55 protein-coding genes (1 of these 55 only partly in view) are annotated in these 56,183 nt (G+C 65.1%); 35 read left to right on the top strand and 20 right to left on the bottom strand.

Features of this window, described 5'->3' with window-relative positions; genetic code table 11:
- The 15 genes from ACESL9_RS02145 to ribD all read left to right on the top strand — a co-directional run.
- On the top strand, positions 1-1,222 hold the 3' portion of the coding sequence (locus tag ACESL9_RS02145) for a sarcosine oxidase subunit beta family protein (RefSeq protein WP_372674446.1). 32 nt of this gene lie to the left of the window's left edge; 1,222 of the gene's 1,254 nt are visible here — the last part of the coding sequence; the start codon falls outside the window, past its left edge; the stop codon is at positions 1,220-1,222.
- A 79-nt stretch (positions 1,223-1,301) separates the two neighbouring features.
- Complete coding sequence (locus tag ACESL9_RS02140) at positions 1,302-1,574, top strand: sarcosine oxidase subunit delta (protein WP_372609652.1); 273 nt, start codon at positions 1,302-1,304, stop codon at positions 1,572-1,574.
- Entirely contained in the window at positions 1,571-4,498 is a 2,928-nt protein-coding gene (locus tag ACESL9_RS02135; protein ID WP_372609654.1) for a sarcosine oxidase subunit alpha family protein, read from the top strand. Before ACESL9_RS02140 ends, ACESL9_RS02135 begins: the two co-directional genes overlap by 4 nt.
- On the top strand, positions 4,491-5,054 hold the full coding sequence (locus ACESL9_RS02130; RefSeq protein WP_372609656.1) for a sarcosine oxidase subunit gamma: 564 nt from the start codon (positions 4,491-4,493) through the stop codon (positions 5,052-5,054). Before ACESL9_RS02135 ends, ACESL9_RS02130 begins: the two co-directional genes overlap by 8 nt.
- Positions 5,055-5,258: 204 nt before the next feature.
- Positions 5,259-5,561, top strand: a complete 303-nt coding sequence (locus tag ACESL9_RS02125) for a hypothetical protein (RefSeq protein WP_372609658.1) — start codon at positions 5,259-5,261, stop codon at positions 5,559-5,561.
- 36 nt (positions 5,562-5,597) lie between these two features.
- Entirely contained in the window at positions 5,598-7,538 is a 1,941-nt protein-coding gene (dnaG, locus tag ACESL9_RS02120; protein ID WP_372609660.1) for a DNA primase, read from the top strand.
- Positions 7,539-7,698: 160 nt separating this feature from the next.
- On the top strand, positions 7,699-9,675 hold the full coding sequence (gene rpoD, locus ACESL9_RS02115) for an RNA polymerase sigma factor RpoD (RefSeq protein ID WP_372609662.1): 1,977 nt from the start codon (positions 7,699-7,701) through the stop codon (positions 9,673-9,675).
- Between the two features lie 117 nt (positions 9,676-9,792).
- Positions 9,793-10,212 carry a hypothetical protein gene (locus ACESL9_RS02110; protein WP_372609664.1) on the top strand — a complete coding sequence of 140 codons (420 nt, stop codon included), beginning with the start codon at positions 9,793-9,795 and terminating at the stop codon, positions 10,210-10,212.
- Between the two features lie 50 nt (positions 10,213-10,262).
- A complete protein-coding gene (locus ACESL9_RS02105) occupies positions 10,263-10,598 on the top strand; it encodes a hypothetical protein (RefSeq protein ID WP_372609666.1) in 336 nt (111 codons plus the stop codon).
- 197 nt (positions 10,599-10,795) lie between these two features.
- Complete coding sequence (locus ACESL9_RS02100) at positions 10,796-11,314, top strand: SCP2 domain-containing protein (RefSeq protein ID WP_372609668.1); 519 nt, start codon at positions 10,796-10,798, stop codon at positions 11,312-11,314.
- Positions 11,311-12,309, top strand: coding sequence for a peptidase U32 family protein (locus ACESL9_RS02095; RefSeq protein WP_372674445.1), 999 nt, complete (start codon positions 11,311-11,313; stop codon positions 12,307-12,309). Before ACESL9_RS02100 ends, ACESL9_RS02095 begins: the two co-directional genes overlap by 4 nt.
- A gap of 4 nt (positions 12,310-12,313) precedes the next feature.
- A complete protein-coding gene (locus ACESL9_RS02090) occupies positions 12,314-13,219 on the top strand; it encodes a U32 family peptidase (RefSeq protein WP_372609672.1) in 906 nt (301 codons plus the stop codon).
- A gap of 40 nt (positions 13,220-13,259) precedes the next feature.
- Complete coding sequence (locus ACESL9_RS02085) at positions 13,260-13,673, top strand: secondary thiamine-phosphate synthase enzyme YjbQ (protein ID WP_372609674.1); 414 nt, start codon at positions 13,260-13,262, stop codon at positions 13,671-13,673.
- A 159-nt stretch (positions 13,674-13,832) separates the two neighbouring features.
- Complete coding sequence (gene nrdR, locus ACESL9_RS02080) at positions 13,833-14,300, top strand: transcriptional regulator NrdR (RefSeq protein WP_372609676.1); 468 nt, start codon at positions 13,833-13,835, stop codon at positions 14,298-14,300.
- Positions 14,297-15,391: a bifunctional diaminohydroxyphosphoribosylaminopyrimidine deaminase/5-amino-6-(5-phosphoribosylamino)uracil reductase RibD gene (gene ribD / locus ACESL9_RS02075; RefSeq protein WP_372609678.1), complete on the top strand. Its 1,095-nt coding sequence runs from the start codon at positions 14,297-14,299 to the stop codon at positions 15,389-15,391. The genes nrdR and ribD overlap by 4 nt, the downstream gene beginning before the upstream one ends.
- A 17-nt stretch (positions 15,392-15,408) precedes the next feature.
- Here the strand turns inward: ribD and ACESL9_RS02070 are convergent, their stop codons facing one another.
- The 3 genes from ACESL9_RS02070 to ACESL9_RS02060 form a co-directional block, all read right to left on the bottom strand.
- On the bottom strand, positions 15,409-17,415 hold the full coding sequence (locus tag ACESL9_RS02070) for a capsular polysaccharide biosynthesis protein (RefSeq protein WP_372674444.1): 2,007 nt from the start codon (positions 17,413-17,415) through the stop codon (positions 15,409-15,411).
- Positions 17,416-17,418: 3 nt separating this feature from the next.
- Entirely contained in the window at positions 17,419-18,564 is a 1,146-nt protein-coding gene (locus ACESL9_RS02065) for a polysaccharide biosynthesis/export family protein (protein ID WP_372609682.1), read from the bottom strand.
- A gap of 113 nt (positions 18,565-18,677) precedes the next feature.
- Entirely contained in the window at positions 18,678-19,970 is a 1,293-nt protein-coding gene (locus ACESL9_RS02060; protein WP_372609684.1) for a capsule biosynthesis protein, read from the bottom strand.
- A gap of 148 nt (positions 19,971-20,118) precedes the next feature.
- Here ACESL9_RS02060 and ACESL9_RS02055 point away from each other — a divergent pair, with 148 nt between their 5' ends.
- From ACESL9_RS02055 to nusB, 5 genes are all read left to right on the top strand, one after another.
- Complete coding sequence (locus ACESL9_RS02055) at positions 20,119-20,706, top strand: riboflavin synthase (protein WP_372609686.1); 588 nt, start codon at positions 20,119-20,121, stop codon at positions 20,704-20,706.
- Positions 20,707-20,815: 109 nt separating this feature from the next.
- Complete coding sequence (locus ACESL9_RS02050) at positions 20,816-21,787, top strand: MBL fold metallo-hydrolase (RefSeq protein ID WP_372609688.1); 972 nt, start codon at positions 20,816-20,818, stop codon at positions 21,785-21,787.
- 77 nt (positions 21,788-21,864) lie between these two features.
- Entirely contained in the window at positions 21,865-22,995 is a 1,131-nt protein-coding gene (ribB, locus tag ACESL9_RS02045; protein WP_372609690.1) for a 3,4-dihydroxy-2-butanone-4-phosphate synthase, read from the top strand.
- Between the two features lie 3 nt (positions 22,996-22,998).
- On the top strand, positions 22,999-23,544 hold the full coding sequence (locus ACESL9_RS02040; protein ID WP_372609692.1) for a 6,7-dimethyl-8-ribityllumazine synthase: 546 nt from the start codon (positions 22,999-23,001) through the stop codon (positions 23,542-23,544).
- On the top strand, positions 23,541-24,008 hold the full coding sequence (nusB, locus tag ACESL9_RS02035) for a transcription antitermination factor NusB (protein WP_372609694.1): 468 nt from the start codon (positions 23,541-23,543) through the stop codon (positions 24,006-24,008). Before ACESL9_RS02040 ends, nusB begins: the two co-directional genes overlap by 4 nt.
- 18 nt (positions 24,009-24,026) lie before the next feature.
- Here nusB and ACESL9_RS02030 read toward each other — a convergent pair whose 3' ends face one another.
- Complete coding sequence (locus tag ACESL9_RS02030) at positions 24,027-25,028, bottom strand: polyprenyl synthetase family protein (RefSeq protein WP_372609696.1); 1,002 nt, start codon at positions 25,026-25,028, stop codon at positions 24,027-24,029.
- A gap of 53 nt (positions 25,029-25,081) precedes the next feature.
- On the opposite strand from ACESL9_RS02030, the gene ACESL9_RS02025 reads away from it, so the two are divergent.
- The 3 genes from ACESL9_RS02025 to ACESL9_RS02015 all read left to right on the top strand — a co-directional run bounded on the left by ACESL9_RS02025 (position 25,082) and on the right by ACESL9_RS02015 (position 26,329).
- Positions 25,082-25,297 (top strand): DUF2007 domain-containing protein, encoded by a 216-nt coding sequence (locus ACESL9_RS02025; protein ID WP_372609698.1) that lies wholly within the window; start codon positions 25,082-25,084, stop codon positions 25,295-25,297.
- The gene (locus ACESL9_RS02020) at positions 25,290-26,042 is read left to right on the top strand and encodes a tRNA1(Val) (adenine(37)-N6)-methyltransferase (protein WP_372609700.1); all 753 of its coding nucleotides are present in this window, start codon (positions 25,290-25,292) and stop codon (positions 26,040-26,042) included. Before ACESL9_RS02025 ends, ACESL9_RS02020 begins: the two co-directional genes overlap by 8 nt.
- A 113-nt stretch (positions 26,043-26,155) precedes the next feature.
- The gene (locus ACESL9_RS02015; protein ID WP_372609702.1) at positions 26,156-26,329 is read left to right on the top strand and encodes a YdcH family protein; all 174 of its coding nucleotides are present in this window, start codon (positions 26,156-26,158) and stop codon (positions 26,327-26,329) included.
- 3 nt (positions 26,330-26,332) lie between these two features.
- Here the strand turns inward: ACESL9_RS02015 and ACESL9_RS02010 are convergent, their stop codons facing one another.
- From ACESL9_RS02010 to ACESL9_RS01995, 4 genes are all read right to left on the bottom strand, one after another.
- Positions 26,333-27,193, bottom strand: a complete 861-nt coding sequence (locus tag ACESL9_RS02010) for a DMT family transporter (RefSeq protein ID WP_372674443.1) — start codon at positions 27,191-27,193, stop codon at positions 26,333-26,335.
- Between the two features lie 96 nt (positions 27,194-27,289).
- The gene (phbB, locus tag ACESL9_RS02005) at positions 27,290-28,012 is read right to left on the bottom strand and encodes an acetoacetyl-CoA reductase (protein ID WP_372609706.1); all 723 of its coding nucleotides are present in this window, start codon (positions 28,010-28,012) and stop codon (positions 27,290-27,292) included.
- 174 nt (positions 28,013-28,186) lie between these two features.
- Entirely contained in the window at positions 28,187-29,362 is a 1,176-nt protein-coding gene (locus ACESL9_RS02000) for an acetyl-CoA C-acetyltransferase (protein WP_372609708.1), read from the bottom strand.
- A gap of 168 nt (positions 29,363-29,530) precedes the next feature.
- Complete coding sequence (locus ACESL9_RS01995) at positions 29,531-30,373, bottom strand: EAL domain-containing protein (RefSeq protein WP_372609710.1); 843 nt, start codon at positions 30,371-30,373, stop codon at positions 29,531-29,533.
- Between the two features lie 126 nt (positions 30,374-30,499).
- Between ACESL9_RS01995 and ACESL9_RS01990 the strand changes: the two genes are divergently transcribed.
- Positions 30,500-31,078, top strand: coding sequence for a DNA-3-methyladenine glycosylase I (locus ACESL9_RS01990; RefSeq protein ID WP_372609712.1), 579 nt, complete (start codon positions 30,500-30,502; stop codon positions 31,076-31,078).
- A gap of 28 nt (positions 31,079-31,106) precedes the next feature.
- Here ACESL9_RS01990 and ACESL9_RS01985 read toward each other — a convergent pair whose 3' ends face one another.
- Positions 31,107-31,712 carry a flavin reductase family protein gene (locus tag ACESL9_RS01985; protein ID WP_372609714.1) on the bottom strand — a complete coding sequence of 202 codons (606 nt, stop codon included), beginning with the start codon at positions 31,710-31,712 and terminating at the stop codon, positions 31,107-31,109.
- Between the two features lie 80 nt (positions 31,713-31,792).
- Between ACESL9_RS01985 and ACESL9_RS01980 the strand changes: the two genes are divergently transcribed.
- Both ACESL9_RS01980 and ACESL9_RS01975 read left to right on the top strand, forming a co-directional pair.
- The gene (locus tag ACESL9_RS01980; protein WP_372609716.1) at positions 31,793-32,293 is read left to right on the top strand and encodes a GNAT family N-acetyltransferase; all 501 of its coding nucleotides are present in this window, start codon (positions 31,793-31,795) and stop codon (positions 32,291-32,293) included.
- A gap of 52 nt (positions 32,294-32,345) precedes the next feature.
- Entirely contained in the window at positions 32,346-33,119 is a 774-nt protein-coding gene (locus tag ACESL9_RS01975; protein WP_372609718.1) for an EcsC family protein, read from the top strand.
- Positions 33,120-33,342: 223 nt separating this feature from the next.
- Here the strand turns inward: ACESL9_RS01975 and ptsP are convergent, their stop codons facing one another.
- Both ptsP and ACESL9_RS01965 read right to left on the bottom strand, forming a co-directional pair.
- The gene (gene ptsP, locus ACESL9_RS01970; RefSeq protein WP_372609720.1) at positions 33,343-35,604 is read right to left on the bottom strand and encodes a phosphoenolpyruvate--protein phosphotransferase; all 2,262 of its coding nucleotides are present in this window, start codon (positions 35,602-35,604) and stop codon (positions 33,343-33,345) included.
- A gap of 189 nt (positions 35,605-35,793) precedes the next feature.
- Complete coding sequence (locus ACESL9_RS01965) at positions 35,794-37,032, bottom strand: aspartate kinase (RefSeq protein ID WP_372609722.1); 1,239 nt, start codon at positions 37,030-37,032, stop codon at positions 35,794-35,796.
- A gap of 220 nt (positions 37,033-37,252) precedes the next feature.
- Between ACESL9_RS01965 and ACESL9_RS01960 the strand changes: the two genes are divergently transcribed.
- Genes ACESL9_RS01960 through ACESL9_RS01950 form a run of 3 tightly spaced genes read left to right on the top strand, consistent with a single transcriptional unit; the run spans position 37,253 to position 39,862 of the window.
- Positions 37,253-38,248 carry an ABC transporter substrate-binding protein gene (locus ACESL9_RS01960; RefSeq protein ID WP_372609724.1) on the top strand — a complete coding sequence of 332 codons (996 nt, stop codon included), beginning with the start codon at positions 37,253-37,255 and terminating at the stop codon, positions 38,246-38,248.
- Positions 38,238-39,077 carry an ABC transporter permease gene (locus tag ACESL9_RS01955; protein WP_372674442.1) on the top strand — a complete coding sequence of 280 codons (840 nt, stop codon included), beginning with the start codon at positions 38,238-38,240 and terminating at the stop codon, positions 39,075-39,077. Before ACESL9_RS01960 ends, ACESL9_RS01955 begins: the two co-directional genes overlap by 11 nt.
- Complete coding sequence (locus ACESL9_RS01950; RefSeq protein ID WP_372674441.1) at positions 39,074-39,862, top strand: ABC transporter ATP-binding protein; 789 nt, start codon at positions 39,074-39,076, stop codon at positions 39,860-39,862. The genes ACESL9_RS01955 and ACESL9_RS01950 overlap by 4 nt, the downstream gene beginning before the upstream one ends.
- Positions 39,863-39,893: 31 nt before the next feature.
- Here ACESL9_RS01950 and ACESL9_RS01945 read toward each other — a convergent pair whose 3' ends face one another.
- From ACESL9_RS01945 to ACESL9_RS01925, 5 genes are all read right to left on the bottom strand, one after another.
- Positions 39,894-40,538 (bottom strand): SDR family NAD(P)-dependent oxidoreductase, encoded by a 645-nt coding sequence (locus ACESL9_RS01945; protein WP_372609730.1) that lies wholly within the window; start codon positions 40,536-40,538, stop codon positions 39,894-39,896.
- Between the two features lie 42 nt (positions 40,539-40,580).
- Positions 40,581-41,015: a DUF1178 family protein gene (locus tag ACESL9_RS01940; protein WP_372609732.1), complete on the bottom strand. Its 435-nt coding sequence runs from the start codon at positions 41,013-41,015 to the stop codon at positions 40,581-40,583.
- Positions 41,016-41,082: 67 nt separating this feature from the next.
- Positions 41,083-41,559, bottom strand: coding sequence for an NUDIX hydrolase (locus tag ACESL9_RS01935; protein ID WP_372609734.1), 477 nt, complete (start codon positions 41,557-41,559; stop codon positions 41,083-41,085).
- A gap of 149 nt (positions 41,560-41,708) precedes the next feature.
- Positions 41,709-42,500, bottom strand: a complete 792-nt coding sequence (gene trpA / locus ACESL9_RS01930) for a tryptophan synthase subunit alpha (protein ID WP_372609736.1) — start codon at positions 42,498-42,500, stop codon at positions 41,709-41,711.
- A gap of 276 nt (positions 42,501-42,776) precedes the next feature.
- Positions 42,777-42,968, bottom strand: a complete 192-nt coding sequence (locus tag ACESL9_RS01925; protein ID WP_372609738.1) for a hypothetical protein — start codon at positions 42,966-42,968, stop codon at positions 42,777-42,779.
- 306 nt (positions 42,969-43,274) lie between these two features.
- Here ACESL9_RS01925 and ychF point away from each other — a divergent pair, with 306 nt between their 5' ends.
- Complete coding sequence (ychF, locus tag ACESL9_RS01920; RefSeq protein ID WP_372609740.1) at positions 43,275-44,372, top strand: redox-regulated ATPase YchF; 1,098 nt, start codon at positions 43,275-43,277, stop codon at positions 44,370-44,372.
- A 130-nt stretch (positions 44,373-44,502) separates the two neighbouring features.
- Here the strand turns inward: ychF and ACESL9_RS01915 are convergent, their stop codons facing one another.
- Both ACESL9_RS01915 and trxB read right to left on the bottom strand, forming a co-directional pair.
- Positions 44,503-46,578, bottom strand: coding sequence for a bifunctional sulfate adenylyltransferase/adenylylsulfate kinase (locus ACESL9_RS01915; RefSeq protein WP_372609742.1), 2,076 nt, complete (start codon positions 46,576-46,578; stop codon positions 44,503-44,505).
- A gap of 169 nt (positions 46,579-46,747) precedes the next feature.
- Positions 46,748-47,692: a thioredoxin-disulfide reductase gene (gene trxB / locus ACESL9_RS01910; RefSeq protein ID WP_372609744.1), complete on the bottom strand. Its 945-nt coding sequence runs from the start codon at positions 47,690-47,692 to the stop codon at positions 46,748-46,750.
- 199 nt (positions 47,693-47,891) lie between these two features.
- Here trxB and ACESL9_RS01905 point away from each other — a divergent pair, with 199 nt between their 5' ends.
- On the top strand, positions 47,892-48,392 hold the full coding sequence (locus ACESL9_RS01905; protein WP_372609746.1) for an Lrp/AsnC family transcriptional regulator: 501 nt from the start codon (positions 47,892-47,894) through the stop codon (positions 48,390-48,392).
- 37 nt (positions 48,393-48,429) lie between these two features.
- Here ACESL9_RS01905 and truA read toward each other — a convergent pair whose 3' ends face one another.
- Positions 48,430-49,200, bottom strand: a complete 771-nt coding sequence (gene truA / locus ACESL9_RS01900; RefSeq protein WP_372609748.1) for a tRNA pseudouridine(38-40) synthase TruA — start codon at positions 49,198-49,200, stop codon at positions 48,430-48,432.
- A 123-nt stretch (positions 49,201-49,323) separates the two neighbouring features.
- Here truA and ACESL9_RS01895 point away from each other — a divergent pair, with 123 nt between their 5' ends.
- The 3 genes from ACESL9_RS01895 to ACESL9_RS01885 are packed head-to-tail and all read left to right on the top strand — an operon-like array spanning position 49,324 to position 52,198.
- Positions 49,324-50,739 carry a YcjX family protein gene (locus ACESL9_RS01895; RefSeq protein ID WP_372674440.1) on the top strand — a complete coding sequence of 472 codons (1,416 nt, stop codon included), beginning with the start codon at positions 49,324-49,326 and terminating at the stop codon, positions 50,737-50,739.
- Entirely contained in the window at positions 50,736-51,197 is a 462-nt protein-coding gene (locus ACESL9_RS01890) for a GNAT family N-acetyltransferase (RefSeq protein ID WP_372609752.1), read from the top strand. The genes ACESL9_RS01895 and ACESL9_RS01890 overlap by 4 nt, the downstream gene beginning before the upstream one ends.
- A complete protein-coding gene (locus ACESL9_RS01885) occupies positions 51,194-52,198 on the top strand; it encodes a YcjF family protein (RefSeq protein ID WP_372609754.1) in 1,005 nt (334 codons plus the stop codon). Before ACESL9_RS01890 ends, ACESL9_RS01885 begins: the two co-directional genes overlap by 4 nt.
- 267 nt (positions 52,199-52,465) lie before the next feature.
- On the opposite strand, the gene ACESL9_RS01880 is transcribed toward ACESL9_RS01885, so the two are convergent.
- The gene (locus ACESL9_RS01880) at positions 52,466-52,873 is read right to left on the bottom strand and encodes a group III truncated hemoglobin (protein ID WP_372609756.1); all 408 of its coding nucleotides are present in this window, start codon (positions 52,871-52,873) and stop codon (positions 52,466-52,468) included.
- Between the two features lie 244 nt (positions 52,874-53,117).
- On the opposite strand from ACESL9_RS01880, the gene ileS reads away from it, so the two are divergent.
- On the top strand, positions 53,118-56,063 hold the full coding sequence (ileS, locus tag ACESL9_RS01875; protein ID WP_372609758.1) for an isoleucine--tRNA ligase: 2,946 nt from the start codon (positions 53,118-53,120) through the stop codon (positions 56,061-56,063).
- Positions 56,064-56,183: the final 120 nt, after the last annotated feature.

Below are 56,183 nucleotides of genomic sequence, written 5' to 3'. Positions count from 1 at the left end.
GGGGCTGACCGGCAACAAGGGCTGGACACCGCATTGGCGCGACCCGGAACCGAAGGCGGAATATGATGCCATCGTGATCGGTGGCGGCGGGCACGGGCTCTCGACCGCCTATTACCTTGCGAAGAACCACGGGCTGCGCAACGTGGCGGTTCTCGAAAAGGGCTATATCGGCGGCGGCAACGTGGGGCGCAACACCACCATCGTGCGGGCCAACTACTTCCTGCCGGGCAATTCCGAGTTCTACTCCCATTCGCTGAAACTCTGGGAGGGGCTCGAAGAGGATCTCAACTACAACGTGATGCATTCGCAGCGCGGTCTCATCAACCTCTTCCATTCCGACGGTCAGCGCGACGCCTTCGCCCGGCGCGGCAACGCGATGATCAACCAGGGCGATGACGCGATCCTTCTCGACCGCGACGGCGTGCGCGAGATCCTGCCCTATCTCGATTTCGACAATGCGCGCTTTCCGATCTATGGCGGGCTCTACCATCCGCGCGGTGGCACCGCCCGGCACGACGCGGTGGCCTGGGGCTATGCGCGTGGCGCCGATCAGCGCGGCGTTGACCTGATCCAGAATTGCGAAGTGACCGGCATCGATATCGAGAACGGGCAGGTGCGGGGCGTGCAGACCACCCGCGGCGCGATCCGCGCCAAGAAGGTCGGGCTCGTCGTGGCCGGGCGTTCGAGCCAGGTGGCGGCGATGGCCGGGATGCGCCTGCCGATCGAAAGCCACGTATTGCAGGCCTTCGTCACCGAAGGGCTCAAGCCGGTGATCGACCATGTGATTTCCTTCGGGATGGGCCATTTCTACATCTCGCAAAGCGACAAGGGCGGGCTTGTCTTTGGCGGCGACATCGACTTTTACGCCTCTTACGCGCAGCGCGGCAACCTGCCCATGGCCGAGCACGTGATGGAGGCGGGCATGGCGCTCATGCCAATGATCGGCAAGGCGCGGGTGCTGCGGTCCTGGGGCGGGATCATGGACATGTCGCCCGACGGTTCGCCGGTCATCGACGCCACCCATATCGACGGGCTCTTTCTCAATTGCGGCTGGTGCTATGGCGGGTTCAAGGCGGTGCCGGCCTCGGGCTGGTGCATGGCACACCTGATGGCCACGGGCACACCGCATGAACATGCCGCGGGCTTCCGGCTCGACCGGTTCGAAACCGGGCGCGGGCTGATGGATGAAGAGGGCACCGGCGCGCAGCATAACCTGCACTGACGGCGCGCGTGGAAAGGTTGGATATGAGTATTTTTCCCAAGAAAGAGCTGCACATGGCGCCCCCGATCGGAGATGCCGCATGAGGATCGACTGCCCCTGTTGCGGATCGCGCGACATCCGCGAATTCACCTACATGGGCGATGCGCTCGCCCTCGACCGGCCCGATCCCGACGCGGGGGATGCGGCCTGGAACGATTATGTCCACAACCGCGACAACCCGGCCGGGCCGACCCGCGAGCTTTGGTATCACGAGATGGGTTGCGCCGCCTGGCTGGTGGTGACGCGCGACACGCGCAGCCATGAGATTCACGCCGTCGAACTGGCCAGTGCCGTCAAGGGGGACGTGGCATGAGGATCGATGGAAACGGGCTGATCGACCGCGCGAGACCGCTGCGATTTTCCTTCGATGGCCACGCCTATGATGGCTATCACGGCGACACGCTGGCCTCGGCGCTGCTGGCCAACGGCATCCGCCTTGTCGGGCGCAGCTTCAAGTATCACCGCCCGCGCGGCATCATGACCGCAGGCTCCGAGGAGCCAAACGCGCTCGTGACCGCGGGGCAGGGGGCCGCGCAAGACCCCAACCTGCGCGCCACCACGCTCGAACTTTACGACGGGCTCGAGGCGCGCTCGCAGAACCGCTGGCCCTCGCTCGACTGGGACCTGCTGGCGCTCAATGATCTGGCGGCGCCGTTTTTCGGTGCGGGCTTCTATTACAAGACCTTCATGTGGCCCCGCGCCTTCTGGGAAAAGCTTTACGAACCGATGATCCGCCGCGCGGCGGGCCTTGGCGCGCTTTCGGGGCAGGCCAATGCGGAGCGCTATGAAAGGGCATTTGCCCATTGCGACCTCCTGGTGATCGGGGCAGGGCCTGCGGGCCTCATGGCGGCGCTCACCGCGGCGCGGGCCGGGGCCGACGTGATCCTTGCCGACGAGGACCGCGTGATGGGCGGGCGGCTCAACCTTGAGACCGAAGAGGTCGGCGGACAGGCGGGCCGCGACTGGGCGGCGGGCGTGGTGGAGGAGCTGCGGGCGATGGAGAATGTCCGCCTGATGCCCCGCACCACCGTGACCGGCGCCTATGATGGCGGCACCTATGGCGCGGTTGAGCGGGTGGCGATGCATGTGCCCAATCCGGGCCCCGCGCCGCGCGAATGTTTCTGGCGCATCTCCGCGCGACGCGCGATCCTTGCCACCGGGGCGCTCGAGCGCCCCGTGGCCTTTCGCGACAATGACCGCCCGGGCATCATGATGGCGGGGGCGGTGCGCGCCTATGTCAACCGCTGGAACGTGGCGCCCGGGCGCTCGGTCGTGGTCTTTGGCAACAACGATGGCGCCCATCGCAGCGCCGCCGACCTCCTGGCCGCGGGCGTCAATGTCGCTGCCCTCGTCGATGCGCGGCTGGGCGCGACCACCACCCTCGACGTGCCGTTCTACGCTGGCCATATCTGCGGATCCGAAGGTCGCAAGGGGCTCGAAGCGGTCTCGATCGCCACCATGTCGGGCATCGAGAAGGTGCAGGCCGATTGCCTGGCCGTCTCGGGCGGCTGGAATCCCTCGCTGCATCTCGCCTGTCACATGGGCGGCCGGCCCGACTGGGCGCCCGGGATCGCCGCTTTCGTGCCGCGCGCGGGCATGGTGCCGGGCCTCGCCGCCGCGGGGGCCGCGAACGGCACCTTTTCCACCGCCGGCTGTCTCGCCGCGGGCGCCGAGGAAGCGCAGGCCGCGCTCACCGACCTGGGGCTGAATCCCGGGACGCCCGAGATCCCCCGTGCCGAGGATGGCGCCTATGACATCACCCCGCTCTGGTCGGTGCCGGGCAAGGGGCGCGCCTGGCTCGATTTTCAGAACGACGTGACCGTGAAGGACGTGAATCTCGCCGCGCGCGAAGCCTACCGCTCGGTCGAGCACATGAAGCGCTACACCACGCAGGGCATGGCCCCCGACCAGGGCAAGAACTCCAACGTGAACGCGCTGGCCGTGCTGGCCGATGCCACCGGCCGCACCATCCCAGAGACCGGCACCACCACCTATCGCCCGCCCTTCGTCCCGGTCTCCATCGCCGCGATGGGCGCGGGCGCACAGGGCAAGGGCTTCGCGCCCGAACGCATGACCACCTCGCACAAGGCCAGCATCGCGGCGGGTGCCCCGATGATCGAGGCCGGGCTGTGGTATCGCCCCTCGTATTTCCCCGCCCCGGGCGAGACCACGTGGCGCCAATCCTGCGACCGCGAGGTCGGGTTCGTCCGGGGCGCGGTGGGCATCTGCGATGTCTCGACCCTGGGCAAGATCGACATCCAGGGGCCGGATGCGGGGGCGTTTCTCGATTTCGTCTACACGAACATGTTTTCCACGCTGAAGGTCGGGCGCACGCGCTATGGCCTGATGTTGCGCGAGGATGGCCACGTGATGGACGACGGTACCACCGCGCGGCTGGGCGAAAACCATTACCTGATGACCACCACCACCGCCGCCGCCGGGCCGGTGATGCGGCATCTGGAATTCGTGCGCCAGGGCCTGCGCCCCGAACTTGACGTGCAACTCATGTCGGTCACCGAGCAATGGGCGCAATTCGCCGTCGCCGGGCCGAAATCGCGGGAGTTGGTGAACGGCCTGCTCGATACCCCCATCGACAACGACAGCTTTCCCTTCATGGGTTGCGGCGCCGTGACCCTGGGCGGGATCGACGCACGGCTCTTCCGCATCTCCTTTTCCGGCGAACACGCCTATGAAATCGCCGTGCCCGCGCGCTATGGCGACAGCCTCTTTCGCCTGCTGAAGCGACAGGCCGAGGCGCTGGGCGGGGGCGCCTACGGGATGGAGGCGCTCAACGTGCTCCGCATCGAAAAGGGTTTCATCACCCATGCCGAGATCCATGGCCGCACCACCGCCTTCGACATCGGCATGCAGGGGATGATGAGCCGCAAGAAGGATTTCATCGGCAAGAGTGCCAGCCAGCGCCCGGGCCTGATGGACGAGGGGCGCGAACGTCTCGTCGGCCTCAAACCCGTGGGCGATGTGCAGCAACTCACCGCCGGGGCGCATCTCTTTGACGAGGGGGCCGAGGCCATCCGCGAGAACGATCAGGGCTATGTTACCTCGGTCGGCTTCTCGCCGACGCTGGGCCATTACATCGGGCTGGGCTTTCTCAGGCGCGGGCCCGAGCGGATCGGCGAGACCATCCGCATGGTCGATCACCTGCGCGGGGTGGAGACCACCTGCGAAGTCTGCAACCCGGTCTTTTTCGATCCCGAAGGAGGGCGCGCCCGTGGCTGAATCCGAGCTCAACCTCATTGCGACACCGCCCTGCGCCGGGCTCTTGCCGCTTTCCATCGGCACGGTGACCGCCAGCGAGGAACCGTCCTGCGCGCTCACCTCGATCGCACCATACCGGGGGCAGGACGGGGCGTTGTCGGATGCACTGAAGAAAGCGCATGGCATGGCCTGGCCCAAGCCCGGGCGCATGACCGGCAAGGCGGGCGCGCGCGCGCTCTGGTTCGGGCAGGGGCAGGCGCTTCTGGTCGGGCCCGCGCCCGATGCGGAACTGGCCCGGAACGCGGCCCTCACCGATCAGTCCGACGCCTGGGCGATGGTCCGGCTTTCGGGCGCGGGGGCACAGGATGTGCTGGCCCGGCTGACGCCGCTCGACCTGCGGCGCGGCTCGTTCAAACGCGGCCACACCGCGCGCACCGAGATCGCGCATATGATGGGTTCGCTCACTCGGCTGGGCGAGGAGGCGTTCCTCATTCTCGTGTTCCGGTCGATGGCCGCGACGCTGGCGCATGATCTCGAAACAGCGATGCAATCGGTCGCGGCGCGCAAGCGACTTTGATATGATGAAAATCACCACCACCGCGCGCGGCGTTAACCGAATTCGGCGACGCGAATGCCGCACTGCGGCGGTGCACGCATGGCAGCCGTCCAGCAGCCGCGGATCACCCCCCGCCTGGCGGATGGCATCCGACCTTTAACCGCACCGCGCGTTGCGTCATATTATGTCAAACACGACAGAGCCGAATCCCCGGCAGGAGGCCCCATGCGCGCGTTTCTCGCTGCAATCCTGATACTCCCGATCGCCGCTCCGGCAGTTTCCGAAACCGAACAGGAACGCGCCGACCGCTGCGCGGCACAGACCGAGATCGTTTTGCAAGCTGTTGAAATGAGACAGAAAAGACGCTCCGAGGAGCGAACGAAAAATGCCATTCTCGATACCACCGACGAGGGTCTTGCCCCGTCCGTCCCGCTGCTGGTGGGCTTTGTCTACACGCTCCACCGCAGCGACCTGAAACGCGATGTCAGCGGCTCCTTTCTCGAACAATGCAACGCCTACAAGCAATAAGGACCTGAATTTTTTAGGAAAATTCGTGAACCCCCCATGTCGCTGCCCCCCGGTTTCCTCGATGAATTGCGCACCCGCACCTCGCTTTCCCAGGTGGTCGGGCGCAAGGTCATGTGGGACATGCGCAAATCCAACCAGGGCAAGGGCGACATGTGGGCGCCATGCCCTTTCCACCAGGAAAAAACGGCGTCTTTTCATGTAGATGACCGCAAGGGCTACTATTACTGCTTTGGCTGTCACGCCAAGGGAGACGCGATTTCCTTTGTCCGCGAAACCGAGAACGTGGACTTCATGGAGGCGGTCGAGATCCTCGCCCGCGAGGCCGGGATGCAGGTTCCCGCCCGCGACCCGCAAGCCCGGCAAAAGGCCGACCGGCGCTCGGAACTGTCCGAGGTGATGGAACAGGCGGTGCAGTTTTTCCGCCTGCAACTGCGCACCGCCGCAGGAACCATGGCACGCGAATATATCGAGAAAAAACGGGGCCTTGGCGCAGAAGCGCAAGAGCGGTTCGAGATCGGTTTCGCACCCGACGGCTGGCAGAACCTGTGGGATCACCTGCGCGCCAGGGGGATCGCCGAAGACCTGATCATCGAGGCCGGTCTTGCCAAACCCTCGAGCCGGCAGGGTGGCAAGCCCTATGACACGTTCCGCAACCGGATCATCTTTCCGATCCGCGACCCGCGCGGGCGCTGTATCGCGTTCGGCGGCCGGGCGATGGACCCGAACGACAACGCCAAGTATCTGAATTCGCCCGAAACCCTGCTCTTCGACAAATCGCGCACGCTCTACAATCACGGCCCCGCCCGCGAGGCGGCGGGCAAGGGGAATCCGTTGATCGTGGCCGAGGGCTACATGGACGTGATCGCCCTCTCCGAGGCCGGGTTCGGCGCCGCCGTCGCGCCGCTTGGAACGGCTGTCACCGAAGCCCAGCTTCAACTCTTGTGGCGCATCGCGGACGAACCGCTCATCGCGCTCGACGGTGACACCGCCGGCCTGCGCGCTGCGCATCGCGTGATCGACCTCGCCCTGCCGCTTCTTGAAGCCGGTAAATCCCTGCGTTTTGCCTTGATGCCCCAAGGCAAAGACCCGGATGACGTGCTCCGCCAGGGCGGGCCGGGGGCGGTGCAATCCCTGCTCGATCAGGCGATGCCGATGGTTCAACTGTTGTGGCAGCGCGAGACCGAAGGCCGTGTCTTCGACAGCCCGGAACGCAAGGCAGCGCTCGATAAGGCCCTGAGAGAAAAGATTAAACTTATTCGTGATCCGTCGATCCGCCAGCATTACGGGGCTGCGATCAAGGATATGCGCTGGAAGCTCTTCAACCCGCGCCGCCAATGGACCCCCAAGGCAAAATGGTCAGCCTTGCCAGAGGTTCAGACCGCGACGAAATCCTCGCTCATCGTGGCTGCGGGTGACGCTGCGCAGGATCACCTGCGCGAGGCCGTGATCCTTGCGGTGCTGATTTCGCATCCCGATCTGGCGCAGGAATTCGAGGGCCAGATCGAGGCCATGCATTGCCTCGATCCCGATCATGACGCGCTCCGCAACCGAATGCTGCGCCTGCTGGCCAAGGAGATTTCGCCCGGGCCCGAACCGATGGCCGCGGCGTTGGGCGAGGCGGCGCTTGAAAAACTCTTTGCGCAGCCCCATCTTCGCATCGTCCCCGCGTTTCGCCGTCCGGGCGATATCGACCTGGCTCGGATGACCGTGGCCGAGGAACTGGCCAAGATCGATGCGAACCGTGGCCTTCAGGCCGAGATAGCCGAGGCGGCCGAAGACCTGTCGGGGCCGGCGGATGAAGCGCTGACATGGAGGCTGGGTCAGGCCGCCGAGGCGCATAACCGGGCCGCGCACGGCACGGGGGAGGACAAGGCGGAATTCGATCTCGGTGACAACGGCGCCCGGATCGACCGACGGGAAAAGGACGCGTTTGATGCTTTGCTGGACCAGATCAATTATGCCAAACGGCAACGGTAGCGCGTTTTGGTGAGGATTCGGTGAAGAATTCAGGGTAAACGGGTGGCCGAATCACCCTGATACCCCCATGATTCGCGGTTAAGCGAATCACCTGTCGCGGGATTGGCCGGAAATGGTCGTCCCAAGATAGTCTCGCAGACCGACTGAGCAGGAGCACTCAATGGCCGCCAAGGACACCGAAGAGCGTAAACCCGACGACCAGGAGCCCGAAGTCTCGCTCGACATGAGCCAGGCAGCCGTGAAGAAGATGATCTCCGAGGCGCGTGAAAAGGGGTTCATCACCTACGATCAGCTCAACCAGGTCCTGCCGCCCGATCAGGTGAATTCCGAACAGATCGAGGACGTGATGTCGATGCTCTCGGAGATGGGCATCAACATCATCGAGGACGAGGAGGCCGAGGAAGAGGAGCAGAAGAACACCGCCGTTGTCGAGATCGGCCAGAAGGGCGAACTGACGCTGGGCGGAAGTGGGCAGGAAAAGCTCGACCGGACGGACGATCCTGTCCGCATGTATCTGCGCGAGATGGGCACTGTCGAGTTGCTGAGCCGCGAAGGCGAAATCGCCATCGCCAAGCGGATCGAGGCGGGCCGAAACACGATGATCGCGGGACTTTGCGAAAGCCCGCTGACTTTTCAGGCGATCACCATCTGGCGGGACGAGCTTCTGTCCGAAGATATCCTGCTGCGCGACGTGATCGACCTTGAAACCACGTTCGGCAACCAGATGGACGAGGAACAGGGCGAGCCGGTGGTGGAGGCCGCGAATGTCGCGACCGCGCCCAAGGCCAAAGACGACGAGCCCGAACTCGACGCTGATGGCAACCCGATCGCCAAGGAAGATGACGACGACGAGGACGAGCAGGCCAACATGAGCCTTGCAGCCATGGAGACCGCGCTCAAACCGCGGGTTCTGGAAACGCTCGACCGGATCGCCGACGACTATGCCAAGCTCAGCGAGATGCAGGACAGTCGCATCTCGGCGACCTTGAACGAGGATGGATCCTTCTCGAAGAAGGACGAAACCACCTATCAGGAACTCCGTTCCGAGATCGTGAAGCTCGTCAATGCACTCCACCTTCACAACAACCGTATCGAGGCGCTGATCGATCAGCTTTACGGCATCAACCGCCGGATCATGCAGATCGACTCGGCGATGGTAAAGCTGGCCGACCAGGCCCGCATCAACCGCAAGGAATTCGTCGACGCCTATCGTGGGCGCGAACTTGATCCGGCCTGGCTCGAAGATATGGCCGACAAGCCCGGGCGCGGCTGGCAGGCCCTGATCGAACGGTCGACCGACAAGGTCGAGGAATTGCGCTCCGACATGGCGCAGGTCGGGCAGTATGTCGGCCTTGATATCAGCGAGTTCCGCCGCATCGTGCAACAGGTCCAGAAGGGCGAGAAAGAGGCACGGCAGGCGAAGAAGGAAATGGTCGAGGCAAACCTGCGGCTGGTGATCTCGATCGCCAAGAAATACACCAACCGCGGGCTGCAATTCCTTGATCTCATTCAGGAAGGCAATATCGGCCTCATGAAGGCGGTGGACAAGTTCGAGTATCGCCGCGGCTACAAGTTCTCGACATACGCGACGTGGTGGATCCGCCAGGCGATCACCCGCTCGATCGCCGATCAGGCGCGCACGATCCGCATCCCCGTGCACATGATCGAGACCATCAACAAGCTGGTGCGCACCGGGCGCCAGATGCTGCACGAGATCGGTCGTGAACCCACGCCCGAGGAACTGGCCGAAAAGCTGCAGATGCCGCTCGAAAAGGTCCGCAAGGTGATGAAGATCGCCAAGGAACCGATCAGCCTCGAAACCCCGATCGGCGACGAGGAAGACAGCCAGCTTGGCGACTTCATCGAGGACAAGAACGCGGTCCTGCCGCTCGACGCGGCCATTCAGGACAATCTCAAGGAAACCACGACCCGTGTTCTGGCCAGCCTGACCCCGCGCGAGGAACGTGTGCTGCGCATGCGCTTCGGCATCGGCATGAACACCGATCACACGCTCGAAGAGGTGGGCCAGCAGTTCAGCGTCACCCGCGAGCGCATTCGCCAGATCGAAGCCAAGGCATTGAGAAAGCTCAAACATCCCAGCCGGAGCCGTAAACTCCGGTCGTTCCTGGATCAGTGAACCGTTTGCGAAATCCGCGAGGCCGGTGACCTCTGCCTACGCGGATCAGCCGTTTGTGAATTGAACCGACTCTCCGCGCAACCTATGTCGAAGGGTGAGCGTAAGCGGAGGTGACCAATGCACAGAATCCTGATTTCGGCACTCGCTTTGGGCCTCGCTGCCGGATCCGCCCAGGCCTTCACTGCGATCAACGGTCTGACCGTGGCACCGGTTCAAGGTGGGTTCGAAGTGGTCACGCGTGGGGCGGATGGCCCACGCCAGATCTGGTGCGCAGCCGCTGAATACGCGCGCCAGGCCCAGGGGGCAGGGGGCAATGACCGGCTCTACATCCTGCGGGGCTATGGGGCGAGCCTGTCCGAGAGCGGCAAGCGCGGCGTGGTCTTCACGCTTCACCCCGATTCGGAGCTTGCCAATGGGCCGCGGCCGGGCACGGATGGCAATTATTCGGTTTCGATGCGTCGTGTCGGCTATAACCTGCGGACGGCCCATGCCGAGCAGTTCTGCGCTGATACCTTCGAAGATGTCTGGCCCTTCTGACCGCGACCTTGACAATAATCTCAGTTGCAAATCCCGCGGATGTGCTATCCTTGCACGCGGCGACATCGCGCGCCCGATCTGAACAACCGGATCCGGATGACTGGACCCGACTTTTTCCGGAAAGTGAAATCATGGCAGAAACGACAGAAAAAACCCCGAAGACACCCGAGCAAACCGCCATTCGCAAGGCTGTGCGCCTTGTCGCCTATACGGCATGGCTCCAGGACTTTCGCGACAGCAACCCCGATGCAACCCAAGACCAGCGCAAGCTTGCTTGGGAGGAGGCAAAGAAGGATGAACTTCGCAAGGGGCGCAAGATTATCAAGGCGCTCAAGCGTAAGGGCTATGAGCTGACAAGGCCCGAACAGACCACCGAGGCCGCCTGAGGCCATATCCGGCCAACTCGGAAACCGGGCCCTTCCGGGTCCGGCAAGCCGAAAGCATGAATTGAAAAGGGGCGATGTTTCGCCCTCTTTCGTGCTATGCGAACCGTCCATTTTACAGTGCGCGTTTGATGCCTCAAGGCTTGGGCCAATTGACCAAAATCAAGTGATGGGGGCGGTCCGGGTGATAGGTGCATTGCATGTCCAATGCCGACCTGCACCCCTCGCCCCTGCCACGATCCCGCCCGGGATTTCCCTTGCCGCTCTTCCTGCTCCAGCCATTGCTGGCCCGGGTCGTCCGGCGGATCGCGGCGGAAAACCCGGGCATGTTCAATCGCCTGGGCCCATGGGTCGGGCGCGATTTCATCATAGATCCGATCGACATGCCCTTTGTGCTGCACCTGCGGCCAGATCCTGATGCGCCGCTGATGCGCGCGGTGTCACGGCGACGGCCGCCTGATCATGTGGCGCGGATCTCGGGCCGGTTCCTCGATCTGCTGGAACTGGTCGATGCAGACCTCGATGGCGACGCGCTGTTCTTCTCCCGCGATCTGGTGATCGAAGGCAATACCGAGGCCGTGGTCAGCCTGCGCAACGCACTCGACGACATCGACGGGTCCATCGCCGGGCGCGTGGCCGACATGCATGGCGCGCCCGGACGCGCGGCGCTGGCCGGGCTGCGCCGCCTGGCCGAGAAAAGGAAGGCGAAGAAGGCATGACAGTCGGAGAACTGGTTTGTCCCGCCGGCACCCCCGCCGCGCTGCGCACCGCGGTCGATGCGGGTGCCGATACCGTTTATTGCGGGTTTCAGAACGCGACCAACGCGCGCAACTTTCCGGGGCTGAACTTCCTGCCCGAGGAAATGGCCGAGGCGGTCGAATATGCCCATGCGCGCGGCGCCAGGGTTCTGCTGGCGCTCAACACCTTTCCCCCGGCCGGACACTTCGATCTCTGGCGCCAGGCCGCCGAAATGGGTGTGCGGTTCGGTGTCGATGCGATGATCGTCGCCGACATCGGTGTCGCCGCCGCGATCCGCGAGGCGCATCCCGATCAGCGCCTGCATCTTTCGGTGCAGGCCGCCGCTTCAAGCCCCGAGGCGATCGCCTATTATGTCGAGAATTTCGGGATCAAGCGCGTGGTCCTGCCGCGCATCCTCACGATTCCGGAAATCCGCGGCATCATGGCCGAAATCCCTTGCGAGATCGAAACCTTCATCTTCGGCAATCACGGTCTGATGGTCGAGGGCCGGTGCAGCCTGACCAATTACGCCACCGGGCTTTCGACCAATATGGACGGCGTCTGTTCACCCGCCGCGGATGTCGAGTACAAGCGCGAAGCCGATGGCAGCATGACCACGCGGCTGGGTGCCTTTACCATCGACCGTTTCGCTCCGGACGAGACGGCGGGCTATCCCACCATCTGCAAGGGACGCTATCGCGCGCCCTGCCGCGAAACGGGCTATTACGCCTTCGAGGAACCGGTCAGCCTCAACCTCGCCCGGCTCCTGCCCGAGCTGATGGCGGCCGGGGTTCATGCTTTTAAGATCGAGGGTCGCCAGCGCAGCCGCGCCTATGTCCGGCAGGTGGTCTCGAATTTCCGCGCCGCCGTGGATGCCATCCGCGAAGGGCGCGAGGCGCAACTCGCGGACCTCGTGGCCCTGACCGAGGGGCAAAAGGAATCCCAGGGCGCCTTCCAGACCAAGAAATGGCGGTGACATCATGGAGCTGACGCTGGCCCCGATCCCCTATCACTGGTCGCGCGACGCGCTGCGCGATTTCTATGCCCGCATTGCCGACGAGGCTCCGGTCGATACCGTCATTCTGGGCGAATTGATCTGTTCCAAACGCGCGCCCTTCTTCGAGGCCGACCTGCCCGAGATTGCCGAGCGGCTGGAGGCGGGCGGCAAGCGCGTGATCTGGTCCTCGCTGGCCGAAATCCTGCTCAAGCGCGAGCGCAAGGCGACCGATGATCTCTGCGCGGTTGACGACGGCCGGCTGGTCGAAGCCAACAACGCGGCCGCCCTGCGCGCGCTGGCTGGCCGTCCGCATCGCGTTGGACCGATGATGAATGTCTATAACGAAGAAACCATGCGCTTTCTCGCAGCGCAGGGTGCCACCCATGTCAGCCTGCCGCCCGAGCTGCCCCGCGCGGGCGTCGCGGTGATGGCGCAGGCCGCGCGAGCGGCGGGTCTCGGGATCGAGGTTCAGGTCTTTGGCCGCGCCTCGCTGGCCGTGTCGGCGCGCTGCTATCATGCTCGCGCCCATGGCCGCACCAAGGACAATTGCCAGTTCGTCTGCGAAGAGGACCCCGACGGGATGCCGCTTGCCACGATGGATGGCGATCCGTTCCTCGTGGTCAACGGCATCCAGACCCTGTCGCGCTCTTACGTCAACCTCGCCGCGCATGTGTCTGACATGCGGGCGATGGGGGTCAGCGCATTGCGGCTTGTCCCGCAGCGTCAGGACATGGTCGCCGTGGCCAAGGTCTTTGCCGAACTCGCCGCCGCTCGCATCGACGGGCAAGAGGCGGCCGCGCGGCTCGATGCGATGCAGATGGATGCGCCCTTCTCCAACGGGTTCTGGCTGGGCGAGGCTGGATATCGGCGCATCGCGCGGGCGTCCTGACGGCATTGGCAGATTCCCCGCAGCCGGGTTACAAACCCCCATGCAGACCGAGTTCGAGATTTCAACCCGCGGCCAGGGCCTTTACGAGTTCACCCGCGAAGTCACCGGCTGGACCGCGGGGCGGGGCGACGGTCTTCTCACGCTTTTCGTGCGCCACACCTCCTGTTCGCTTCTCATCCAGGAAAACGCCGATCCGGATGTGCAATCCGACCTGCGCGCCTATTTCCAGCGTCTCGTGCCGCCCACGACCGATCCCGCGATGGCCTATCTCGTCCACACCCATGAAGGCCCCGACGACATGCCCGCCCATATCAAGGCCGCGATGATGCCGGTTTCGCTTTCGATCCCCGTTTCACAGGGGCGGCCAGTGTTGGGCACGTGGCAGGGGGTCTATCTTTTCGAACATCGTGACCGACCACATCTGCGTAGCGTTGCGGCCTGTTTCACACCGTGATCCGTGCGAATGGACGCAAGGGGGCAACAAACTGAATGCCCGCATCTTGGGGCGACAATTGCCCTCTACCCAAAAGCTTGAGGCTCCCCTATAGTGCCTGTGGATAACTGGGGCGCGAACCCCAGACCGAGGCCGAGACAAGAGTGAAGGGGAAGGGCGATGCGCTGCCCGTTTTGTGGGAACATTGATACACAGGTCAAGGATTCGCGACCGGCGGAAGATCATGTATCGATTCGCCGGCGCCGCTTCTGCCCGGCCTGTGGCGGTCGTTTTACCACCTACGAGCGGGTGCAGCTGCGCGATCTCGTGGTGATCAAGTCAAATGGCCGGCGCGAGGATTTCGACCGCGAAAAGCTGGAACGCTCGATCCGCATCTCGATGCAGAAACGCCCCGTTGACCCCGAGCGCATCGACCAGATGATTTCGGGTATTGTGCGGCGGCTCGAAAGCATGGGCGAGACCGATATTCCGTCAAAGGTGATCGGCGAGATCGTGATGGAAACGCTGGCCCGGATCGACACGGTGGCCTATGTGCGCTTTGCCAGCGTTTACAAGAATTTCCAGGCGGCCGACGACTTCGACAAGTTCGTCAGCGAGTTGCGCCCGGAGGTGAAACCGGAAGAGTGAGCGACACCGACAAACGCTTCATGGCGCTGGCCCTGGCGCTCGGGCGGCGTGGGCAGGGCCGGACATGGCCCAACCCGGCGGTGGGCTGCGTCATCGTGCGCGAGGGCCGGATCGTCGGGCGCGGCTGCACCGCGCCGGGCGGGCGACCACATGCCGAGCCACAGGCGCTGGCGCAGGCGGGCGCGGCGGCGCGCGGGGCAACGGCCTATGTTTCGCTCGAACCTTGTGCGCACCACGGCCAGACACCGCCCTGTTCCGAGACACTGATCAATGCCGGGATCGCCCGTGTCGTGGCGCCGCTGCAAGACAGCGACCCGCGTGTCGCGGGGCACGGCTTCGCGATGCTGCGCGCGGCAGGCGTGTCGGTGACGACTGGCGTCATGGCCGACGAGGGCGCGCACGACCATGCCGGCTTCTTCCTGCGTACCGAACAGGGTCGGCCTTTCGTGACGCTCAAGCTCGCGTCGAGCCTCGATGGCCGCATCGCCACCGCAACGGGTGAAAGCCAATGGATCACCGGCCCCGAGGCGCGGCGCGCGGTGCACGCGATGCGCGCGCGGCACGATGCGGTCATGGTCGGCGGCGGCACCGCGCGGGCCGACGATCCATCGCTGACCGTGCGCGAGATCGGCACCACGCATCAGCCGGTGCGCGTCGTGGTCTCTCGCCGTCTCGACCTGCCGCTGATGAGCCGGCTTGCGATGACTGCGCAGGACGCGCCGCTGTGGCTGGCCCATGGAACGGATGCCGATCCGGCCCTGCACGAGGCATGGGAAGGGATCGGCGCGAAGCTGATCGCCTGTAATCTGTCGGGCCGGCAGCTCGATATCGGATCGGTTTTGCGCGCACTCGGGGCGGAGGGTCTGACCCGGGTGCTGTGCGAGGGCGGCGGGGCACTTGCCGCTTCGCTTCTGGCGGCGGACCTGGTGGACGAGCTTGTGATCTTCTCTGCCGGCATGGCCATCGGCGCCGAAGGTCTGCCCTCGATCGGGGCGATGGGGCTGGCCCGGTTGGACGAGGCACCGCGCTTTGAACGGGTCGAGGTCCGCGCCGTCGGTGCCGATATCCTGCACCGTTGGCGCCGCGCCTGATCGAAGAGCACAGGCACTTACCGCCAGAGCGGCGCGAATCCGGCGAAAACCCCCTGCAACTTGGACAGCAACCGGTTTGCCGGTCCGGGATGCGGAATCTCGCCCGTGGCCAGCCGTTCCACCGCGGTTTCGACAGGGCAGGGCAGGCCACTCACCGGATCGAAATAGCGTGGGTAATCGATCAGGGCGGCATGCACCAACCCCTCGAGCGCCGGGCGTGCCGTGCGCCGTGGCGGGACATCGCCCCCGTCGCGTGTCAGCCCCCAGCCCGCATAGAAGGGCGCCCCGGTCACAGTTACGCTGACCCCGCGCAACAGCGCCTCGAAGCCGAGAAGCGAGGTCATGGTCCAGACCTCGTCGACCTCGTCCAGAAGAGCCAGAGCGTCGGCCTGCTCCAGCACCATATCGGCCAGCCCGCCCGCGTCGATTGCTCCATCGCGCAGACCCGCCTCGACATCGGGATGCGGCTTGTAAACGATCACCGCTTGCGGATTGGCGGCGCGCGCGACCTGCAAAAGGGCAAGGTTGGTGCTGATCTCGCCCGCGCCCAGCCGGATCGAGGCATCATCCTCGACCTGCCCGGGCACGAGGATGCGATGCCCCTTGGGCAGCGCCGGGGCGCTGCCACCCAGGTTATACTTGTTGACCCGCTCCGACACGAGCCGCGCAATGAGCCGCCTTGCGCGATCCTCCTGATCGGGGCGAAGCTGCGCGCGCTCTGCGATCAGCCGCTCAAGCCGGCTTTCCCGCGTCGGATCGTAATAGACCCCCAGATCGTCGCAGACGAGAGAAAGCGGCGGGATCAACTCGGCCCCGAGGCCCTTCGAGCGCAGGAAACCGTCTTCGACCCGGACCACGTCACCGGCTTTGCCCGCGCTGCCCCAGACCATGCGCCGTCGGCCGTCGCCGGGTTTCTCGCGGAACACCATCGCCTTGTGCCGTCCGAAAAATCGTTGAAACGACCGTCGCTTCCACAGGCGTATGCCCTCACCCGCCCAGCCGTGGCGATCCTCGCGCCACTCTCTGGCCCGGGCCTCGGCGCTGGCGATTGCCTCTTCAAGTTCGCACAGCCGGTCGGTGCAGGGATCATACCATGTCGGATGCAGGATCATCGCCGCCGCGAAAAGCTGTGCCCGCGTGAGGTTGCGTCCGCGCCGGGGCAGGGGGTGCGGGTTGCGGTCATCGCTCAATCCCCAGCCGGCATAGAACGGCTGGCCAAAGACCACCGGCCTGTGCCCCGCCAGCATCGCTTCGAACCCCATCTGGCTTGATACGGTGTAGACCGCGATCGCCCCCTCGAAGAGCGCCCAGGGGCTGACTGCCCCGGTGAAAAGCGTCATCCGCCCGCTGGTGTCCTCGGGGCCGAAATACCCCTTGCGAAAACCCTGTTCGGTTTCGGGGTGGGTCTTGATCAGGATCCGTGCCCCCGGGTTGTCCTCTTGTGCGTAATAGAGCATCTCGCGAAAGGTATTCGCGTCGGCCTGCCCATGGGTGACGCTGGCATCGCCGCGCGTTTGGTCGATCACCAGGACATAACCCGGATCGGGTGGCGGCATATCGGGATCAAAGGCGAAATACTTGCTCAGATGCGCCTCTCGCAGGCGGGCCATCGTGCCGCGCGCACGGTCGAGAAGCGCCGTATCGTCGAGCGGATGGTTGGCCAGCAGGTTTTCGATATCCGACGGGATCGTGGCGTCGAAATGCACGCCGCCCCTGCTGTCGATCATCAATCCGAGCGGCGCTTCGCCGGCCCGCCCCGGAAACAGCGAACGCAGGAACGCGTCCTCGACCCGCATGAGCCCCGCGCCTGTCGCGCGTGCCACGGCCTCGCCGCGCGCGGCATAGGGCGAACGCCCCCAGACAGCGATCAGGTCCTCGGCCCCCGGTTTGCCGAGCCTCAGCTCATAGCCTGCAAGTGAAATGATGCGTCGCACCTGCCGCTGGCGCAGGAACCCGGCATTGTAATAGAAAAGCCGCCGGGGCTTGGGTGCTCCGGCGGCCTTGTCCGTTTCGAACTCCGGCAAGGGTCAGTCACCGCTAAGTGTTTCGACACCGGAGGTTGCCGTTCCGACCGAGCCGAGCGTGCCTGTCACGGCAGAGATCACCTTGTTCCATTGAGTGAACGGCGCCTCTGTCACGTAAAGCGTGTCACCGTCGCGGATGCTGAAATCACGCGCAAGGAACATGCCGTTCGGTTGGGTCAGGTCGAGAACATAGACCATGCGTTGCGCACCTTGCAGGTCATCGCGGTCCAGCACCGTGTTGGCGATTTCGTCCGGCTCGTTGCGGAAAACGAAGACGCCCGTGGGATCCGAACTCGCTGTCAGCAGCCCGCCTACCTGTGCAATGGCCTCCAGCGCGCTGAGTGTCTGGCTTTCGAATGTGACACGGTTCTGCGAGCCGGTTGCCCCGAGCGCGGTAAACGACCGCCTGTCCTCTTCCACGAGAATCCGGTCACCGCCACGCAGTGCGATGTCGAAATCGGGATGCTCGAACAGATCCTGGAACCAGATCTTCGAGCGCATGTCGCCGCGGATCACCGTGATCTGCGCGATCTCGGGTTCGATGGTGATGCCGCCGGCGCGTGCCAGCATGGTCGAAAGCGTTCGGGTCGGACGCTCGATGGCAAAGACGCCCTGGCCACCCACCGCGCCCACCACGCTGACGGTCGAACCGTCGCCGGCTACCCGGCGCACCTCGACCTGAGGGTCCGGGGTCTGGTCGGCGAGTTTGCGCGTGATGACGCCACGGATTGCCTCGGGTGTGTTGCCAGCTGCGCGGATCCGGCCCGCATAGGGGACAAAGACAAACCCTGCACCGTCAACCTGCACCTCCTCGAGAATGGTCGAGTTCGCGGCCTCCCCGGCCAGAAGACCGTCATCGACGTTCTCCCAGATGGTCAGGCCCAGCGTGTCACCCGGTTGAATCGTGTCCGAGCCAATGGCCCCGGCCTTCTTGAATTCCTCCGAGAAACCCAGCGCAGGCACGACGCCCGTGGCGCGCGTGACGCGATCATTCACCGAAACGACAAAGGCATCGCCCTGCCGCTGTACCGATCCCTCGAAAATCTCGCGTTTGTTGGGGCCCACGCGCGGCAAGCCACAGGATGCCACGACCGAAAGGGCAGCAATAAGGGCGACGGTCCGCGCCCAGCGGGATGTATGGGATTTCACTGCTCGGTCTCCTCGACCTGTTTTTCTGCCTCGTCGTCAACGCTTTGCACGTCGTTATTGACGCAACCCTAACCGATCTGCTGGATAAAATAAACCGCTAGGGCTTGTATGCGTCAGTTTACCAGCCGCAACTGTTGCCTTGGCGCCGCGGTCCCGAGGCGCAGGGCATCATAGGGATCCTCGGGGGCAAGCATCATGTCCACGACCATGCGCATCAGTTGCCGCCGCCCGCGCGCGGAGTAGAACCCCCCCGCCACCTGGCTGGTTTCGAGAAGATAGCGCCTGTAATCGTGATAGGCTTTGCGATCCGGGCGGCTGGCTCCGGCGAAGAAGGCGGGCAGCGGCTGGGTCGAGACGAATTCCGGCTTGTCATAGACCGCCCGACCGAACACCTTGATCGGAATGCCACGCCAAAGCACCTGCTGCGCGGCGGTCGAATTCACCGTCACGGCACTCCTTGCCTCGACCAGAAGCCGGGCAAGCTTGCCACCGCGTACATAGTGAACGCGTCCCTCCACGCCCTGGGCCCGGGCCATCCGGCGTATTTCGCGGCGCAGCGGGACCCGGCCGTTTTCGAGCGGGTGTGCCTTGAAGACAAGGTGATGATGCCCGGGCGCCCCTTCTGCAAACCCGCGGATCACCACGTCGAGAAACTCGGTCATGGTCGAAAACGGGGAATGGGCCTGAAAGCTGGAGTCGTGTTCGAGCTGCAACAGCGCCAGATGATAGGGAAACCCGCCCGAGCGGATGCGAAGCGTCGCCAGCGACCGCTCGGCGGCCTGCACCGGCATCAACAGCAGCCGCTTGAGATAGAGCTGGAATTCCTTGGTCACGGGCAGATCGCGATGGGCCCGGAAATTGTGGTAATCGCCATTTCGGAACATCACGAAGAAGTGGTAAAGCGCGCCGTAAAAGACATGCTGGCGCATGTCGCCCCACTTTGCAGGCGGCAGCGGGGCATCCATGTCCGATTCGGCCAGCGCCGCGCGCATCTCGGCCACGCTCATCTGCATCAGGCGGGAATTGCCGTTGGTGCCGCCACGCTCATAGGTCACCCAGTAGGGGCGGATGTAGCCTTCCTCAAAGACATGCACGGCCAGCCCCATCTTTCGGGCCTGCGCCACCGCCTCGGCGTGGATACGGCGCGCGTCGCCATAAAGCACGATATCGGTGATGCCCTTTTCGCGAACGAGGCCGGCAAGGGTCTCGGGCCAGTCGTCCTGCGTACCGCGATAGGGGATATAACGCGCCGCATCGAACCAGAACGCGCGGTCGCCCGCGTTGAACCCCACGCGCCAGACATCCGCCCCGGCCCGCCGCAGCATCTTGCCCAGCTGGTGAAAGAACGGCCCGTGCGGGCCCTGCAGGAACAGGAAGGCGCGGTCTTGCCCCGTGATCTTGGTCATGGATCTCACATGGCTTGGAATTGTTCCGCTCCGTCCTAGCAACAGGGGTTGGCCAAAATATGGCCCGCAGATGGCAGAAAGAACAGGGATTTGTTGCACATCGCTCTTCTGCACACTAGGTGACTTTCAAACGCAATGGGGGCTTATCATGTTCACCGGCATCGTGACCGACATCGGCAAAATCCGCGCGCTCGATCAACGTGGCGACCTGCGCGCGCGCATCGCGACTGGCTATGATACCGCGACGATCGACATTGGCGCCTCGATCGCCTGTGACGGCGTGTGCCTGACCGTGGTCGCACTCGGCGAGGATTGGTTCGAGGTCGAGATCAGCGCCGAAACCGTCTCGAAAACCAACCTTGACGGCTGGGACGAGGGGCATCGCATCAATCTCGAACGCGCGCTCAAGGTCGGGGATGAGCTGGGCGGGCATATCGTTTCGGGCCATGTCGACGGCGTGGCCGAGATCTTGGCGCTGGAGGACGAAGGAGACAGCACCCGCGTGCAGTTTCACGCGCCAGAGGCTCTGGCGCGCTTCATCGCGCCCAAAGGGTCGGTCGCGCTCAACGGCACGTCGCTCACCGTGAACGAGGTCGAGGGCTGCACGTTCGGGATCAATTTCATCCCCCACACCAAGACCGCAACGACATGGGGTGCGGCAAAGGTGGGCGATCACGTGAACCTCGAAATCGACACGCTGGCGCGCTACGTCGCCCAGCTGCGCGATTTCGCCTGACGGGCCGCAGGCGTCGGGGAACTGCTTCGGAAAACACATTCCAATTTGTTGTTGCGTTGCCCGTCTCAGGCTTCATACTCGGCCCCCAATGAAAAGGGAGGCCGCAACCATGACACTCATCCGTCCCAACCGCCGCGATCTGCTCAAGCTCGCGGCACTCGCCCCCGCCTTTGCGCTGCCCGCCGCCGCGCGCGCCCGTCTGGGCGCGCCAGCCGGGTCCAACCCGGGGCATTTTCACTTTTCCCTCGGCGAGGCGCGGATGACCGTGCTGTCGGATGGATTCTTCAGTCAGCCCGCTGAGGGGCTTGGCGTCAACGCGCCCGAGGGCGAGGTTGCGGCCTTTCTCGAGACCCATTACCTCGACACGGAAGAAACATATGCCCATACCAATCACCTGCTCGTCGAACTGGGCGACGCCAGGGTGCTGGTCGATGTCGGGTCCGGCTCGCGCTTTCTCGACACCACCGGGCGGGTGATGGCGAACATGGAAGCCGCGGGCATAGACCCCGATACGATCACCCATGTCTTCATCACCCATGCCCATCCCGATCATATCTGGGGCATCCGTGACGATTTCGACGAGGCGATCTTTCCCGGCGCCGCCTATTTCATCGGCGAGACCGAACATGCCTACTGGATGCAGGATGACCTTGTGAACCAGGTCGCCCCCGAGGAACAGCAATTCGTTCTGGGCGCCGTCAATTCGATCAATGTCGCCGGGGTCGAATGGAATTTCGTCAAGGACGGTGACGAGATCGCGCCCGGCATTTCCGTGATGAACAGTTTTGGCCATACCCCCGGCCACATGGCGCTGCGTATCGAATCAGACGGCCAGCAACTCCTCGCGGTCGGCGATGCGCTCACCCATGGATGGCTCAACTTTGCCCATCCCGAGTGGTATAACGACATCGACGCCGACCCCGAAACCACCGTGGCCAGCCGCCGCGCGATCCTCGACATGGCGGCGAGCGACGGCATCGCGATCCTGGGCTATCACTTCCCCTTCCCCGGGGCGGGCCATGTCATCCGCGACGGCGACGCCTATCGCTTCATCCCGGCGCTGTGGCAATTCGGCGGATAATGGGCACCGGGTGACGTTCGGATGCTCTGGCCAACCCTTTCGCCCTGCGCTAACAGGCAGGGCGAAAGGGGACACCCATGTCAACGAGCTTTGAACAACCTGGCACCGTCGAAGAATCCCTCAAGGATGCCATCACGCCGATCGAGGAGATCATCGAAGGCGCGCGGCGTGGCGAGATGTATATCCTCGTCGATCACGAGGACCGCGAGAACGAGGGCGACCTGATCATCCCTGCCGAATTCGCCACGCCCGAAGCGGTGAATTTCATGGCCACCCACGGCCGTGGCCTGATCTGCCTGCCGATGACATCCGAGCGGATCGACCGGCTTGGCCTGCCGATGATGGCGGTCAACAATTCAAGCCGGATGGAAACCGCCTTTACCGTTTCGATCGAGGCGCGCGAAGGCGTGACCACCGGCATTTCCGCCGCCGACCGCGCGCTGACCATCGCCACCGCAATAAACGAAAAGAACACGATGGCGTCGCTTGCCACGCCGGGTCACGTGTTTCCGCTGCGCGCGCGAACGGGCGGTGTTCTGGTGCGCGCCGGTCATACCGAGGCGTCGGTCGATATCTCGCGGCTTGCCGGGCTCAACCCTTCGGCGGTGATCTGCGAGATCATGAACGAAGACGGCACCATGGCCCGCCTGCCCGAACTGATCGAGTTTGCGCGCGAACACGGGATGAAGATCGGCACGATCTCCGATCTCATCGCCTATCGTCACAAGCATGACAACCTCGTGCGCGAAAGCCGGACCCGCATGGTCACCTCCGAGCATGGCGGCGAATGGCAGATGCGTGTCTTTGTCGACGAAATCACCGGAACCGAGCACGTGGCGCTGGTCAAGGGCGACATCACCACGCCCGAGCCCGTGCTGGTGCGCGCCCATGCGGTGAACGAGCTTGAGGATATCCTCGGCCTCGGCCCGGGCCTGTCCGACGAATTGCCCCGCGCGATGAGGATCATCGCCCAGGAAGGCCGCGGCGCGGTGCTCCTTTTCCGCGAGCCGCATCCGAGGCTCGATTTCGGCGAAGGCGACCAGGGCCCCAAGATCGTGAAACGCACCGGGCTGGGCAGCCAGATCATGGCGACGCTGGGCCTGAGCGAGCTTGTCCTGCTCACTGACTCGCCCAGCACGCGTTACCTTGGCATCGAAGCCTACGGGCTTTCGATCACGGGCACCCGCCCGATCCACGAAGGAGGCTGAGACATGGCCGAATCCCACTATACCCTGCCGCGGGCCGAGCTTGACAAGCCCGCGAAACTCCTGATCGTCACGGCGCCTTTCTATCGTGATATCGCCGACCACCTGATCGCCGGCGCCACCGCCGAGATCAAGGCCAGCGGCGGCACGCACGAGGTCATCGAAGTGCCCGGCGCTCTGGAAATCCCAACCGCCATCGGCATCGCGGAACGCCTGTCGAATTTCGACGGCTATGTCGCGCTGGGCTGTGTCATCCGCGGCGAGACGACCCATTACGAAACCGTCTGCAACGACAGTTCCCGCGCGCTGACCCTTCTGGGGCTTCAGGGGCTGTGCATCGGCAACGGCATCCTGACGGTCGAGACCCACGATCAGGCCGAGGCCCGCGCCAACCCCGAGAAGATGAACAAGGGGGCAGGGGCGGCGGCGGCGGCCTTGCATCTGATCGCGCTCGGCCGTAAGTGGGGCGGCGCCCGCAAAGGGGTCGGTTTCATCCCCGACTCCGATGAATACAAGATCGCGGGCAAAGCCAAGGATACCCCCACCGGATGACGCTCTCGGGCAATCAGAAACGCAAGATGAAATCGGCATCACGGCTTTACGCCGTGCAGGCGCTGTTCCAGATGGAACATTCGGGCCAGGCGGTCGAATCCGTCATTCATGAATTCGAGGAATTCCGCTTTGGCGCCGATTACGACGATGGTGAGTTGACCGAGGGCGACCCCGGGCATTTCCGGTTCCTGATGCAAACGGCCGTGAACTACCAGGCGTCGATCGACCAGTTGACCGACCGTGCCTTGGTGGCCAAATGGCCCATTGCCCGGATCGACCCGACCTTGCGCGCGCTCTTCCGGGCGGCCGGGACCGAGTTGACGCAGGGCGACACCCCGCCCCGGGTCGTGATCAACGAATATGTCGACGTTGCGCGCGCCTTCTTTCCCGAGGGGAAGGAACCGCAATTCGTCAACGCCGTCCTCGACCACATGGCCCGCGAGGTGAAACCGGGCGCGTTCTGACGCGCGGTGGCGGCCCGGTCAGGAAATCCGCGCCACCACGTAATCGGCCAGATCGCGCAGCATGTCGCGCAACTCATGCGCCGGCAGCAGGCCGATGGATGACTTGGCCTTGTCCGCCCATTTCAGCGCATCCATGCGCGTGGCTTCCAGCGCGTCATGCCGGTTCAGCAGGGCAATGGCATGCTCCAGGTCACCATCGCGCTGCTCGCCCTTCTCGATGACCCGTTCCCAAAAGGCCCGCTCTTCGGCATCTGCCCGCGCCACCGCCTTGATCACAGGCAGCGTCAGCTTGCGCTCGCGGAAATCGTCGCCGACATTCTTGCCCGTCGCCGCCCTGTCACCTGCGTAATCCAGCAGATCGTCGACGATCTGAAATGCAACGCCCAGCGCATCGCCATAATCGTGAAGTGCGCGCACCTCCGCGTCGGGTGCGCTCGCGATCACGCCGCCCACCTCGGTCGCGGCCGAGAACAGCGCGGCGGTCTTGCCGCGCACCACCTGAAGGTAAACGCCCTCGTCCGTCGCCAGATCCTGCGCTGCGCTCAGTTGCAGCACCTCGCCCTCGGCGATTGTCGCCGAGGCGTTGGCAAGGATGTCCAGAACCCTGAGCGATCCGGTCTCGACCATCAACTGGAAGGAGCGCGAGAAAAGGTAGTCCCCCACCAGAACGCTCGACTTGTTGTCCCACAGAAGGTTCGCCGTGGGACGCCCGCGGCGATGCGCGCTCTCGTCCACCACATCGTCATGCAGGAGCGTCGCCGTGTGAATGAATTCGACCGTGGCCGCCAGATGCACGGCATAGGGGCCGTCATAGCCGCAGAGTTCCGCCGCTGCCAGGGTCAGCATCGGGCGCAGCCGCTTGCCGCCCGCCTCGACCAGGTGCGCGGTGACTTCGGGGATGCGCGGCGCATGGCGGCTTGCCATGCGCTCCCGGATCAGGGTGTTCACGGCTTCCATCTCCGCGCCCAGATGGGCGGCCAGCCTCTCATGCGGTTTCCGGACCGTCTGATCCACGGACATCACCCCCATTGCATCTCTCGACAAGACCCGATCCATGCCCTTATGTCATCCCCATGAAACAGCTTTTGCGCACAAATGACCCGACCGTGATCGCCTTTGCCACCGCGCTGCTTCAGGGCGAGGGTATAGCCGCCTTTGAAATGGACGTAAACATGAGCGTGCTCGAGGGGTCCATCGGCATTTTGCCGCGGCGCCTGATGGTCGCGGATCGCGATTTCGACCGCGCCGTCCGGACGCTTCGGGACAATGACATCGAAACCGATGGATGATCTGACCCGCGACCGGTTTCTCGGTGGACGGCTCGATCTCTGGCAGCCGCGCAGGGGCTATCGTGCGGGTGTCGATCCGGTTCTGCTCGCGGCCTCGGTCAACGCGCAGGCCGGTCAAACGGTGCTCGACATGGGCTGCGGCGCCGGGGCGGCGGCGCTGTGTCTCGGGCGGCGGGTGGCAGGTCTCTCGCTCACGGGGCTTGAACTTCAGCCAGCCTATGCCGCGCTCGCCCGGCGAAATGCCCGCGACAACGCGATCCCTCTCGAAGTGATCGAGGGCGATCTTTCCGACATGCCCCCCGCACTCCGGGCGCGGCAATTCGACCACGTCATCATGAACCCGCCCTATTTCGACCGCGCCACCGGCACCGTGGCCGATGATGACGCCCGCGAAGTCGCGCTGGGCGGGCCGACGCCGCTTGCGCTCTGGATCCAACAGGCCGCCCGGCGGCTCGCCCCGCGCGGCTTTTTGCATGTCATCCAGCGGGCCGAACGTCTGCCCGACCTGCTCACGGCGGCGCAGGCCAGCCTCGGCTCGCTACGGCTCTTGCCGCTGATTCCCCGGCCCGGACGTGACAGCCAACTGGTGATCCTGCGCGCCCGCAAGGGAGGACGCGCGGCTTTCCGCCTCCATGCGGGGCTGGTGCTGCATGACGGCGCCACCCATGACGGCGACCGGGAAAACTTCAGCGAAACAATCCGTTCGGTCCTGCGCGAGGGCACCGCCCTGCCTTTTCCGCGCTGAGATCGAACCTATATCGGATAATGTGTCCGAGAATTGGACACGGATCATGCGTGACAGGTGGTGGATTTTATGCTGCACTTGTCATGTGGACGTTACATGAGAGGAGACCGCACATGAGCGTGAGTTCGCATATCGAGCAACTGAAAAAGAAACACCAAGCCCTCTCGGACCAAGTCGAAGAACTTCAGCGAACGCCCAGCGCATCTGATGTCGAGATTGCCGAACTGAAAAAGCAGAAGCTGCGCATCAAGGAAGAGATTTCCCGCCTCGAAGTGGCAGCGGAATAGGCATCAGCCATTGAAGCTGGCGCGCGCGGCCCAAGCCGCGCCGCCGGGGGTGAGCATGGCGGACATCGTCAAGGTCCAGCCTGGTGCCGCGACACCGGCCAGAACCAGGATCAGCGTGGACAGCAGGGGCGCGGCATAGGATGCAACGCCCAGAAGCTGGATATCCCCGCGTTTGACCCCGATATCCCAGACATAAAAGGCCAGGCCCACCGGCCCCAACCCAAGCCCCAGAACCGACACCCAGCCCAGCGCCTCCGCTGGCCAGATCGTCTCTTCCAGCGCCAGGTGCAAGGCGGCCGACAATATCGCGGTGGCCAGACAGAAAACCGCCACCGTTTCCGTGGGCGCATGGCCCAGTCGCCGCGACAGAACCGAATACCCCGACCATGTCACTGCACAGCCCAGCGCCAGCAGGTAACCCGGCAACGCACCGGTGGCGAACTCCAGGCCGCCGCCGATGATAAGCGCCGCCCCGGCAAACCCCATGAGCGCGCCGATGAAATGCCCCGCCCTGAGCCGTTCACCGGGCAAGAGCCCCGACATCAGCACGATCAGCAAGGGCCAGAGATAGGCGATCAGCCCGGCCTCGGCTGGCGGGGCCAGCCGCAGGGCGCTGAAATACAGCGCGTGATAGCCGAAAAGCCCGAACGTGCCGAAAACATAGACGCGCCAGCCTACGGTGCGCAGCTTGCCCCATCCGCCCGTGGCATGGGTCCAGATCACGCCGATGATCCCGGCCACGGCAAAGGACATCGCATTGAGCAGAAGGGGTGGAACCGGGGCGCTGCCCACCGTGAAAAGCGCAAGTAGCGCCCACGAGATCACCGCGGCAAAGCCGACGCCCGTTGCCTGTATCCTGGTCATCCTCGCCTCTTCGGACAAAAGCGGGCCGCACCAGACGGTGCGGCCCTGCGAATCCTGCGTTATCAGGATCAGGCTTGGTCGGAAAGCGCTTGGAAATCAGACGAAGAACTGCCCGCCATTGGCCGAGATGGTCGAGCCGGTGATGAACCCGGCATCCTCGGAGGCGAGGAACACGACGCAGCGCGCGATTTCCTCGGGCTCGCCCAGCCGTCCGACCGGGATCTGCGCAATGATCTGTTCGCGCACCTTTTCGGGCACGGCCATCACCATGTCAGTGCCGATATAGCCCGGACAGATCGCGTTGGCGGTGATACCCGCGCGCGCGCCTTCCTGGGCCAGCGACTTGATGATGCCCAGGTCGCCGGCCTTGGTCGCGGCATAGTTGACCTGCGCGAATTGTCCCTTCTGCCCGTTGATCGAGGATATCACGATCACGCGCCCGAACTTGCGTTCGCGCATGCCCGGCCAGACCGGATGCACGGTGTTGAACACGCCGGTCAGGTTGGTGTCGATCACCTCGTTCCATTGCTCGGGCGTCATCTTGTGAAACGGTGCGTCACGTGTGATCCCGGCATTGGCGACCACCACGTCGATGGGGCCCAGGTCCGCCTCGACCCGTGCGATGCCGGTCTGCGATTCCCCGTAATCGGCCACGTTCCACTTGTAGGTCTTGATCCCGGTTTCCTCGGTGAATTTCGATGCGGCCTCGTCATTGCCGGCATAGGTGGCGGCGACGTCATAGCCTTCGGCTTTCAATGCTTTCGAAATGGCCGCCCCGATACCGCGTGACCCGCCCGTGACCAATGCAATTCTTCCCATGATCTCTCCTCCTGATTTATTGGTGCGTTGGTAACTCTGTTACGCAAAATATATATGACGCGCAATAATCTTGCGCATGGAATTTGTTGTGCCGCGGCCATTTTTCACGGGCTGGCCTGAATCGAGCCCAAAGGAAAGGCAGGGCGCCCAATCGGCGCCCTGTCCATGATGCGGTCAGGCCCGTTCGAGACACATGGCCACGCCCATGCCGCCGCCGATGCAGAGCGTCGCGAGGCCCTTCTTTGCGTCGCGCCGCTGCATCTCGAAGAGCAGCGTGTTGAGGATGCGCGCGCCCGAGGCGCCGATCGGGTGGCCGATGGCAATCGCGCCGCCGTTCACGTTCACGATCGCGGGGTCCCATCCCATGTCCTTGTTGACCGCACAGGCTTGCGCGGCAAAGGCTTCGTTGGCTTCGACAAGGTCGAGATCCTCGGGCTTCCAGCCTGCCTTTTCCAGCGCCTTGCGGCTGGCAAAGATCGGCCCCGCGCCCATGATCGACGGGTCAAGCCCGACCGTCGCGTAAGAGGCGATACGCGCCAGCGGCTTGATTCCGCGCTTCTCGGCATTGTCGGCACTCATCAGCAGAACGCCCGCGGCCCCGTCATTGATGCCGCTGGCATTGGCGGCGGTCACGCTGCCGTCCTTGGTGAAGGCCGGGCGCAGTTTCTGCATCGCGTCCATCGTCGCGCCGTGGCGGATGTATTCGTCATTCTCCACCACGATGTCGCCCTTGCGGGTCTTGACCGTGAAGGGCACGATCTCGTCGGAGAATTTCCCGGCCTTTTGCGCGGCTTCGGCCTTGTTCTGGCTGGCAACGGCAAATTCGTCCTGCGTGTCGCGGTTGATCTGCCATTTCTGGGCCACGTTCTCGGCGGTCTGGCCCATGTGGTAGCCGTTGAACGCATCCCACAGGCCGTCGCGAATCATGCTGTCGATATATTTGACATCGCCCATCTTGGTGCCCGCGCGCAGATGCGCGACATGCGGCGAGAGGCTCATGCTTTCCTGTCCGCCGGCCGCGACGACATCGGCATCGCCCAGCTGGATATGCTGCGCGCCCAGCGCCACGGCGCGCAGGCCCGAGCCGCAGACCTGGTTGATGCCCCAGGCGGCGCTTTCGATGGGCAGGCCCGCGTTCACATGGGCCTGGCGGGCAGGGTTCTGGCCCTGGCCGGCGGTCAGAACCTGGCCAAGGATCGTCTCGCTCACCTCGGATTTGTCGATACCGGCGCGCTCGACGATAGCTTCGAGAACGGCGGTGCCCAGGTCATGGGCGGGTGTGTTGGCAAAAGCGCCGTTGAACGAACCGACGGCGGTGCGCGCGGCCGAGGCAATAACGACATTGGTCATGGGCGTGGTCCTCTTCCCTTTGATGGGTCGGGGACGGGGGAAACGGCCCCCATGGGATTGATCGCGCCCCGACCGGGTTCGGCCCCTGCATAGCCGATTGGCTGCGCTGCGGCAACTGCCGGTATGCCGCGGCATGCGTCGATCGGGGCGCAGGCCCGAAAGCCCCTCTCAGGCGCGGGCACGATGCGCCTCCGGGCTCTGCCAGGGCTTTTGCACGGTGGGGGCGCCGAAATAGTAGCCCTGCAGGCAATCCAGGCCCATCTCGGTCAGGTAGGCCGCGTCCGCAGCGCTCTCGACGAACTCGGCCACGGTGAACATGTCGAATTGCCGCGCCACCGAAACCAGCGCGCGGGTCAGCACCTGGTTGTCGGGGTCGGCATGGATGCCGCGAATGAATTGCCCGTCGATCTTGAGGATGTCGAAATAGAAGTCGCGCAGGTAGCGGAACGAGGTCTGCCCGGCGCCGAAATCGTCGAGTGCGAAACTGACGCCCTTCTGCTGGATACGGGCCATGAAGCCGGTGACAAGCTCGGGTACCGTCATGGCCGAGCTTTCGGTGATCTCGAGGATCAGCCGTTCGCCCACCGTGGGGTCGCGCCGCAATCCGTGCCGCAGCGTGCGGATCCACGGCTCATACCCGATCGAGCGCGCCGACATGTTGATCGAAAGCCGCAGGCCCGGCTCTTCGGCCAGCGCGCGCAGCCCCTTTTCCAGCGCGATGCAGTCGAGAATGCGGCCGGTTTCCAACTCTTCCACGCGGGCGATGAATTCGCGCGCCGGGATGATTCGTCCGGTTTCGTCCTGCACCCGGACAAGCCCCTCGTAGAACGCGACATGATCGGGGCGCGTGGCCTGCACCACCGGCTGATAGGCCAGCATCACGCGCTTGCGTTGCACCGCCTCCTTGACCATCTGCATTACCGACCGGTCACGCGCCGTGACCGCATAGCTGAGCGGGTCTTCGTGCCCGGGCGGAATATCGGCCAGTTTCTTGCGGGTCTCGCGCGGCATGTGGGCCTCCCTGCGGGGTTGGGGTCCAGTCGGGTGCAGTCTTGCGCCGCATTTGCTAAGACCCGGTTAAACGCTGCGTTTTCGGTGAATCCGCGCGAAATGGATGAACGGGCAGGGAGAGACGCCATGCAAAGATGCGGTTGGGCCGGACCGGAGCAGATTTATCTCGATTACCACGACACCGAATGGGGCGTGCCCGAATGGGACAGCCGCGCGCTCTGGGAAAAGCTCGTCCTAGACGGGTTCCAGGCCGGGCTGAGCTGGATCACGATCCTCAAGAAGCGCGACAATTTTCGTGCCGCCTTTCACGGGTTCGACCCGCGCATCATCGCCGGTTGGGGCGAGGCCGACGTGGCACGGCTCCTTGCCGATCCCGGTATCATACGCCACCGCGGCAAGATCGAGGCCACGATTACCAACGCCCGCGCCTGGGGTGAGATCGAGGCGCAGGGCGGGTTCGACCGCTTCCTGTGGTCCTATGTCGACGGAACCCCGATCCAGAACCGCTGGACAAGCCCGGCCGAGGTGCCCGCCGAAACCCCGCTGTCCCGGCAGATTTCAAGGGATCTGAAAAAGGCCGGGTTCAAGTTCTGTGGCCCGACCATCACCTATGCCTTCATGCAGGCGGTTGGCATGGTCAACGATCACCTCGTGACCTGTCCGCGCCACGGCCCCTGTGCCGCGCTCGGGCGGGTCGGCGCATGAAACGGGCGCTCTGCAAGAGGGCTGCGCCTCAATCGTCGGGGCGCGCCAGCGTGAAGGTCTCGGTCACCACCGTATAATCGCGGTATCCCAACCGTGCCAGCGGGGTGAACCGGGTGATGTCGAACATGCCCTCGACAAGATAATCGTCGCGCATGTGAATCCCCGTCACCGTGCCGAAACAGACCGCGTTCGCCGCACCCTCCAGCTCGACGATCTGCGTCATCCGGCATTCGAGCGCCGCGGGCGCGTGCTTGACGCGGGCGCAAGCGATGGTCTCGCACTCGGCCCGTTCAAGCCCGGCATGGTCGAACTCGGACGTGCCCGCCGGCAGGGTCTGCGAGCTTGCATTCATCGCATCCGTCATCGCCCGCGCCACCAGGTTGACGCAGAACACGCCGGTTTCGAGGATGTTGGCAAGGCTGTCCTTGGTTCCGTCGCGATCCTCCTTGGTGCCGGTGCTGGCGAACATCACCTGTGGCGGCGTATAGGCGCAGCCATTGAAGAACGAATAGGGGGCGAGGTTGTCCACCCCGCCCGCGCCCCGGGTCGAGATCCAGCCGATCGGCCGCGGCACGATGAGCGCGTTGAACGGGTTGTGCGGCAAGCCGTGGCCGTCTTCGGGTCGATAGAACATGGGGCGCCTTTCCTTATACAATTGCTCCGTCTCTACCTGCGTGCTAGGGGCGATTCCACCCCAAGAACGAGGATTGAGCAGTGTTCGAGCTGACCCCCGAAGGCGAAGAGGACTGGTGGGAGGTCGAGACGCTCTATGACCTTTGTTTCGGGCCGTCGCGGACGGCGCTTTCCTCCTATCGCCTGCGTGAGGGGGTCGAGCCGGTCGCAGGGCTGTCACTGGCGGCGCGCGATCCCGAAGGATTCATCGCGGGAGCGATCCGGTATTGGCCCGTGCGGATCGAGGCCGGGGCGGGCGGGAGGCACCGCGCGCTTCTGCTCGGGCCTGTGGCGGTGCACCCCACCCATCAGGGCGAGGGCCTTGGCGGGGTCCTGATCCGTGACAGCCTCGACATCGCGGCGCGGCATGGCTGGCCGCGCGTCATGCTGGTGGGGGATGCGCCCTATTATGCGCGCTTCGGGTTCGACCGGCTCGACGGCATCACCATGCCGCCGCCCACCAACCCCGACCGCGTGCTGGGGCGTGCCCTCACGCCCGGTGCCTGGGACAGGATCGCCGGTCGGGTCACGCGCGAGGCTTGAAACCGCGCGCCTTTCTGCCAATCTCTGAAGGGCAGCAACACGAAGGTCCGCCATGGAAATCCTCGACGCCCCGCCCGCCGAACTCGATGTCGAGGCCGCGCTCGACGCGCTGGCCGGTCGCTATAGTGGGGCCGGGGGGCCGGGCCTGCAATTGCTCAACCTGATCGGTGGGCAGGCCGAGAACCTGCTCGACCGGTTGCCGCCCGCCATCCGCAGCCAGCTCGACACCCGCACCGAGGCCGCGCTGCATGTCGCGCTGCGTGCCGCGTCACGCTCGCGGCGCAACGTCCCGGATCAACCGGGATGGCTCAACAGCGCGGTGACCACCGCGATGGGGGCCGCAGGCGGCTTTGGCGGGCTGCCCACGGCGCTGGCCGAGTTGCCGGTCACGACCACCGTGCTCTTGCGCGTGATCCAGGGGATCGCCGCCGAACATGGTTTCGACACCGAGGAAGAGGGCGTGAAATTCGACTGCATCCGGGTGCTCGCCGCTGCCGGACCGCTCGAAGCCGATGACGGCACCGACCTGGCCTTCATCTCGACCCGGATGATCGTGACGGGGCAGGCGGTGCAATCGCTGATCGTGCGTGTCGCGCCACGGCTTGCCACCGTGCTGGGCCAGAAACTGGCGGCGCAGACCGTGCCGGTCCTGGGCGCCGTGGCCGGGGCGGCGACCAACTATGCCTATACCAGCTATTACCAGGAAATGGCCCATGTCCATTTCGGCCTGCGCCGCCTTGCGATCCATGCCGATCACGATCACGCCGAGCTGCTCGAGGCGCTGCGCAAACGCGTCGAGGAACCGCCGGTCAAGTGGGCGGGGTAGGCCGGGCAAAAGGTGCAGTGAGGTGGCTTCCGTCGATGCCGGACGACAGGGCATCACATGGCCGCGGTCGGGTGATCAAAACATCAGTGTAGGGTAATTTATCCCGCAACGTCATGCCCCAGCATGAAGCGACTCGCACCATATCAAAAGCACCCGGCCGGGGTGCGGCCAGGTGCTGCCCGGGCGGCTTCGCCGCTGTTCCGGGCGAGAGAAGCCGCCAAGGCTAGCCCTTGACCGGTATCCCGCCATTTTCCCGCAGATAGGCCTCGACCGCGGGCCGCACCGATTGATCTCCCCGTTCGCGCGCGTCATGAATCACCGCGCGCAGCTCGGCCAGGTCGGTGCGCATGATCGCGTGTTTCACCGGCCCGATCGAGGCGGGCCGCATCGACAGGCAACGCAGCCCGATGGCCGCGAGGCACAGCGCCTCGACCGGCCGCCCCGCATCCTCGCCGCAAAAGCTCAGCGGCGTGTCGGTCCTCGCGCAACGCTCCACGATCTGTTCGATCAGGCTCAGGAAACTGACATTGAGCGTGTCATAGCGTTTGCGCACCCGTTCGTTCTCGCGGTCGGCGGCAAAGAAGAACTGCTTGAGGTCGTTGCCCCCGATCGACAGGAACCCGACCTCGCGAAAGAACTTGTCCGGCGCAAAGGCAAGGCTGGGTGTCTCCAGCATCGCCCCCACTTCCAGGACCTCGGGCAGCGCATGACCAAGGATCCGCTCGCGTTCCACCGCCTTGTCCATTTCGACACAGGCCGCGTCGTATTCCTCGCGCTGGGCGACGAACGGAAACATCACCGCCAGCGGCCGCCCTGCCGCGGCGCGCAACAGCGCCTGCAACTGCATCCGCATGATCCCCGGCTTGTCGAGGCCGACCCGGATCGCGCGCCAGCCCATCGCCGGGTTGGGCTCGTCCTGCGCCGTCATGTAGGGCAAGACCTTGTCCGACCCGATATCGAGGGTGCGAAACACCACCCGCTTGCCCTGTGCCGCGTCGAGCACCCGGGCATAAAGCGCCGACAGCTCGCCGCGCTTGGGCATCTGCGAGCGCACGAGGAACTGCAACTCGGTGCGAAAGAGGCCTACACCCTCGGCCCCCGACCCCGCGAGCGAGGGCAGATCGGCCATCAACCCGGCGTTCATGTGCATGCGCACCGTCACGCCGTCGCGGCTGCATGCGGGCTTGTCGCGGATCGAGGTGTAGCGTTCCAGCGCCTCGGCCTGCATCGCCATCTTGTCGCGAAAGGCGCCGACCACGGTTTCATCCGGGCGCAGATGCACCAGCCCCTGTTCGCCGTCGATCATGACGTGATCACCGTTGAGCGCCTCGGTCGTGATCCGCCCCGCATGGATGATCAGCGGAATGGCCAGGGCCCGCGCGACGATCGCGGCATGCGACCCGACAGACCCCTCTTCCAGCACGATCCCCTTGAGGCTCCGGCCATAATCGAGCAATTCCGCCGGACCGATATTGCGCGCGACCAGCACCGGGTCGGCGGGCATCTCGGCGCCTGTTTCGCTGCCTTGCCCGGTCAGGATGCGCAGCAGCCGGTTGGACAGGTCATCGAGATCGTGCAGCCGCTCGCGCAGGTAGGGGTCATTGACCTGGCCCATGCGTGCCCGCGCGGTCGATTGCTCCTTTTCCACCGCTGCCTCGGCCGACAGCCCGCGCGCGATGTCCTCTTCCATCCGCCGCAACCAGCCCTTGGAATTGGCGAACATCCGGTAGGCTTCGAGCACCTGAAGCTGTTCCTTGTCCCCGCCGCGCGCACCGTCCAGCATCTGGTCGACGCTCACCCGCAGCCGGTCCACCGCTTCGCGCAGGCGCTCGAGCTCGCGATGCGGGTCCTCGGCGATCAGGTTGGTCACCACCACCCGCGGCTCGTGCAGCCAGACATGGCCCTCGGCCGTGCCCTCCTGGCCGACGCTGCCGCGAATCATCGCCGGCTCGGTATGGCGCGCCCTGAGCGCCGCACCCTCGCCCACGAAGATGCCCAGTTCGGCCATCTCGGCCAGGACCATGGCCACCACTTCCAGCGCCTCGATCTCGTCGTCCGAGAATTCGCGCTGGGATTTCGATTGCACGACCAGCACGCCCAGCTTCTCGCCCAGCCGCTGGATCGGCACGCCCAGGAAGGACGAGAACACCTCTTCGCCGGTTTCCGGCATGTAGCGGAAGCCGCGCTCGGCGGGTGCGTCGGCGGTGTTGATGATGCGCCCCGTGCGCGCGACCCGGCCCACCAGCCCCTCGCCCAGCCGCATCCGCGTCTGGTGTACCGAGTCGGGGTTGAGACCCTCGGTCGCGCAAAGCTCCAGCGTGTCGGAATCGCGGAACAGGTAAACCGAACAGACCTCGCAATGCATCTCCTCGGCGATCAGGCCGGTGATCTTGTCGAGACGCGCCTGACCGGCGCTGTCCTCGGCCATGACGCCACGCAACCGGCCAAGCATCTGCCGACTGTCGGTCACACTCGCATCGCTCATGGAGTCTCTTCCCCCGGTTCCGGACACGACCCTGCGTCCGACGCGAACCTTACACCACACACCCCCCATGAGGGAAACGGGAAACTGGCCCGGGCAAACGGAAATTCCCGCAAGGGTTGTGGTCTTTCTGCGCGTCCCCTGTGCATCTGATCAATGAGACAGCACCGCCGGAACGGCAGCGCCCGACGCTCAGTCTGCCTTCTCCAACTCGAACGCATCATGCAGCGCCTGCACGGCGAGCTCCATGTATTTGCGGTCGATCAACACGCTGATCTTGATCTCCGAGGTGGCGATGACCTTGATGTTGATCCCCTCGTCGCTCAATGTCTTGAACATCCGTGCGGCAACGCCCGACTGGCTGCGCATCCCGATCCCGACCGCGCTGATCTTGGCCACGTTGGTATCGGCGATCAGGTCGTGAAAATTGATCTCGCCGCGTGCCTTGGCCTCGTGCAGGGCCTTTTCCGCGCGCGCCACCTGGTCGGTGGGGCAGGAAAAGGTCATGTCGGTGCGGCCCTCCTCGGAAATGTTCTGGATGATCATGTCCACGTTCACCCCCGCCTCGCTCAGCGGGCCGAAAATGGCCGCCGCGATCCCGGGACGGTCGGCGACCGAAACCAGCGTCATCTTGGCTTCGTCGCGGCTATAGGCGATCCCGTTGACGACTTTCGATTCCATGATGTCCTCCTCGGCACAGACCAGCGTGCCCGCCGCGTCCGATTGTTCCTCGAAACTGCTCAGCACCCGCAGCTTCACGTTGTAGCGCATGGCCAGTTCGACCGAACGGGTCTGGAGCACCTTCGCCCCGAGACTGGCCAGTTCCAGCATTTCCTCGAAGGCGATCCGGTCGAGCTTGCGCGCCTTGTCGCAGATCCGCGGGTCGGTGGTATAGACCCCGTCCACATCGGTGTAGATGTCGCAGCGCTCGGCCTCGAACGCGGCGGCGAACGCAACCGCGGTGGTGTCGCTGCCGCCCCGGCCCAGCGTGGTGATCCGGCCCTCGGGGCTCACGCCCTGGAACCCGGCCACGACCGCCACACGCATCCCTTCGGCGAACTTGGCGCGAATGTTGTCGGGCGGGATCTCCTCGATCCGGGCCTGGGAATGCGCGCTGGTGGTCCTGAGCGGCACCTGCCAACCCTGCCAGCTGCGCGCCGGCACGTCCATTTCCTGAAGCGTCAGCGCCATCAGCCCGGCGGTCACGTTCTCGCCCGAACTCACCACCGCGTCATACTCGCGCGCATCGTAAAGCGGCGAGGTCTCGCCGACATAACCGACGAGCTTGTTGGTCTCGCCCGCCATGGCCGAGACGATGACGATCACGTCATATCCCTTGGCCACCTCGACGCCCACGCGCTTGGCGGCCCGGCGGATGCGGTCCAGCGTGGCGACCGAAGTACCGCCGAATTTCATCACGAGAACCGGCATCGGCCTTCCTCATCCTTGGCGTTGCGCGCGGTGTATGACGGACCGGCCCCAAGGGCAAGACCAAGGACGACAGGGACAATCCCGGCCAACGGGCTGCGACATATGAACCCGATGGCGTATCAGTACCATCCCGCGCTGGAAGGATTGATCCAGATCAAGGCCGGCCCCGGGCGAAAAGATGCATCGCGAAATCACGAACAACCAGCCCGGAACACCAACCATGACACACCACAGATTGCCCTTCACCCGCCGCGCCGCCCTCGTGATGGGGGTGGCTGCCCTCGCCACCCCGGCGGTGCTGCGCGCGAACACGCCGCGTCTCACGCGGCTGGTGCTGCAAACACCCGGATCGGGGCCGGGGATCCTCTTGGCCCACGCCCGCGCCATCGGCGCGTTCGACGGGATCGCGGATGCGGTGGACCTGCCGATCTGGTCCGGGTTCGACGAGATGCGCGCGGGCTTTGTCTCGGGCAAGGTGCCGGTGACGGTCATGCCGACACAGGGCGCGGCCAGCCTGTACAACCGGGGCCTTGATCTGCGCATGATCGCCACCCTGACCGACGGGCATTGCGGGCTTGTCGCGCGCGACATCGCGGGCTGCGACATCGCCGACCTGCGCGGCAGGCGGGTGGCCCTGTCGGGCATCAACGGCTTTACCGGTCACATGATGCGTCTCGGCCTGGGTGCCGCCGATATCGGAGCCGACGCGCCGGACTTGCTCCCGGCGGCGACCCATATGGAAGCCGGTCAGCTTCTCCTGGCCGGACGGGCCGACGCCGCCCTGATCGCCGAACCGGCGGCCACCGCGGTGTTGCGCCGGGCGCGCGATGACGGTCAGGCGCTGCACCGTGGCGTGCAGATGAAAGAGGTGCTGGGCCGGATCACCGGCCTGCGGCCGGTCCTGCCGCAGGCGTGTCTGGCCATCCGAAGCGATCATGCGGCGGAACACCCCTGGCTGGCCGGGGCGCTGCATGACGCGCTGGTCCGGGCGGCGGTCTCGCTCAACGCCGATCCGAGCGCGGCGGCGGGCCATGCGGGGGCGTTTCTCGACCGTGCGCCCGCGCTTCTGGAAGAGGCGATCCCATTTGCCAGCATTTCTGTACGCGCTGCATCCCGTGCCCGCCCCGAGATCGAAGCCCTCTACCACGCGCTCCTGGCCGCCGATCCGGGGATCCTCGGCGGGCGCTTGCCGGATGATGACCTCTATGCCCTCTGATCGGGGCCTCATCCGCGCGCGGCACCGGCTGCGCTTTTCGGAATGGGCGGACATGCTGCCCGTTCTGGCCGGGCGCGCGGCGTGGCGGCTCGGCCCGCCGCTTGTGGGCATCGCGCTTTTCCTCGCGCTCTGGCAGGTCGCGCATTGGCATTACGGTGCGTTCATCCTGCCCTCGCCATGGCAAACCGCTGCGGCCACGCTCACCGCCCTCTCGGGGCTTGCGGGCTGGGCGGCGCTGGGCGCCACGCTGGCAAGGGTGCTTGTCGCGCTTGGGTTGTCGGCGGTGATCGGCGGCGGGATTGGCCTGCTCGCGGGTTATGTCACACTGATCCGCGCGACGCTGGCCCCGGTGGCGACCATCCTTCTGGGCATGCCTGCCACCGCATGGGTCATCCTAACGATGATCTGGTTCGGCCCCTCGCACGGGGCGATCCTGTTCACCATCGCCATTGTCACCGGGCCGATCCTCTATATCGGAACGGTCGACGCGGTGCGCAGCCGCGACCGGCATCTCGAAGACATGGCGGCCAGTTTCGGCGCCACCGCGCTGGCCCGGTTTCACAGCGTGGCCCTGCGCCAGATCCTCGCGGCGCTGGGCCCGGTCATCGGCATCGCGCTGGCGCTGGGCTTCAAGGTCGCGATCATGGCCGAACTGGTGACCAATGTCGCGGGACTGGGCGCCGAGATGGCCCGCGCCCGTGCGCAGATGGATATCGACATGGCCCTGGCCAATGTCGCGCTGGCGGTCACCGGCCTCTTGCTGATCGAACACCTGCTGATCCGCCCGTTGCAGACGCGCACCGGCCATTGGCAAGGGCCGGACGCATGAGCGGCCTGACCCTTGCCACGATCAGCCATGCCTTCGCCGGGCGGCGTGTGCTCGATACCGTGTCGCTGGTGATCCGGCCCGGCGAGCTGGTGGCGCTTGTCGGCCCCTCGGGCAGCGGCAAGAGCACGCTCGCGGCGATCGCGGGGGGTATCCTGAAACCCGACCGGGGGCGGATCATGCGCCGTTATGCGCGCCACGGCATGGTGTTCCAGCAATCGCGCCTGATGCCCTGGGTCGATGCGCGCGACAACATCGCCTTTCCGCTGCGATTGGCCGGAATGAGCGCCGACCGGATCGCGGCGCGGGTCCAGGCCGCAGCCGAAGCGGTGGCGCTTCGGCGCGACGACCTTTCGAAACGCCCCGATGCGCTTTCGGGCGGTATGCGCGCGCGGGTCGCCATCGCGCGGGCGCTCGCGGTCGAGCCGGATTTCCTGATCTTCGATGAGCCCTTCGCCGCGCTCGACCCGGCCTTGCGCCGCCGCATGCAGGATCTGGTGCTGTCGCTGTCCGGGGCGCGCGGGTTCGGCGGGATCTTCATCACGCATGACCTGTCCGAGGCCGCGCGCCTTGCCCATCGCATCGCGGTGCTCGACCGGCAGGGCAAGGGGATCACCGGCAGCCTCGCCCCGCCGGGCCAACCCGGTACACGCAGCGAAAGCGCGATCTTCGATTTCGTCGAAACGGCCCGGGCGGCACCACTGCTGCATGATTTGGTCAATGTCGACGAACGTGCGCTCCCGCTGGAAAGCACCTGCGACATGTCCGGTTTCCGCCGCTGCTGTTGACGCCCGGACCTCTCCCGCGGGTCGACCCGGCTCAGTAGGGGTGCACCCGTCCGTCCCATGTCAGGAACTCGCCGGTCGTGCCGAGCGAAAGCGCATCGAAACGCGCCGCCAGTCCGCGCGCGGCCGCGTCCATGGTGATCTCGGCCGATGATCCGCCCATGTCCGTGCGCACCCAGCCGGGATGATAGATGCCCACCGCGATGCCCATCGCCTTGAGGTCCGCCGCAAGGTTGCGTCCGAGATTGAGCGCAGCCGCCTTCGATGCGCGATAGATGTAGGAGCCGCCCGGCGCGCGCGTGTCGCTGCCCATCTGGCTCGAGATGATGGCGATACGGGCGCTTTCGGCCATGCGCAGGTTGGGCAACAGTGCCTGCACGCCGAGGAAGACACCGGTCACGTTCACCGCGAAACTCTCGGCCCACATCTCTGGCGGATAGCCTCCCGCCAGATCTTGCGCCTTGTCGAGGAAAACCCCCGCGTTGCACACCAGAAGATCGACCGCTTGCCCATCAAGCCGCGCAGCCAGTGCCCGATGCGCCGCCGGGTCGGCCACGTCGAGCCGGTGCCCGGTCGAACCGTCGCGCGACGTTCCCGTCACCCGCGCACCGCGCGCCGCATAGGTTTCGCAAAGCGCCAGCCCCACGCCGCGATTGGCGCCGGTGATCACGACATGCATGGATGGAACTCCTCTATCGGGCGGGCTGTTCCTCCGCCGGTTTCAGTTCGACTTGCGCCCGGGGCGAAAGGGCAGGGGCGCGACCGGCACACCCTCCGCGATCAACCGGCGCGCCTCGTCGGCGCGGGCCTCGCCATGGATCGGCCGCTCGGGGGCCGTGCCTTCGTGCATCGCGCGCGCCTCGCGGGCGAATTCCATGCCCACGTAATCGGAATTGGCCTCGACATGCGCCTTGAGCGCGGCCAGCGCCTGTTCCGCCGGTGTCGCCGGGGCGTTGAGCCGCCCCGCCTGGCCCGTCGTCGTCGACTCTTGCGCCTTGCTCACCCTTGGCGCCATCACCGCCTTTTCCACCCCCAGGCCGCCACAGACCGCACAGGCAAGATGCCCCCCGGCCTTTAGCGCGTCGAACGCCTCGGTCGACTGGAACCAACTTTCGAAATCGTGGCCATCGGCACATCTGAGCGAAAACTTGATCATGTCATGCGGTTTTCCTTCAAGCCCTTCAACCTACATAACCCGCCCGCTGCGCGGTGCAAGGTCCGGCTCAGGGCTTCAGCAACCTGTGGTCGAAGCTGCGCAGGATATGTCCGAGCTCCGGCTCGCTCACCTTGGCGGCGGCCTTCTTGGGCGAGAACCACTTGCGCTGCCGCTGCCCGGCCTCGGGAAAATCATGCGCCAGTGCCTTGACCCGCACGGGATAGACCATGGCGACACAGGACACGATGGTGCCGTCGTCGAACTCCTTGGGATAGGAATAGACGCCGAGGCAATGCTCGACCGCCTTGCCCTGAACCCCCGCCTCTTCCCAGGCTTCCTGCAAGGCGGCGGTCCCGGGGGTAACCCCGTGCATCGGCCACCCCTTGGGCACGATCCATCTCTTGCGTCCGCGGCTCGTGATCAGCAGGATCTCGGGCTTGCCGTTGTTCACGCGATAGCACAGCGCCGCGAACTGCGTGCGCACATCGCTCTTGTGCGACGCGTTGATCCTCAAGGGAAGCTGTCTCGTGTTCTGCAGCGTCATCCTGCGCTGTCCCATGCCTCGTTGCCTCGCCGTCATCCTAACCGCTTTGCCCGAGGCTTTCCAGAAATTACCGTAGCGTCAACCTTTCAACCGCCGATATCTGGCCCGTTCAGGTCATCCAATGGGCAGATATCGTGGTCGGACTCCGCTCAGGCGGAATGCGCGCCCTCGGCGAGCGTCCGCACGAAGTCGAGCACTTCGGCAGGCGTGTCGCCCTGTGCGATCCGGCTCACGATGGCGCTGCCCACCACGGCCCCGTCGGCCACCCCGGCGATCCGCGCCGCCGCCTCGGGCGTGGTGATGCCGAACCCCACCACCACGGGCAGGTTCCCCGCCGCCTTGATCCGTGCCACCTCGGGGGCCACGTCGCCCGCCTCGGCCTGTGCCGACCCGGTGATGCCGGTGATCGAGACGTAATAGACGAATCCCGAGGTGTTCTGCATCACCCGCGGCAGGCGTTTGTCATCGGTGGTCGGCGTGGCCAGCCGGATGAAGTTGAGCCCCGCCTCCTGCGCCGGGAGGCACAATTCCTCATCCTCTTCGGGCGGCAGGTCCACGATGATCAGCCCGTCGATCCCGGCCTCCCTCGCATCGGAAAGGAACCGCGCGACCCCGCGCGAATAGATCGGGTTGTAGTACCCCATCATCACGATCGGTGTCTCGGTGTCGGTCTCGCGAAAGGTCCGCGCCATGTCGAGCGTCTTTTGCAGGGTCATGCCCTGCGCCAGCGCCCGCTGCCCCGCGGCCTGGATCGTCGGCCCGTCCGCCATCGGGTCGGTAAAGGGCTGGCCGAGCTCGATGATGTCCACCCCCGCGCCCGGCAGTCCCTTCACGATCTCGAGCGAGGTGTCGTAATCGGGATCGCCCGCCATCACGTAAGCCACGAAGGCTTTCTTTCCTTCCGCCCTGAGCTTGGCGAATGTGGCGTCGATCCGTGTCATGCTGGCCCTCCCCGGGGATGCTGTCCGTTCCGGGCGGTTTGCAGAAAATCGACGGGGAAATCAATCACCATTGCATCGGGCGGAATTCGGCAGGCTAAGGTTGCATTCGATCGAGTTCATTCCGCCCGGGCCGCTTGTGGCCCGGGCATGTGCTCGTCCATCCGGGCGGGCGCATACCCTTTGGCCGGTATCCGGCAAAACCGTTTCGCCGCAGCACGCCCTGACGGCCTTCTGGAGTGAGTCAAGGGTTGTAACAGCAGGTCCCCCGTTCTCCCGTCACCGTTTCCTGACGATGGGCTGCATCACGATGATCGCGTTCTCCAGCACGACAGACGAGATCGACCCGTGCGGTTGCCAGCCCAACTCGATGAATTCGTTCACCTGGTTCGACAACTTGTCGTGAAGCTCGTCCGCGTCCGCCCTGGTATAGATCGCGGAAATGATCCGGTACTCGACGATCTCGCTCACGGCACTTCCTCCCTTGCGCGGGTCCGGCCTGCGCGTCTTTCTGTCCGACCGACCCGTCTTCTCCCCCATGCGGGCGAGTATATGGCAAGCGCGGGTCCGGTCAATCGAGCGTTGCGTTAACCAGCGTGGGGCAGGGGGGCGTGACGGTTTGCCCGGCAGCCGGGTGGCAGCCGGATGTCAGCCGGATGTCACCCCCCTCAAATTCCGCCCCAAAGCGGCGTTAACCCTTGCCGCACAGGGGTTGACCCTGCACCCCTCGCACCCCTAGATGCGCCGCGCGCAAGGCTGGCAAAAAAGGGTCGTGAAATGGGTTTCAAAATGGGCATCGTGGGTTTGCCGAACGTGGGAAAGTCCACGCTTTTCAACGCCTTGACAAGAACCGCCGCGGCACAGGCGGCGAATTTCCCGTTCTGCACGATCGAACCCAACGTGGGCGAGGTCGCCGTGCCCGACGCGCGGCTTGAAAAACTGGCCGAGATCGCCAGGTCGCGGCAAACCATCCCCACCCGCATGACCTTCGTCGACATCGCCGGCCTCGTCAAGGGCGCCTCCAGGGGCGAGGGGCTGGGCAACCAGTTTCTGGCCAATATCCGCGAGGTCGACGCCATTGCGCATGTGCTGCGCTGTTTCGAGGATGGCGACGTCACCCATGTCGAGGGTCGGGTCGATCCGGTGGCCGATGCCGAGACGATCGAGACCGAGCTGATGCTCGCCGATATCGACAGCATCGAGAAACGCCGCGCCAACCTCCAGCGCAAGCTCAAGGGCGGCGACAAGGAGGCGGTGCAGCAGGAACGCCTTTTGAAACAGGCGCTTGCCGCGTTGGAAGAGGGCAAGCCCGCGCGCACCGTCGCGGTCGATCCCGAGGATGCAAAGGCCTGGAAGATGCTCCAGCTCCTGACCACGAAGCCGGTGCTCTATGTCTGCAACGTGGCCGAGGACGATGCCGCGAACGGCAACGTCCATTCCCGCGCCGTGGCCGAAATGGCCGAGGGGCAGGGCAATGCATCTGTCGTGATTTCCGCGCGGATCGAAGAGGAGATTGCCCAGCTCGACGCCGACGAGGCGGAGATGTTTCTCGAAGAGATGGGCCTCGCCGAGCCCGGCCTCGACCGGCTCATTCGGGCCGGTTACGAATTGTTGAACCTCGAGACCTATTTTACCGTTGGCCCGAAAGAGGCCCGCGCCTGGACGATCCGCCGCGGCACGCTGGCCCCGCAGGCCGCCGGCGTCATCCACGGCGACTTCGAACGCGGCTTCATCCGCGCCGAAACCATCGCCTATGACGATTTCGTCGCCTGCGGTGGTGAACAGGGGGCGAAGGAAGCGGGAAAAATGCGTGTCGAAGGAAAGGCTTACGAGGTCAAGGACGGCGATGTCCTGCACTTCCTGTTCAATGCCTGACCGACCGCGCGTTGCGGTTAACCCTTTGTCAGGATGTGTGAACAAAGGCTGAATCGCCAATGCCGTGATCGCGCTTTACGCTCTCGCGACATTGGCGACACGCCATGCCCCGCGTCACCTGCCAGGGCCCCTAGCCGGCGATCAGGCCCATCGACTCGAGCTTCAGAATCACCTGGTGGGCACAGTTGTCGACTTCGACATTCTCGGTCTCGACCCGCAGTTCGGGATTCTCCGGAACGTCATAGGGGTCTGAAATCCCGGTGAATTCCTTGATCTTCCCTTCCCGTGCGAGCCGGTACAGCCCCTTGCGGTCGCGGCGTTCGCATTCCTCGATCGACGTGGCGACATGCACCTCGATGAAGGCGCCATACTGCTCGATCTCCTCGCGCACCGCGCGCCGCGTGGTGGCATAGGGCGCGATCGGCGCACAGATCGCGATACCGCCATTCTTGGTGATTTCGCTCGCGACATAGCCGATGCGGCGGATGTTCAGGTCGCGATGTTCCTTGGAGAAGCCAAGTTCCGACGACAGATTCTTGCGCACGATATCGCCATCCAGCAGCGTCACCGGCCGGTCGCCCATTTCCATCAGCTTGACCATCAACGCATTGGCGATGGTCGATTTTCCCGAGCCGGAGAACCCCGTGAAGAACACGGTGAAACCCTGCTGCGAGCGGGGCGGGTAACGGTGGCGCAATTCCTCGACCACCTCGGCAAACGAGAACCAGTCCGGAATTTCCAGACCCTCGCGCAGACGGCGGCGCAACTCGGTGCCCGAGATGTTGAGGATGGTCACATTGTCCTTGTCCTCGATCTCGTCGATCGCTTCGTATTGCGCGCGCTCCTGCACATAGACCATGTGTTTGAAATCGACCATCTCGATCCCGATTTCGTCCTGGTGCTCGCGAAAGAGGTCCTGTGCTTCGTAGGGTCCGTAGAAATCCTCGCCCGCGCTGTTCTTGCCCGGTCCGGCATGATCGCGACCGACGATGAAATGGGTGCAGCCGTGGTTCTTGCGTATCAGGCCGTGCCAGACGGCTTCGCGCGGGCCGGCCATCCGCATGGCAAGGTTCAAAAGGCTCATCGTGGTGGTCGAACCGGGATACTTGTCCAGCACCGCTTCGTAGCAGCGCACGCGGGTGAAGTGATCAACGTCGCCCGGCTTGGTCATGCCCACGACCGGATGAATGAGCAGGTTGGCCTGTGCCTCCTTGGCGGCACGAAAGGTCAGTTCCTGATGCGCGCGGTGCAGCGGATTGCGGGTCTGGAACGCGACGACCCGGCGCCAGCCCAGCTTGCGAAACAGCGCGCGCAGCTCGTTGGGCGTGTCGCGCCTGCCGCGGAAGTCATAGTGCACCGGCTGCTGGATACCCGTGACCGGCCCGCCCAGATAGACCTTGCCGGCCACGTTGTGCAGGTAATTGACCGCCGGATGCGCCATGTCATCGGCGCCGAACACCTTTTCGGCCTCGCGTGATTTGTCGGGCGTCCAGCGGTCGGTCACCGTCATCGTCGCGAGGATCACGCCTTCCTGGTCGCGCAGCGCGATGTCCTGGCCCAGTTCGATGCTCGCGGCGAAATCCTCGCTCACGTCCAGCGTGATCGGCATCGGCCAGAGCGTCCCGTCGGCAAGCCGCATTTCCTCTACGACGCGATCGTAATCGTCCTGGCCAAGGAACCCCTTGAGCGGGTTGAACCCGCCATTCATCAGAAGCTCCAGATCGCAGATCTGGCGCAGGGTCAGGTCGTGGCTAACGAGGTCGCCCGCTTCGGACTTGAGCTTCTGCGCACTTTCATAAGACACGTAGAGTTCGGGGATTGGCGCAAGGTTGTTCTGCATGAGTCTGGTCCTGTATTTGAGAGGAGAAAGGCCACTCGTGGTTCCGGTCAATTCAGCGTGAAGCGCTTCATATTCCGCGAATTTCCGCGCCAGGAACCGATCGGCCAGCCGGTTCTTCTCGGCCCCGCCGCGCCCGGTCAGCGCGTAGGCAAACCGCTGTCGCCGGTCCGGTCCGGGCCGTTCGCTGATCGTGATCAGGCCCGCGGCGGCGGCGGAGCGCAGTTGTGCATTCAGTCGCCCAAGCGAAATCCCCAGCGCCGCCGCGATGTCGCGCTGTGATGCATCCGGCGCCAGGTCGAGCTGACGCAAAAGCCGGAAGAGTTGGTCTTCCTCGGCCAGGCCGTGTTTCGCGTCCGGGGCAATCATCGCGGTTGGTCCAAAAGTGTGTTCAGGATTGAACGCATCTCATGCACGGGGCGGCTAGCCAAGCGATATGCGGCGCAGAGCGGGATAAATCGGCCGACGTGGCCCATCTGCAACGCAAGACGCCCGTGCCTTTCGGTGCGGGCGTCGGTGCGTTTGTCTTGGCGCCGACTCAGTCGTCCTGTTCGGCGAGGAATTTCTCGGCATCGAGTGCCGCCATGCATCCCATTCCCGCGCTGGTGACCGCTTGCCGATAGATATGGTCGGTCAGGTCGCCCGCCGCGAACACGCCGGGAATCGAGGTCCGGGTAGAGCCGGCTTCGACCTTCACGTAACCGCCCATGTGGGTTTCAAGCTGGTCCTTGACCAACTCGCTCGCCGGCGCGTGGCCGATGGCGATGAATACGCCCTTGCAGGGGATCTCGGTGATTTCGCCGGTTTCGACATGCTTGACGCGCACGCCCTCGACGCCCTTGGGGTCGTCGCTGCCCACCACCTCGTCAAGCGTGTGAAACCACAGGGGCTCGATCTTCGGGTGCTTGAGGAGCCGGTCCTGCAGGATCTTTTCCGCCCGCAGCTCGTCTCGGCGATGGACCAGCGTGACCTTGGAGGCGAAATTGGTCAGAAAGAGCGCCTCTTCCACCGCCGTGTTGCCGCCGCCGATCACGACGATCTCCTGCCCGCGATAAAAGAAGCCGTCGCAGGTCGCACAGGCCGAGACGCCGAACCCCTTGAATGCCTCTTCGCTTTCAAGGCCCAGCCATTTCGCCCGCGCCCCGGTGGCAAGGATCACCGCGTCGGCGGTATAGATGGTGCCGCTGTCGCCTTTCGCGGTAAAGGGGCGCTCCGACAGGTCGAGATCGGTGATGATGTCCCCGATGATTTCACATCCCATCGCCTTGGCATGGGCTTCCATCCGTACCATCAGTTCCGGGCCCTGCACTTCGGTGTCGCCCGGCCAGTTCTCGACCTCGGTGGTGGTGGTCAACTGCCCGCCCGGCTCGATGCCCTGCACCAGTATCGGATCCAGCATCGCCCGACTGGCATAGACGCCGGCGGTGTATCCCGCCGGACCAGACCCGATGATCAGAACCCGTGTATGTCGTGTCTCAGCCATGTTCACCCCCGGCCCGGTTTGCATTCGATGAACGCGATATAACCAAGCCTCCGGGAACAGGAAAGCCCCGGTTGGAAAATGCCTGAAGGACAGGCTTGGATCACGGTGCGTGCTAAGGAAATTGCGGATTTGCGAAACATTATTGCGTGTGCGACGGGGGGTGCTATAACATCCGCAATTCCATCGGAGATACCCTGCCATGCCAAGCCCGCGTCTTGATCCCATCGACCGCAAGATCCTCGCCGAGCTTCAGGCTGATGGCCGCATGACCAATGTCGAACTCGCCAAGCGGATCGGCATTTCCGCCCCGCCTTGTCTGCGTCGGGTGCGCACCCTCGAAGAACAAGGCTTCATTCGCGGCTATCACGCAAAGGTCGATCCGCGCGAACTGGGGTTCGAGGTGCAGGTTTTTGCCATGGTCGGATTGCAAAGCCAGGCCGAGGCGGACCTGAGCCGATTCGAAGCGCGCTGCCGTGCCTGGCCCCTTGTGCGCGAGTGCCACATGCTCAACGGAGAGGTGGATTTCATCCTCAAATGCGTGGCGCCCGATCTCTCGACTTTCCAGAGTTTCCTGACCGAGGAGCTGACTGCCGCCGAGAACGTGGCCAGCGTGAAAACCTCGCTGGTGATCCGCGGCGCCAAGGATGAGCCGGGCGTGCCCTTCGAGGTGCTCGAGGATCGCCTTTCGCGCTCGGCCTGAATTGCCGGTCCCGGGGGCCGGCTCCGCTCCTGACCGCTCAATCTGCGAACGGATCGTCGGGATAGCCCACCCCGGCAAGGTAGAGCCCGTCGGGCGGACAGACCGGTCCGCACGCGGCGCGATCCCGGGCTGCGAGGGCGTTGCCCACGTCGTCGGGCGCCCATGCCCCTGCACCCACCCGTTCCAGCGTGCCGACGATCGAGCGGACCTGGTTGTGCAGGAAGGATCGTGCGCGCAGGTGGAACCGGTATTCCACGCCATTGGCGCGATCGCGCTCTTCGATGGTGATCTCGTCCAGCGTCTTGACGGGGCTGGCCGCCTGGCACTGGGCCGCGCGGAAGGTGGTGAAATCGTGCCGCCCGACCAGGTGCGCGGCGCCCTCCTGCATCGCGTCAATGTTCAGCGTCTGGCGCACCTGCCAGACCAGCCCCCTGTCATGGGTCGCCGGCGCACGCCGCACCAGCAGCCGGAACAGGTATCGCCGTTCCACCGCCGAGAACCGCGCGTGCCAGTCCTCCGCGACCCGGGCGGCGGCGATGATCGCCACCGGATGCGGCTTGAGATGGTAATTCAACGCTTCGGCGAGGCGGAACGGCGCCCAGTCCTTGCCGAGATCGCAATGCGCCACCTGCGCCAGCGCGTGCACCCCCGCATCGGTGCGCCCCGCGGCGGCGATGCTGTGCGCGCGCGGCTCGAGCCGGGCCAACGCAGCCTCGACCGCGCCCTGCACCGACGGCTGGTCGGCCTGTCGCTGCCAGCCGGCAAAGGGGCCGCCGTGATATTCGATCCTGAGCGCGTATCTGGGCATGCTTTCCCATAGCGGCGGCGCGCGCCTCCGGCAAGGCATGGAAAACGTACCGGTGTCTGCCCCCTAGCAAGCGGGCCGGGCGGCGGTTATCCTTGGCCCGAGGCAGGACAAAGGGGCGCCCACGTGGTCATTACATCGCTGGCAGACGGGATCGCGCGCCGGGTCGAAACGGTGGGCGACGCGGTTTCCGAGGCATTCTTCGAGCCGGTGATCCGCCTCGGTGTGACCGGCCTGGCCCGGGCGGGCAAGACCGTCTTTATCACCTCGCTCATCGCCAACCTGATGGACCGGGGCCGGATGCCGGGCCTTTCGGCGCAGGCGCAGGGCCGCATCCGTGCTGCGTTCCTGCAACCCCAGCCCGACGATACCGTGCCGCGCTTCGATTTCGAATCGCACCTCGCGGCCCTCACCGGACCCGACCCGCACTGGCCCGAAAGCACCCGCGCCATATCCGAGTTGCGCCTGTCGCTCAGGGTCCAGCCCGCGGGGCTACTGTCGGGGCTTTCCGGGCCGCGCACCGTGCATCTCGATATCGTCGACTACCCGGGCGAATGGCTGCTCGACCTCGCGCTGCTCGACAAGGGCTATGCCGAGTGGTCCGCCGGGGTGCTCGACCGGATCGAGGGGCGCGCAGAGGCGGAGGAATTCCTCGCAAAGGCCCATGCCACCGATGCCACCTCCCCGCTGGATGAGGGACAGGCGCAAGCGCTGGCCCGTGCCTACACCGGCTATCTCACCGCCGCGCGCGACGCCGGGTTTCATGACTGCACGCCCGGGCGGTTCCTTCTGCCCGGTGATCTTGCTGGCAGTCCGGCGCTGACATTCGCGCCGATGCCGCGCGCCGAACGCCCCGCACGCGGCAGCCTCTGGCGTGCCTTCGAGCGGCGGTTTGACGCCTACAAGGCGGGCGTGGTCAAACCCTTCTTTCGCGATCATTTCGCCCGGATCGACCGGCAGGTGGTGCTGGTCGACGCGATGGGCGCGATTCACAAGGGGCCGCAATCGGTCGATGACATGCGCCGGGCGATGGCCGAGATCCTCGGTGCCTTTCGCCCCGGCCGCAATGCGCTTCTCAGTCGGCTCTTGATGGGACGGCGGGTCGAACGCATTCTCTTTGCCGCGACCAAGGCCGATCACCTGCACCACGCCCAGCACCCCCGCCTGACCGCGATCATGCAGGCGATGCTGCGCGAGGCGGCGGACCGCGCCGATTTCGCGGGGGCCGAGACCCGCGCCATGTCCATCGCCGCGTTGCGCGCCACGGTCGAGGAAACCCGCACCCATGACGGGCGTGCGCTCGATTGCGTGCGGGGGCGGCGGCTCGACACCGGCCGGCAGGCGGCATTCTTTGCAGGTGACTTGCCCGAAGACCCGGCCCGGCTTCTGGCCCCGGCGCGGGAAGGGGCGCAGACATGGCTCGATGCCGATTACTCGGTGATGCGGTTCGCGCCCGCACCGCTCAGCCTCAGGCCCGGCGACGGTCCGCCGCATATCCGTCTCGATCGGGCAGCGGAATTCCTGATCGGGGACCGGTTGTGATCGGCCCCGGTGCGAGGCCCGGACCCACAAGACCCGGCCGGGCGCGGCTCTGGCATCTGGCCGCGATTGCCCGGATTCTCTGGTCGGGCGCCGGCACGGGCAAGGGCGCAAAGGCGCGGCTTTCGGACCTGGTATTGCTGGCCCGGCTGGTGCGGGCGGGCAGGGTGCGTGTGCTGACAGCGTCGGCGGGCACGCAAGGGTTCATCATCCGCGACGGCGCGCGCATCCATGCGCTCTATACCCATCCCCGGGCCCGGCGGAGGGGGATCGGCTCGCGGCTCTTGTCCGAGGCGCAGGCGGGCGCGCAACGGCTCGAACTCTGGACCGGGCAGGACAATCGCGCCGCGCGTGCATTTTACGCGCGCCACGGGTTCTATCCAGCGCGGCTCTCGAACGGGTCGGGCAACGACGATGGCCTGCCCGATGTGCAGATGATCTGGGAAAGGAATGCGCCATGACCAACGGCCCCGTCCTGATCGACCTTGACGAGACGCCCGGGCGCGGCCCCTCCGAGGCCCCGCCCGTGCCCGACGAGGCCATCCCCGAGGGACGGGCCATGCAGTCGGTCGCGGCACTGGCGACGGCGCGCCCGTCACGGCTGGCGCGCTGGTTCTGGGGGCTGGCCGGGCTGATCCTTGCTACCGTGGTGTCGGTCGCGGCATGGGATTTCGTCAATGGCTTGCTCGACCGGTCGCCCCTGCTCGGCTGGGCGGTCACCGGGCTTCTCGCGGCTTTCGTGATCGTGCTCATCGTGATCGCCCTGCGCGAGTTGGCCGCTTTTGCGCGATTGCGGCGCATGGACCTCATCCACCGCGCCGCCAGCGAGGCGCTGGCGGGCGATGATCTTGCCGGCGCGCGCGATGTTCTGGCGCGGCTTGATGCGCTTTATGCCGGGCGCGATGCCCTCAGATGGGGGCGTGAACGTCTGGCCGAGCGCGCGCCTGACCAGTTCGAGGCCGCCACGCTCCTGGGGCTGGCCGAGGTCGAGTTGATGACCCCGCTCGATTCCCGCGCCCTGCGCGAGGTGGAAGGTGCGGCGCGGCAGGTGGCCTTGATCACGGCGCTGGTGCCGCTGGCGCTGGCCGATGTGGCCGCCGCGCTCACCGCCAATATCCGCATGATCCGCCGCATTGCCGAGATCTATGGCGGTCGCTCCGGTACGCTGGGAAGCTGGCGGCTGATCCGCGCGGTGCTCACGCACCTGGTGGCCACGGGGGCGGTGGCCGTGGGCGATGACATGCTGGGAAGCCTCGCTGGTGGCGGGCTTCTGAGCAAGCTGTCGCGCCGGTTCGGCGAGGGCGTGGTCAACGGCGCGCTCACCGCCCGCGTCGGGGTGGCGGCGATCGAGGTCTGTCGCCCGCTGCCCTTTGCCACGGTTCGGCGGCCCTCGGTCTCGGCGCTGGTCGGGCGTGCGCTTCGCGGGCTGTTCGATGGCGGCAAGGACAAGGGCGAGGCATAAAGATCAAGGTGCGATCCAATTGCGTGTCGTTTCTGTTCGGATTCAACCAAGTCCAGCTGCGCCGGATGAGAGGGCCGCACGTGGCCGCGGTCGGGTGCTCATCACATCAGCATCGGGCGGTTTATCCCGCAGCGTCTTGCCTGCATCCGAAGTGATGCGCGCCATATCGAAAGCACCCGGCCGGGGGGCGGCCGTGTGCTGCCCGGGCGGCTTCGCCGCTGTTCCGGGCAGGGATGCATTCGATGAAAAGCGATGCTCTCCGGCCGCCTACCGCAGGATCGGCACGCCCCCCGGCCCGCGCATCCGCTCGACCACGCCCGCGCGCAGCGAACGCCCGATGCGATGGGCCAGCGCCGACCACGCCGCCGCCTGATCCGCGCGCAACTCCTGCACCAGCACCCGGTCAAAGAGCGCCAGCCAGGTGTCGAACATGCCCGGTCGCACATTGCCCGCCGCGCGATGCACCGCCACCGGGTTGCCGTCATAGCACCGCTCGTGGAGGATCGCATTGGCCCAGAAATCCACGATCCGCGCCTCATGGGCGGGCCAGTCGTCGATGTGAGCGGCAAAGACCGGGCCCAGCCCGGGATGCGCGCGAATGCGGGCATAGAATGCCTCGACCACGCGCGCGATCTCGTCGCGGGTCACATCGAATCTCGGGGGCAGTGTCGTCATGGCATTTTCCCTGCTTGGAACAGTCAGACTATCGCCCTTCGACCCCAACCGAAAGAGGATGCACAGGCACTGGACCCTGCCGCGATGCGCGCCTATAACGCCGGACAAGATGACTGGGTTCGCGATCATTATCCGAATTATATCCCCGGCGCCCTGATCAAGCGGGCCGCCGGGCAAAGGCGTATGAGACACCGCGCCGATCTCGAACCCTCCCATTCCTCGAATTCAAAGTGAGACCACGGTCATGGCCGACCAGACCCCCGCACAGACCCCCGATTACAAAGACACGCTCAACCTGCCGCAAACCGATTTCCCGATGCGCGCGGGCCTACCCAAGCGCGAACCCGAATGGCTCGCCCGGTGGGAGCGGATCGGCATCTACGATCGCCTGCGCGAGAAACCGCACCGCCCCGATTTCGTGCTGCACGACGGCCCGCCCTATGCCAACGGCCACCTGCATATCGGCCACGCGCTCAACAAGGTGATCAAGGACATGATCGTGCGCAGCCACCAGATGATGGGCCACGATTCGCGCTATGTCCCCGGCTGGGATTGCCACGGCCTGCCTATCGAATGGAAGATCGAGGAAGAATACCGCGCCAAGGGGCTCGACAAGGACAAGGTTGATGTCGTCGCCTTCCGCCAGGAATGCCGCAGCTTCGCCGAAGGCTGGATCGACATCCAGCGCGAGGAGTTCAAGCGCCTCGGCGTCACCGGCAACTGGGCCGACCCCTACCTCACCATGGATTTCCACGCCGAAGCGGTGATCGCCGAGGAGTTCCAGAAATTCCTGATGAACGGCACGCTCTACCAGGGCTCGAAACCGGTGATGTGGTCGCCCGTGGAAAAGACCGCGCTGGCCGAGGCCGAGGTGGAATACCATGACAAGGAGAGCTTTACCGTCTGGGTGAAGTTCCGCGTCGCTGCAGCCGATCATTTCGCCGAGAAAGACGCCTGTATCGACACCGACCTTCTGGGCGCATTCGTGGTGATCTGGACCACCACCCCCTGGACCATCCCGTCGAACAAGGCGGTGGTCTATGGCGCCGACATCCCCTATGGCCTCTACGAAGTGACTGACACGCCCGAAGAATGCTGGGCCGCGCCCGGTGACCGCTTCATCCTTGCCGACAATCTCGCCCATGACACGCTCACCCGCGCGCGGCTCACCGATGGCATGTGGAAACGCGTCCGCAACGTGAGCGCCGACGAGCTGTCGGGCCTTTCCCTCCTGCATCCGCTCGCCCATGCCGAAGGTGCAGGCGGCGAATGGGATGACCCGCGCGATTTCCGCGCGGCCGATTTCGTCACCGACGAGGAAGGCACCGGTTTCGTCCATTGCGCCCCCTCCCACGGGATGGAGGAATACGAGCTTTACCGGGGGCTTGGGATGCTCGAACAGGTCATCACCTATAACGTGATGGACGACGGCTCGTTCCGCCCTGATCTGCCGTTTTTCGGCGGCACGCGCATCCTGACCGAGAAGGGCAAGGAGGGCGACGCCAACAAGGCAGTGATCGACAAGCTCGCCTCCGTCGGCGGCCTCTTGGCGCGCGGCAAGATCAAGCACAGCTATCCGCATTCCTGGCGTTCCAAGGCGCCGGTGATCTATCGCAACACGCCGCAATGGTTTGCCGCCATCGACAGGCCGGCGGGCGGCAACGACACCCACGGCACCACGATCCGCGAACGCGCGCTGACCTCGATCAACGAGCTGGTGACATTCACGCCGCCTTCCGGGCGCAACCGGCTCTACTCGATGATCGAGACGCGCCCCGACTGGGTGCTGTCCCGGCAACGCGCCTGGGGCGTGCCGCTCACCTGTTTCGTGAAAAAGGGCGCGCTGCCCACGGATGACGATTTCCTTCTGCGGGACGAGAACGTGAACAGGCGCATCGTCGAGGCGTTCGAGGCCGAGGGCGCGGATGCGTGGTACAAGGAGGGCGCCAAGGAACGGTTCCTCGGGTCCGATTACGATCCCGACGCTTGGGAACAGGTCTTTGACGTGCTCGATGTCTGGTTCGACAGCGGGTCGACCCATGCCTTCGTGCTGCGCGACCGCCCCGACGGCACCCCCGACGGCATTGCCGATGTCTATCTCGAAGGCACCGACCAGCATCGCGGCTGGTTCCATTCCTCGATGCTCCAGGCCTGCGGCACGATGGGGCGCGCGCCTTATCGCAACGTGGTCACGCATGGCTTTACCCTCGACGCCAAGGGCAACAAGATGTCCAAGAGCCTCGGCAACACGATCCTGCCCGACGAGGTGGTGAAACAATACGGCGCCGATATCCTTCGCCTCTGGGTGGCGCAGACCGATTACACCGCCGACCAGCGGATCGGCCCGGAAATCCTCAAGGGCGTGGCCGACAGCTACCGCCGGTTGCGCAACACCATGCGCTTCATGCTGGGCAGCCTCGCGCAGTTCGACGAGGCGCAGCGCGTCGCCCCCGAGGACATGCCCGAACTTGAGCGTTGGGTGCTGCATCGCCTTGCCGAACTGGATCACAAGGTGCGCACGGGCTACCGCGCGTTCGATTTCCAGGACGTGTTCTCGGCCATCTTCAATTTCTGCACGGTGGACCTTTCGGCCTTCTATTTCGACATCCGCAAGGACGTGCTCTATTGCGACGGCGACAGTGACCGCGCCCGCGCCGCGCGCAGCGTGCTCGACGTCCTGTTCCACCGCCTGACTACGTGGCTTGCCCCGATCCTCGTCTTCACGATGGAGGATGTCTGGCTTTCGCGCTTCCCGGGCGACGACAGTTCGGTGCATTTGCAGGATATCCCCGAAACCCCCGCCGACTGGCTCGACGAGCCGCTGGCGGCGAAATGGGCCATGATCCGCCGCGCGCGCCGGGTGGTGACCGCAGCGCTCGAAGTGCAGCGCGCCGAAAAGGTGATCGGCGCCTCGCTCGAGGCGGCCCCGGTCGTGCATGTCCGCGATGCGGATATGCTCGCGGCGCTGAAATCGGTCGATTTCGCCGATCTTTGCATCACTTCGGCCATTTCGCTCACCGCCGATCCGCTCCCGCAAGAGGCGTTCCGCCTGCCCGAGATCGAAGGCGTGGGCGTGGTGTTCGAAAAGGCCGAGGGGCAGAAATGCGGGCGCTGCTGGAAGATCCTGCCCGATGTGGGCACGCATCGCCACCCGGGCGTTTGCGGACGCTGTGACGCGGCGCTGGGGTGATCCGGCCAAAAGGGGAGGGCGGGGCAACCCACCTTCCCGACTGGTGGCTTTGCTGACATATATCCCCATATGCCATGCCTCACGCTTGAAACGCCCACCGGCTCCTTCACCCTCACCGAA

Source organism: Aquicoccus sp., from assembly GCF_041686535.1.
In the GTDB taxonomy this organism is placed as follows: domain Bacteria; phylum Pseudomonadota; class Alphaproteobacteria; order Rhodobacterales; family Rhodobacteraceae; genus Aquicoccus.
Note: the sequence above shows the minus strand (reverse complement) of the source record. Positions and strands in the feature narration are given on the sequence as shown.

Coding starts and splice junctions, on each gene's coding strand:
- ACESL9_RS02020 (WP_372609700.1), top strand. CDS start 25,290: ATGGATGATCTGACCCGCGACCGGTTTCTCGGTGGACGGCTCGATCTC.
- ACESL9_RS02000 (WP_372609708.1), bottom strand. CDS start 29,362: ATGACCAATGTCGTTATTGCCTCGGCCGCGCGCACCGCCGTCGGTTCG.
- rpoD (WP_372609662.1), top strand. CDS start 7,699: ATGGCCGCCAAGGACACCGAAGAGCGTAAACCCGACGACCAGGAGCCC.
- ACESL9_RS02090 (WP_372609672.1), top strand. CDS start 12,314: ATGGAGCTGACGCTGGCCCCGATCCCCTATCACTGGTCGCGCGACGCG.
- ACESL9_RS02125 (WP_372609658.1), top strand. CDS start 5,259: ATGCGCGCGTTTCTCGCTGCAATCCTGATACTCCCGATCGCCGCTCCG.
- ACESL9_RS02110 (WP_372609664.1), top strand. CDS start 9,793: ATGCACAGAATCCTGATTTCGGCACTCGCTTTGGGCCTCGCTGCCGGA.
- nrdR (WP_372609676.1), top strand. CDS start 13,833: ATGCGCTGCCCGTTTTGTGGGAACATTGATACACAGGTCAAGGATTCG.
- ACESL9_RS01955 (WP_372674442.1), top strand. CDS start 38,238: ATGCCCTCTGATCGGGGCCTCATCCGCGCGCGGCACCGGCTGCGCTTT.
- ACESL9_RS02040 (WP_372609692.1), top strand. CDS start 22,999: ATGGCCGAATCCCACTATACCCTGCCGCGGGCCGAGCTTGACAAGCCC.
- ACESL9_RS01950 (WP_372674441.1), top strand. CDS start 39,074: ATGAGCGGCCTGACCCTTGCCACGATCAGCCATGCCTTCGCCGGGCGG.
- ACESL9_RS01935 (WP_372609734.1), bottom strand. CDS start 41,559: ATGACGCTGCAGAACACGAGACAGCTTCCCTTGAGGATCAACGCGTCG.
- ribB (WP_372609690.1), top strand. CDS start 21,865: ATGTCAACGAGCTTTGAACAACCTGGCACCGTCGAAGAATCCCTCAAG.
- ACESL9_RS02085 (WP_372609674.1), top strand. CDS start 13,260: ATGCAGACCGAGTTCGAGATTTCAACCCGCGGCCAGGGCCTTTACGAG.
- trxB (WP_372609744.1), bottom strand. CDS start 47,692: ATGGCTGAGACACGACATACACGGGTTCTGATCATCGGGTCTGGTCCG.
- ACESL9_RS01905 (WP_372609746.1), top strand. CDS start 47,892: ATGCCAAGCCCGCGTCTTGATCCCATCGACCGCAAGATCCTCGCCGAG.
- ACESL9_RS01945 (WP_372609730.1), bottom strand. CDS start 40,538: ATGCATGTCGTGATCACCGGCGCCAATCGCGGCGTGGGGCTGGCGCTT.
- dnaG (WP_372609660.1), top strand. CDS start 5,598: ATGTCGCTGCCCCCCGGTTTCCTCGATGAATTGCGCACCCGCACCTCG.
- ACESL9_RS02015 (WP_372609702.1), top strand. CDS start 26,156: ATGAGCGTGAGTTCGCATATCGAGCAACTGAAAAAGAAACACCAAGCC.
- ACESL9_RS01965 (WP_372609722.1), bottom strand. CDS start 37,032: ATGCCGGTTCTCGTGATGAAATTCGGCGGTACTTCGGTCGCCACGCTG.
- ACESL9_RS02060 (WP_372609684.1), bottom strand. CDS start 19,970: ATGACCAAGATCACGGGGCAAGACCGCGCCTTCCTGTTCCTGCAGGGC.
- ychF (WP_372609740.1), top strand. CDS start 43,275: ATGGGTTTCAAAATGGGCATCGTGGGTTTGCCGAACGTGGGAAAGTCC.
- ACESL9_RS01990 (WP_372609712.1), top strand. CDS start 30,500: ATGCAAAGATGCGGTTGGGCCGGACCGGAGCAGATTTATCTCGATTAC.
- ptsP (WP_372609720.1), bottom strand. CDS start 35,604: ATGAGCGATGCGAGTGTGACCGACAGTCGGCAGATGCTTGGCCGGTTG.
- ACESL9_RS02025 (WP_372609698.1), top strand. CDS start 25,082: ATGAAACAGCTTTTGCGCACAAATGACCCGACCGTGATCGCCTTTGCC.
- ACESL9_RS01915 (WP_372609742.1), bottom strand. CDS start 46,578: ATGATTGCCCCGGACGCGAAACACGGCCTGGCCGAGGAAGACCAACTC.
- truA (WP_372609748.1), bottom strand. CDS start 49,200: ATGCCCAGATACGCGCTCAGGATCGAATATCACGGCGGCCCCTTTGCC.
- ACESL9_RS01975 (WP_372609718.1), top strand. CDS start 32,346: ATGGAAATCCTCGACGCCCCGCCCGCCGAACTCGATGTCGAGGCCGCG.
- ACESL9_RS02050 (WP_372609688.1), top strand. CDS start 20,816: ATGACACTCATCCGTCCCAACCGCCGCGATCTGCTCAAGCTCGCGGCA.
- ACESL9_RS02055 (WP_372609686.1), top strand. CDS start 20,119: ATGTTCACCGGCATCGTGACCGACATCGGCAAAATCCGCGCGCTCGAT.
- trpA (WP_372609736.1), bottom strand. CDS start 42,500: ATGACACGGATCGACGCCACATTCGCCAAGCTCAGGGCGGAAGGAAAG.
- ACESL9_RS01960 (WP_372609724.1), top strand. CDS start 37,253: ATGACACACCACAGATTGCCCTTCACCCGCCGCGCCGCCCTCGTGATG.
- ACESL9_RS02095 (WP_372674445.1), top strand. CDS start 11,311: ATGACAGTCGGAGAACTGGTTTGTCCCGCCGGCACCCCCGCCGCGCTG.
- ACESL9_RS01940 (WP_372609732.1), bottom strand. CDS start 41,015: ATGATCAAGTTTTCGCTCAGATGTGCCGATGGCCACGATTTCGAAAGT.
- ACESL9_RS02140 (WP_372609652.1), top strand. CDS start 1,302: ATGAGGATCGACTGCCCCTGTTGCGGATCGCGCGACATCCGCGAATTC.
- ACESL9_RS01880 (WP_372609756.1), bottom strand. CDS start 52,873: ATGACGACACTGCCCCCGAGATTCGATGTGACCCGCGACGAGATCGCG.
- ACESL9_RS01885 (WP_372609754.1), top strand. CDS start 51,194: ATGACCAACGGCCCCGTCCTGATCGACCTTGACGAGACGCCCGGGCGC.
- ACESL9_RS02010 (WP_372674443.1), bottom strand. CDS start 27,193: ATGACCAGGATACAGGCAACGGGCGTCGGCTTTGCCGCGGTGATCTCG.
- phbB (WP_372609706.1), bottom strand. CDS start 28,012: ATGGGAAGAATTGCATTGGTCACGGGCGGGTCACGCGGTATCGGGGCG.
- ACESL9_RS01985 (WP_372609714.1), bottom strand. CDS start 31,712: ATGTTCTATCGACCCGAAGACGGCCACGGCTTGCCGCACAACCCGTTC.
- ACESL9_RS02100 (WP_372609668.1), top strand. CDS start 10,796: ATGTCCAATGCCGACCTGCACCCCTCGCCCCTGCCACGATCCCGCCCG.
- ACESL9_RS01995 (WP_372609710.1), bottom strand. CDS start 30,373: ATGCCGCGCGAGACCCGCAAGAAACTGGCCGATATTCCGCCCGGGCAC.
- ACESL9_RS02030 (WP_372609696.1), bottom strand. CDS start 25,028: ATGTCCGTGGATCAGACGGTCCGGAAACCGCATGAGAGGCTGGCCGCC.
- ACESL9_RS02135 (WP_372609654.1), top strand. CDS start 1,571: ATGAGGATCGATGGAAACGGGCTGATCGACCGCGCGAGACCGCTGCGA.
- ileS (WP_372609758.1), top strand. CDS start 53,118: ATGGCCGACCAGACCCCCGCACAGACCCCCGATTACAAAGACACGCTC.
- nusB (WP_372609694.1), top strand. CDS start 23,541: ATGACGCTCTCGGGCAATCAGAAACGCAAGATGAAATCGGCATCACGG.